The 55,302-nt window shown below is 61.6% G+C and carries 59 protein-coding genes, 1 pseudogene and 1 riboswitch (1 of these 61 cut by a window edge); of the genes and pseudogenes, 26 read left to right on the forward strand and 34 right to left on the reverse strand.

Annotated features, from left to right (window positions below):
- Positions 1-165 precede the first annotated feature (165 nt).
- Positions 166-310, forward strand: a riboswitch (molybdenum cofactor riboswitch).
- From moaA to QOL81_RS09015, 6 genes are all read left to right on the forward strand, one after another.
- A complete protein-coding gene (moaA, locus tag QOL81_RS08990) occupies positions 297-1,283 on the forward strand; it encodes a GTP 3',8-cyclase MoaA (protein ID WP_004939778.1) in 987 nt (328 codons plus the stop codon). (Overlaps the previous riboswitch by 14 nt.)
- Before the next feature lie 24 nt (positions 1,284-1,307).
- A complete protein-coding gene (gene moaB, locus QOL81_RS08995) occupies positions 1,308-1,823 on the forward strand; it encodes a molybdenum cofactor biosynthesis protein B (protein WP_033642238.1) in 516 nt (171 codons plus the stop codon).
- A gap of 3 nt (positions 1,824-1,826) precedes the next feature.
- Complete coding sequence (moaC, locus tag QOL81_RS09000; protein ID WP_049201144.1) at positions 1,827-2,306, forward strand: cyclic pyranopterin monophosphate synthase MoaC; 480 nt, start codon at positions 1,827-1,829, stop codon at positions 2,304-2,306.
- The gene (gene moaD, locus QOL81_RS09005; RefSeq protein ID WP_019453985.1) at positions 2,303-2,548 is read left to right on the forward strand and encodes a molybdopterin synthase sulfur carrier subunit; all 246 of its coding nucleotides are present in this window, start codon (positions 2,303-2,305) and stop codon (positions 2,546-2,548) included. Before moaC ends, moaD begins: the two co-directional genes overlap by 4 nt.
- Before the next feature lie 2 nt (positions 2,549-2,550).
- On the forward strand, positions 2,551-3,018 hold the full coding sequence (moaE, locus tag QOL81_RS09010) for a molybdopterin synthase catalytic subunit MoaE (protein WP_004939764.1): 468 nt from the start codon (positions 2,551-2,553) through the stop codon (positions 3,016-3,018).
- A 130-nt stretch (positions 3,019-3,148) separates the two neighbouring features.
- Entirely contained in the window at positions 3,149-3,859 is a 711-nt protein-coding gene (locus QOL81_RS09015; RefSeq protein ID WP_033637508.1) for a Bax inhibitor-1/YccA family protein, read from the forward strand.
- A 75-nt stretch (positions 3,860-3,934) separates the two neighbouring features.
- On the opposite strand, the gene QOL81_RS09020 is transcribed toward QOL81_RS09015, so the two are convergent.
- The 5 genes from QOL81_RS09020 to QOL81_RS09040 are packed head-to-tail and all read right to left on the reverse strand — an operon-like array spanning position 3,935 to position 9,653.
- On the reverse strand, positions 3,935-5,041 hold the full coding sequence (locus QOL81_RS09020) for an ABC transporter permease (protein ID WP_033637509.1): 1,107 nt from the start codon (positions 5,039-5,041) through the stop codon (positions 3,935-3,937).
- Between the two features lie 12 nt (positions 5,042-5,053).
- The gene (locus QOL81_RS09025; RefSeq protein WP_038870906.1) at positions 5,054-6,208 is read right to left on the reverse strand and encodes an ABC transporter permease; all 1,155 of its coding nucleotides are present in this window, start codon (positions 6,206-6,208) and stop codon (positions 5,054-5,056) included.
- Positions 6,205-7,941 carry an ATP-binding cassette domain-containing protein gene (locus QOL81_RS09030; protein ID WP_197757746.1) on the reverse strand — a complete coding sequence of 579 codons (1,737 nt, stop codon included), beginning with the start codon at positions 7,939-7,941 and terminating at the stop codon, positions 6,205-6,207. The genes QOL81_RS09025 and QOL81_RS09030 overlap by 4 nt, the downstream gene beginning before the upstream one ends.
- An 8-nt stretch (positions 7,942-7,949) precedes the next feature.
- Complete coding sequence (gene hlyD, locus QOL81_RS09035) at positions 7,950-8,936, reverse strand: secretion protein HlyD (protein WP_070914081.1); 987 nt, start codon at positions 8,934-8,936, stop codon at positions 7,950-7,952.
- Positions 8,937-8,954: 18 nt separating this feature from the next.
- A complete protein-coding gene (locus tag QOL81_RS09040) occupies positions 8,955-9,653 on the reverse strand; it encodes a CerR family C-terminal domain-containing protein (RefSeq protein ID WP_060418310.1) in 699 nt (232 codons plus the stop codon).
- A gap of 297 nt (positions 9,654-9,950) precedes the next feature.
- Between QOL81_RS09040 and rhlE the strand changes: the two genes are divergently transcribed.
- The 3 genes from rhlE (at position 9,951) to dusC (ending at position 13,421) form a co-directional block, all read left to right on the forward strand.
- Positions 9,951-11,330: an ATP-dependent RNA helicase RhlE gene (rhlE, locus tag QOL81_RS09045; protein WP_042783890.1), complete on the forward strand. Its 1,380-nt coding sequence runs from the start codon at positions 9,951-9,953 to the stop codon at positions 11,328-11,330.
- A gap of 114 nt (positions 11,331-11,444) precedes the next feature.
- Positions 11,445-12,404: a D-2-hydroxyacid dehydrogenase family protein gene (locus QOL81_RS09050; RefSeq protein ID WP_169318135.1), complete on the forward strand. Its 960-nt coding sequence runs from the start codon at positions 11,445-11,447 to the stop codon at positions 12,402-12,404.
- An 84-nt stretch (positions 12,405-12,488) separates the two neighbouring features.
- A complete protein-coding gene (dusC, locus tag QOL81_RS09055; protein WP_038879839.1) occupies positions 12,489-13,421 on the forward strand; it encodes a tRNA dihydrouridine(16) synthase DusC in 933 nt (310 codons plus the stop codon).
- Positions 13,422-13,462: 41 nt separating this feature from the next.
- Here the strand turns inward: dusC and QOL81_RS09060 are convergent, their stop codons facing one another.
- The 8 genes from QOL81_RS09060 to QOL81_RS09095 all read right to left on the reverse strand — a co-directional run bounded on the left by QOL81_RS09060 (position 13,463) and on the right by QOL81_RS09095 (position 22,654).
- A complete protein-coding gene (locus QOL81_RS09060) occupies positions 13,463-13,729 on the reverse strand; it encodes a hypothetical protein (RefSeq protein WP_049201133.1) in 267 nt (88 codons plus the stop codon).
- Positions 13,730-13,974: 245 nt separating this feature from the next.
- Positions 13,975-15,021 carry a ferric ABC transporter ATP-binding protein gene (gene fbpC, locus QOL81_RS09065; RefSeq protein ID WP_038879845.1) on the reverse strand — a complete coding sequence of 349 codons (1,047 nt, stop codon included), beginning with the start codon at positions 15,019-15,021 and terminating at the stop codon, positions 13,975-13,977.
- A gap of 11 nt (positions 15,022-15,032) precedes the next feature.
- On the reverse strand, positions 15,033-17,111 hold the full coding sequence (locus QOL81_RS09070; protein ID WP_049270365.1) for an ABC transporter permease: 2,079 nt from the start codon (positions 17,109-17,111) through the stop codon (positions 15,033-15,035).
- A gap of 67 nt (positions 17,112-17,178) precedes the next feature.
- On the reverse strand, positions 17,179-18,210 hold the full coding sequence (locus QOL81_RS09075; protein ID WP_070914078.1) for an ABC transporter substrate-binding protein: 1,032 nt from the start codon (positions 18,208-18,210) through the stop codon (positions 17,179-17,181).
- Positions 18,207-19,535 carry an MFS transporter family glucose-6-phosphate receptor UhpC gene (uhpC, locus tag QOL81_RS09080; RefSeq protein ID WP_268921784.1) on the reverse strand — a complete coding sequence of 443 codons (1,329 nt, stop codon included), beginning with the start codon at positions 19,533-19,535 and terminating at the stop codon, positions 18,207-18,209. The genes QOL81_RS09075 and uhpC overlap by 4 nt, the downstream gene beginning before the upstream one ends.
- Positions 19,536-19,595: 60 nt before the next feature.
- Complete coding sequence (locus QOL81_RS09085; protein WP_060420951.1) at positions 19,596-21,137, reverse strand: MASE1 domain-containing sensor histidine kinase; 1,542 nt, start codon at positions 21,135-21,137, stop codon at positions 19,596-19,598.
- Positions 21,137-21,766 carry a response regulator transcription factor gene (locus QOL81_RS09090; RefSeq protein ID WP_060420954.1) on the reverse strand — a complete coding sequence of 210 codons (630 nt, stop codon included), beginning with the start codon at positions 21,764-21,766 and terminating at the stop codon, positions 21,137-21,139. The genes QOL81_RS09085 and QOL81_RS09090 overlap by 1 nt, the downstream gene beginning before the upstream one ends.
- Before the next feature lie 123 nt (positions 21,767-21,889).
- Positions 21,890-22,654 carry an arylamine N-acetyltransferase family protein gene (locus tag QOL81_RS09095; RefSeq protein WP_049201122.1) on the reverse strand — a complete coding sequence of 255 codons (765 nt, stop codon included), beginning with the start codon at positions 22,652-22,654 and terminating at the stop codon, positions 21,890-21,892.
- A 151-nt stretch (positions 22,655-22,805) separates the two neighbouring features.
- On the opposite strand from QOL81_RS09095, the gene QOL81_RS09100 reads away from it, so the two are divergent.
- On the forward strand, positions 22,806-23,558 hold the full coding sequence (locus QOL81_RS09100) for an SDR family NAD(P)-dependent oxidoreductase (protein ID WP_070914076.1): 753 nt from the start codon (positions 22,806-22,808) through the stop codon (positions 23,556-23,558).
- On the opposite strand, the gene QOL81_RS09105 is transcribed toward QOL81_RS09100, so the two are convergent.
- Positions 23,543-24,439: a LysR substrate-binding domain-containing protein gene (locus QOL81_RS09105; protein WP_070914075.1), complete on the reverse strand. Its 897-nt coding sequence runs from the start codon at positions 24,437-24,439 to the stop codon at positions 23,543-23,545. The genes QOL81_RS09100 and QOL81_RS09105 overlap by 16 nt on opposite strands.
- A 116-nt stretch (positions 24,440-24,555) precedes the next feature.
- Here QOL81_RS09105 and QOL81_RS09110 point away from each other — a divergent pair, with 116 nt between their 5' ends.
- On the forward strand, positions 24,556-25,335 hold the full coding sequence (locus QOL81_RS09110) for a HalD/BesD family halogenase (RefSeq protein ID WP_060420961.1): 780 nt from the start codon (positions 24,556-24,558) through the stop codon (positions 25,333-25,335).
- A gap of 38 nt (positions 25,336-25,373) precedes the next feature.
- On the opposite strand, the gene ansP is transcribed toward QOL81_RS09110, so the two are convergent.
- Together ansP and QOL81_RS09120 are read right to left on the reverse strand one after the other, a co-directional pair.
- Positions 25,374-26,840, reverse strand: coding sequence for an L-asparagine permease (ansP, locus tag QOL81_RS09115; RefSeq protein ID WP_070914074.1), 1,467 nt, complete (start codon positions 26,838-26,840; stop codon positions 25,374-25,376).
- A gap of 436 nt (positions 26,841-27,276) precedes the next feature.
- Complete coding sequence (locus QOL81_RS09120) at positions 27,277-27,714, reverse strand: PACE efflux transporter (protein ID WP_060420963.1); 438 nt, start codon at positions 27,712-27,714, stop codon at positions 27,277-27,279.
- A gap of 112 nt (positions 27,715-27,826) precedes the next feature.
- On the opposite strand from QOL81_RS09120, the gene QOL81_RS09125 reads away from it, so the two are divergent.
- A complete protein-coding gene (locus QOL81_RS09125) occupies positions 27,827-28,720 on the forward strand; it encodes a LysR family transcriptional regulator (protein WP_060420965.1) in 894 nt (297 codons plus the stop codon).
- A 69-nt stretch (positions 28,721-28,789) separates the two neighbouring features.
- Positions 28,790-29,416, forward strand: a complete 627-nt coding sequence (locus tag QOL81_RS09130; protein WP_060420970.1) for a LysE family translocator — start codon at positions 28,790-28,792, stop codon at positions 29,414-29,416.
- 3 nt (positions 29,417-29,419) lie between these two features.
- Here the strand turns inward: QOL81_RS09130 and QOL81_RS09135 are convergent, their stop codons facing one another.
- Both QOL81_RS09135 and QOL81_RS09140 read right to left on the reverse strand, forming a co-directional pair.
- Positions 29,420-29,983 (reverse strand): DedA family protein, encoded by a 564-nt coding sequence (locus QOL81_RS09135; protein ID WP_060420973.1) that lies wholly within the window; start codon positions 29,981-29,983, stop codon positions 29,420-29,422.
- A gap of 50 nt (positions 29,984-30,033) precedes the next feature.
- Positions 30,034-30,711 (reverse strand): DJ-1/PfpI family protein, encoded by a 678-nt coding sequence (locus QOL81_RS09140; RefSeq protein WP_060420976.1) that lies wholly within the window; start codon positions 30,709-30,711, stop codon positions 30,034-30,036.
- A gap of 91 nt (positions 30,712-30,802) precedes the next feature.
- Between QOL81_RS09140 and QOL81_RS09145 the strand changes: the two genes are divergently transcribed.
- The 3 genes from QOL81_RS09145 (at position 30,803) to pbpG (ending at position 33,977) form a co-directional block, all read left to right on the forward strand.
- Positions 30,803-31,747 (forward strand): GlxA family transcriptional regulator, encoded by a 945-nt coding sequence (locus QOL81_RS09145; protein WP_060420980.1) that lies wholly within the window; start codon positions 30,803-30,805, stop codon positions 31,745-31,747.
- Between the two features lie 45 nt (positions 31,748-31,792).
- Positions 31,793-32,896, forward strand: a complete 1,104-nt coding sequence (locus tag QOL81_RS09150) for an adenosylhomocysteinase (RefSeq protein WP_197658336.1) — start codon at positions 31,793-31,795, stop codon at positions 32,894-32,896.
- A 151-nt stretch (positions 32,897-33,047) separates the two neighbouring features.
- Positions 33,048-33,977 carry a D-alanyl-D-alanine endopeptidase gene (gene pbpG, locus QOL81_RS09155; protein ID WP_197658337.1) on the forward strand — a complete coding sequence of 310 codons (930 nt, stop codon included), beginning with the start codon at positions 33,048-33,050 and terminating at the stop codon, positions 33,975-33,977.
- 34 nt (positions 33,978-34,011) lie between these two features.
- Here the strand turns inward: pbpG and QOL81_RS09160 are convergent, their stop codons facing one another.
- On the reverse strand, positions 34,012-34,467 hold the full coding sequence (locus tag QOL81_RS09160; protein ID WP_033637538.1) for a GNAT family N-acetyltransferase: 456 nt from the start codon (positions 34,465-34,467) through the stop codon (positions 34,012-34,014).
- Between the two features lie 76 nt (positions 34,468-34,543).
- Between QOL81_RS09160 and QOL81_RS09165 the strand changes: the two genes are divergently transcribed.
- The 5 genes from QOL81_RS09165 to QOL81_RS09185 all read left to right on the forward strand — a co-directional run bounded on the left by QOL81_RS09165 (position 34,544) and on the right by QOL81_RS09185 (position 39,129).
- Positions 34,544-34,948, forward strand: coding sequence for a VOC family protein (locus QOL81_RS09165; RefSeq protein ID WP_047728359.1), 405 nt, complete (start codon positions 34,544-34,546; stop codon positions 34,946-34,948).
- Positions 34,949-35,026: 78 nt separating this feature from the next.
- Complete coding sequence (locus QOL81_RS09170) at positions 35,027-35,983, forward strand: alpha/beta fold hydrolase (protein WP_230201685.1); 957 nt, start codon at positions 35,027-35,029, stop codon at positions 35,981-35,983.
- Between the two features lie 169 nt (positions 35,984-36,152).
- Positions 36,153-37,157: a TauD/TfdA family dioxygenase gene (locus QOL81_RS09175; RefSeq protein WP_070914071.1), complete on the forward strand. Its 1,005-nt coding sequence runs from the start codon at positions 36,153-36,155 to the stop codon at positions 37,155-37,157.
- 11 nt (positions 37,158-37,168) lie between these two features.
- The gene (locus QOL81_RS09180) at positions 37,169-38,086 is read left to right on the forward strand and encodes an AEC family transporter (protein ID WP_025301959.1); all 918 of its coding nucleotides are present in this window, start codon (positions 37,169-37,171) and stop codon (positions 38,084-38,086) included.
- Between the two features lie 122 nt (positions 38,087-38,208).
- Complete coding sequence (locus QOL81_RS09185; RefSeq protein WP_070914070.1) at positions 38,209-39,129, forward strand: DUF808 domain-containing protein; 921 nt, start codon at positions 38,209-38,211, stop codon at positions 39,127-39,129.
- Positions 39,130-39,171: 42 nt separating this feature from the next.
- Here QOL81_RS09185 and QOL81_RS25795 read toward each other — a convergent pair whose 3' ends face one another.
- From QOL81_RS25795 to QOL81_RS09220, 8 genes and pseudogenes are all read right to left on the reverse strand, one after another.
- On the reverse strand, positions 39,172-39,255 hold the full coding sequence (locus tag QOL81_RS25795) for a small membrane protein YohP (RefSeq protein WP_016928643.1): 84 nt from the start codon (positions 39,253-39,255) through the stop codon (positions 39,172-39,174).
- Positions 39,256-39,358: 103 nt separating this feature from the next.
- Positions 39,359-39,898, reverse strand: coding sequence for a GNAT family N-acetyltransferase (locus QOL81_RS09190; RefSeq protein ID WP_070914069.1), 540 nt, complete (start codon positions 39,896-39,898; stop codon positions 39,359-39,361).
- A 121-nt stretch (positions 39,899-40,019) separates the two neighbouring features.
- Positions 40,020-40,145 (reverse strand): annotated as a pseudogene (locus tag QOL81_RS09195) (MerR family transcriptional regulator); the annotation flags it as partial.
- Positions 40,146-40,405: 260 nt separating this feature from the next.
- The gene (locus tag QOL81_RS09200) at positions 40,406-40,855 is read right to left on the reverse strand and encodes a type II toxin-antitoxin system PemK/MazF family toxin (RefSeq protein ID WP_060440468.1); all 450 of its coding nucleotides are present in this window, start codon (positions 40,853-40,855) and stop codon (positions 40,406-40,408) included.
- A 152-nt stretch (positions 40,856-41,007) separates the two neighbouring features.
- Positions 41,008-41,820, reverse strand: a complete 813-nt coding sequence (locus QOL81_RS09205) for a MetQ/NlpA family lipoprotein (RefSeq protein WP_049201095.1) — start codon at positions 41,818-41,820, stop codon at positions 41,008-41,010.
- Positions 41,821-41,950: 130 nt separating this feature from the next.
- Positions 41,951-42,802, reverse strand: coding sequence for a DUF1460 domain-containing protein (locus QOL81_RS09210; RefSeq protein ID WP_060421001.1), 852 nt, complete (start codon positions 42,800-42,802; stop codon positions 41,951-41,953).
- Positions 42,803-42,906: 104 nt separating this feature from the next.
- Positions 42,907-43,449 (reverse strand): GNAT family N-acetyltransferase, encoded by a 543-nt coding sequence (locus QOL81_RS09215; protein ID WP_060421005.1) that lies wholly within the window; start codon positions 43,447-43,449, stop codon positions 42,907-42,909.
- Positions 43,449-43,916, reverse strand: coding sequence for an acyltransferase (locus QOL81_RS09220; RefSeq protein WP_060421008.1), 468 nt, complete (start codon positions 43,914-43,916; stop codon positions 43,449-43,451). The genes QOL81_RS09215 and QOL81_RS09220 overlap by 1 nt, the downstream gene beginning before the upstream one ends.
- A gap of 205 nt (positions 43,917-44,121) precedes the next feature.
- On the opposite strand from QOL81_RS09220, the gene QOL81_RS09225 reads away from it, so the two are divergent.
- Positions 44,122-44,712 (forward strand): Yip1 family protein, encoded by a 591-nt coding sequence (locus QOL81_RS09225; protein WP_004939641.1) that lies wholly within the window; start codon positions 44,122-44,124, stop codon positions 44,710-44,712.
- Between the two features lie 57 nt (positions 44,713-44,769).
- On the opposite strand, the gene QOL81_RS09230 is transcribed toward QOL81_RS09225, so the two are convergent.
- Positions 44,770-45,621, reverse strand: a complete 852-nt coding sequence (locus QOL81_RS09230) for a DMT family transporter (RefSeq protein ID WP_169318139.1) — start codon at positions 45,619-45,621, stop codon at positions 44,770-44,772.
- Positions 45,622-46,227: 606 nt separating this feature from the next.
- Between QOL81_RS09230 and QOL81_RS09235 the strand changes: the two genes are divergently transcribed.
- From QOL81_RS09235 to QOL81_RS09245, 3 genes are read left to right on the forward strand one after another with little or no spacing between them, the layout of a single operon-like run.
- Complete coding sequence (locus tag QOL81_RS09235; RefSeq protein WP_283439831.1) at positions 46,228-46,944, forward strand: ABC transporter ATP-binding protein; 717 nt, start codon at positions 46,228-46,230, stop codon at positions 46,942-46,944.
- A gap of 16 nt (positions 46,945-46,960) precedes the next feature.
- Positions 46,961-47,917: an ABC transporter substrate-binding protein gene (locus QOL81_RS09240; RefSeq protein WP_070914064.1), complete on the forward strand. Its 957-nt coding sequence runs from the start codon at positions 46,961-46,963 to the stop codon at positions 47,915-47,917.
- A complete protein-coding gene (locus QOL81_RS09245; RefSeq protein ID WP_169318140.1) occupies positions 47,914-48,921 on the forward strand; it encodes a FecCD family ABC transporter permease in 1,008 nt (335 codons plus the stop codon). Before QOL81_RS09240 ends, QOL81_RS09245 begins: the two co-directional genes overlap by 4 nt.
- 13 nt (positions 48,922-48,934) lie before the next feature.
- On the opposite strand, the gene QOL81_RS09250 is transcribed toward QOL81_RS09245, so the two are convergent.
- From QOL81_RS09250 to QOL81_RS09270, 5 genes are all read right to left on the reverse strand, one after another.
- Entirely contained in the window at positions 48,935-50,458 is a 1,524-nt protein-coding gene (locus tag QOL81_RS09250) for a flavodoxin domain-containing protein (protein ID WP_169318141.1), read from the reverse strand.
- A 5-nt stretch (positions 50,459-50,463) separates the two neighbouring features.
- On the reverse strand, positions 50,464-50,889 hold the full coding sequence (locus QOL81_RS09255) for a PAS domain-containing protein (RefSeq protein ID WP_070914062.1): 426 nt from the start codon (positions 50,887-50,889) through the stop codon (positions 50,464-50,466).
- Positions 50,890-51,120: 231 nt separating this feature from the next.
- On the reverse strand, positions 51,121-52,827 hold the full coding sequence (dld, locus tag QOL81_RS09260; protein WP_060440460.1) for a D-lactate dehydrogenase: 1,707 nt from the start codon (positions 52,825-52,827) through the stop codon (positions 51,121-51,123).
- A 125-nt stretch (positions 52,828-52,952) separates the two neighbouring features.
- Entirely contained in the window at positions 52,953-53,747 is a 795-nt protein-coding gene (gene map, locus QOL81_RS09265) for a type I methionyl aminopeptidase (RefSeq protein ID WP_197757744.1), read from the reverse strand.
- Positions 53,744-53,947: a ParD-like family protein gene (locus QOL81_RS09270; RefSeq protein WP_006324220.1), complete on the reverse strand. Its 204-nt coding sequence runs from the start codon at positions 53,945-53,947 to the stop codon at positions 53,744-53,746. Before QOL81_RS09270 ends, map begins: the two co-directional genes overlap by 4 nt.
- 168 nt (positions 53,948-54,115) lie before the next feature.
- On the opposite strand from QOL81_RS09270, the gene ddlA reads away from it, so the two are divergent.
- Positions 54,116-55,219: a D-alanine--D-alanine ligase gene (ddlA, locus tag QOL81_RS09275; RefSeq protein ID WP_070914061.1), complete on the forward strand. Its 1,104-nt coding sequence runs from the start codon at positions 54,116-54,118 to the stop codon at positions 55,217-55,219.
- Between the two features lie 34 nt (positions 55,220-55,253).
- On the opposite strand, the gene QOL81_RS09280 is transcribed toward ddlA, so the two are convergent.
- On the reverse strand, positions 55,254-55,302 hold the 3' end of the coding sequence (locus QOL81_RS09280) for an ABC transporter substrate-binding protein (RefSeq protein WP_060421038.1). Its footprint extends 731 nt past the window's final position; only the last 49 of its 780 coding nucleotides appear in the window; the start codon falls outside the window, past its right edge — the gene reads right to left on this strand; its stop codon occupies positions 55,254-55,256.

Raw genomic sequence — 55,302 nt, forward strand, 5'->3', positions numbered from 1 at the left:
TCGTCCGCGCAAGTGATGTTTATCATGGTTTACCCGAATACGCGGCGTCTAAAAACGCTGTATAGACAATTATATAGCGAATTTACGCGTTGGCTATCGTTGCCGATTAGCGCTAGAATTCTGCTGAAAACCACGGTTTCGTTCCGGCTACTCAAGGTAGCGGGAAGAGAAATCAAACTCCTAGCCCCTGCGCCTACGTTGTTCATCCGGAACGATATGGCGCCTGGGCCGTGGCGAAGTCAGCCACCAGGGTGCAGAGGGGAAACGCTCGCATCTCCCGACTTTGGAAAGGTGTTATGGTGCCGCAACTCATTGATGCTTATGAGCGCAAGTTCTATTACCTGCGCTTGTCGATCACCGACGTGTGCAACTTTCGTTGCACCTATTGTCTGCCCGACGGCTACAAGCCGAGCGGCAGCCCGAAAAGCTTCCTGTCGCTGGATGAAATCCGCCGCGTCAGCCGCGCGTTCGCCGAACTGGGCACCGAAAAGGTGCGCCTGACCGGCGGCGAGCCTTCGCTGCGCCGCGATTTTACCGAGATCATCGCCGCCGTGCGGGAAAACCCGGCCATCCGTACCCTGGCTGTCACCACCAACGGCTACCGTCTGGCGCGCGACGTCGCCGCCTGGCGTGACGCCGGTCTGACGGCGATTAACGTCAGCGTCGACAGCCTGGATCCCCGTCAGTTTCACGCCATCACCGGTCAGGACAAGTTCCGCCAGGTGATGGATGGCATCGACGCCGCCTTCAGCGCCGGTTTCAGCAAGGTTAAGGTCAACGCGGTGCTGATGCGCGACGTTAACCACCAGCAGCTCGGCGCCTTTCTCGCCTGGATCAAAGACCGGCCGATCCAGCTGCGTTTTATCGAACTGATGGAAACCGGCGAGGGTGGCGAGCTGTTTCGCAAACACCACGTTTCCGGCGAAGTGATTCGCCGGCAGCTGGAGCAGCAGGGCTGGCAGCGCCAGGCGCGCGGCCGCAGCGACGGCCCGGCGCAGGTGTTCAGCCACCCGGACTACCAGGGTGAGGTGGGTCTTATCATGCCTTATGAGAAAGACTTCTGCGCCAGCTGCAACCGGCTGCGCGTTTCTTCCATCGGCAATCTGCACCTGTGCCTGTTCGGCGAGCAGGGGGTGCCCCTGCGCGATCTGCTGGCGGACGACGGCCAGCTCGACGCGCTGAAGGCGCGCATCCAGAGCGGGCTGCTGAGCAAGAAGCAGACCCATTTCCTGCATCAGGGCAACAGCGGGATCACCCAGAACCTGTCGTTTATCGGCGGCTGACAGCCAATAGGAGCCTATTGAACCATGAGCCATGCGAGCAGCGAGTTTATTCCGGCGCATATCGCCATCCTGACCGTGTCTGACAGCCGCGGCGCGGCGGAAGACACCTCCGGCCAATATCTGCAGGAAGCGGCGCAGGAAGCCGGCCATCAGGTGGTGGATCGCGCCATCGTCAAAGATGACATTTACCAGATCCGCGCGCGGGTTTCCGCCTGGATCGCCGATGACAACGTGCAGGCGGTGCTGATCACCGGCGGCACCGGTTTTACCGCCCGCGACAACACGCCGGAAGCGCTGCTGCCGCTGTTCGACAGAGAGGTGGAAGGGTTCGGTGAACTGTTCCGCATGGTGTCGTACGAGGAGATCGGTACCGCGACGATCCAGTCGCGCGCGCTGGCCGGCCTGGCCAACCGCACGGTGATCTTCGCCATGCCGGGCTCCACCCGCGCCTGCCGCACCGCCTGGGAGCGGATTATCGAAGAGCAGTTGGACGCGCGCCATCGCCCGTGCAACTTCCAGCCCCATTTGAAGAAGCCCTGAGTCATGACACAGCTAACCCACATTAACGCCGCCGGCGAAGCCCATATGGTTGACGTTTCCGCCAAGGCCGAAACGGTGCGCGAGGCGCGCGCCGAAGCCTTCGTCGAGATGCTGCCCGCCACGCTGGCGATGATCGTCGACGGCAGCCATCACAAGGGCGACGTGTTCGCCACGGCGCGCATCGCCGGCATTCAGGCGGCCAAACGCACCTGGGAGCTGATCCCGCTGTGCCACCCGCTGATGCTGAGCAAGGTCGAAGTACAGCTGGAGGCGCAAACGCAGCACAACCGGGTGCGCATCGAAACCTGCTGCCGGCTGACCGGCAAAACCGGCGTCGAGATGGAGGCGCTGACCGCCGCCTCGGTGGCGGCATTGACCATCTATGACATGTGCAAAGCGGTACAGAAAGACATGGTGATCGGCCCGGTGCGCCTGCTGGCGAAAAGCGGTGGCAAATCCGGCGATTTTAAGGTGAACGTATGATCGATATTCTTTTCTTCGCGCAGGTGCGCGAACTGGTGGGCACCGGTGGCCTGTCGATGCCGGCGGATTACCCGACCGTCGAGGCGCTGCGCCAGGCGCTGTGCGCGCGCGGCGATCGCTGGGCGCTGGCGCTGGAGTCCGGCAAGCTGTTGGCGGCGGTCAATCAGTCGCTGGTGGCGGCGGACCATCCGCTGCGCGCCGGCGATGAAGTGGCCTTCTTCCCGCCGGTCACCGGGGGGTAAGCATGGAAAATACCCGCATTCGCGTGGGCGAGGCGCCGTTCAACGTCGGCGACGAGTACCAGTGGCTGGCGCAGTGCGACGCCGATGGCGCGGTGGTGACCTTCACCGGCAAGGTGCGCAACCATAATCTGGGTGACGACGTCAGCGCGCTGACGCTGGAACACTACCCCGGCATGACCGAGAAGGCGCTGGCGGAGATCGTGGCCGAGGCGCGCAGCCGTTGGCCGCTGCAGCGGGTGACGGTGATCCACCGCGTCGGCGCGCTGTATCCCGGCGACGAGATCGTGTTCGTCGGCGTGACCGGCGCGCACCGCAGCATGGCGTTCGCCGCCAGCGAGTTCATCATGGACTACCTGAAGACCCGCGCGCCGTTCTGGAAGCGCGAAGCGACAGGCCAGGGCGATCGTTGGGTCGATGCCCGCGACAGCGATCGCGAGGCCGCGCAGCGCTGGCACGACGCGGCTAAATAACGCGTCAACAGCGGAAACAAATCAAGACCTTTGCCGCTTTCGCCCGGCATATTCTGTGGTACGCTTATAGCAGGCGAAGCCCCGTTCGCGGGGCTTCGGAATCTTGTTTACAACGCAAAAGGTAACCGTCATGGACCGATATCCACGCTCTAATGGTTCAATCGTCGAACGTGCCAACAGCGGCATTCAGGCCTACATGGCGCAGGTTTACGGCTGGATGACCTGCGGTCTGCTGCTGACGGCGTTCGTTTCCTGGTATGCGGCCAACACGCCCGCGATCCTCAACTTCATCTTCTCCAGCCAGATCACCTTCTTCGGTCTGATCATCGCCCAACTGGCGCTGGTGTTCGTGATTTCCGGCATGGTCAACCGCCTGAGCGGCGCGGTGGCCACTTCGCTGTTCATGCTGTACTCGGCGCTGACCGGGCTGACGCTGTCGAGCATCTTCATCGCCTACACCTACAGCTCGATCGCCAGCACCTTCGTGGTCACCGCCGGCATGTTCGGCGCCATGAGCCTGTACGGCTACACCACCAAGCGCGATCTGAGCGGCTTCGGCAGCATGCTGTTCATGGCGCTGATCGGCATCGTGCTGGCCTCGTTGGTGAACATCTGGCTGAAAAGCACCGCGCTGATGTGGGCGATTACCTACATCGGGGTGGTGGTGTTCGTCGGCCTGACCGCGTACGACACGCAAAAACTCAAGGCGATGGGCGAGCAGCTGAACGCCGATGATAAAGACAGCTTCCGCAAGTACGCCATCGTCGGCGCGCTGACGCTGTATCTTGACTTCATCAACCTGTTCCTGATGTTGCTGCGTATCTTCGGCAACCGTCGCTAAATCCGTGGCCTTTCAAGCAGTAGCTTGAAATCCACAGGACTTACCAGGCTCTGCATGTGACATGCAGAGCTTTTTTTATGCGATTTTGCGGCGGAACAGCGCGTAGGCGGCGCTACCGGTGGTGGCGGTGATCACCAGCAGCGGCCACAGGCTGTGCCAGATGATGTCGAAGCTGGCGTCCTTCAGGTAGATCTGCTTGGTGATGTCGGTGAAGTGGCGTATCGGGTTGACCCAGGTCAGATCCTGCAGCCACACCGGCATATTCTCCACCGGCGAGACGTAACCCGAGAGCAGGATCGCCGGCATCATGAACACGAACACGCCGATAAACGCCTGCTGCTGAGTGGCGCACAGCGACGAGATCAGCAGGCCGAAACCGACCAGCGACAGCCCGTAGATCAGCATGGTGGCATAGAACAGCAGCAGCGATCCGGCGAACGGGATCTGGTACAGGAAGATGCCGATCAGCAGCACGATGCTGGCCTGGAAGCTGGCGACGATCAGCGCCGGCACCGCCTTGCCGATAAAGATCTGCCAGGTGGTGAGCGGCGAGACCAGCAGCTGTTCCAGCGTGCCCTGTTCGCGTTCGCGCGCCACGGACAGCGAGGTGACGATCAGCACGCCAATGGTGGTGATCATGGCGATCAGCGACGGCACCACGAACCATTTGTAGTCCAGATTCGGGTTATACCAGTTGCGCACCACCAGCTCGCTGTTGTTGGGTTTGGCGCGGTTGCCGAGCAGCTCGTTCTGATATTCCTGCACGATCTGCTGCACGTAGTTGGCGGCGATCTGCGCGCTGTTGGAGTTGCGTCCGTCGAGCAGCAGCTGCAGCGGCGCGGTGTTGCCGGTGGCGATATCGCGCGAGAACTGCGCCGGGAAGCGGATCAGCAGCAGCGCTCGCTGGTTGTCGATGGTGGTCTTTATTTCCTGCGGGCTACGCAGCAGCAGCACGTGTTGAAAGGCCTTGGCCTTGGCGAAGCGCTGGGTCAGCTCCACCGAGGCCTGGCCGCTGTCCTCGCTGTAGACCGCGATGGTGGCGTTGGTGACTTCCAGCGTCGCGGCGAACGGGAACAGCAGCACCTGCAGGATCACCGGCATGATTAAAATGGCGCGGGTTTGCGGATCGCGCAGCAGCGCCTGCATTTCCTTGATGATGAGCGTCAACAGACGATGAAACATCGCTCTTTCTCCTCAATCCAGCCGGCGCTGGGTTTTCCAGGCCGTCAGGCCGATGAACACCACGGCGGAAGCGATCAGGAACAGCAGATTGATCAGCAGCACGGTGCCGACGTTGCCCGCCAGGAACAGCGTTTGCAGCGTGCTGACGAAGTAGCGCGCCGGAATGATATAGGTCACCGCGCGCACGATGGCCGGCATGCTGTCGATCTGGAAGATAAAGCCGGACAGCATGATCGACGGCAGGAAGGCGGCGTTCAGCGCCACCATCGCCGCATTGAACTGATTGCGGGTGAGGGTGGAGATCAGCAGGCCCATGCCGAGGGTGCTGGCGAGGAACAGGCTGCTGATCAGCAGCAGGATCGGCAGGGAGCCGCGATAGGGCACGCCGAGCACCCATACCGCCACCGCCATGCACAGCGCCATCGCGGCCATGCCGAGGAAGTAATAAGGGATCAGCTTGGAGAGCAACAGCTCGCTGCGCGTCACCTGGGTGGACAGCAGGGCCTCCATGGTGCCTCGCTCCCATTCGCGGGCGATCACCAGCGAGGTGAGGATGGCGCCGATCACCGTCATGATGATGGTGATGGCGCCGGGAATGATGTAGTGCCGGCTGATGGCCGCCGGGTTGAACCAGTAGCGCATCTGTACGTCAATCAGCGGTTTGTCGCTGTTCCCCCGATCGGTGGCGCGCTGCTGCTGCCAAATTTGCCATACGCCCTGGGCATAGCCCTGCACGAAGTTGGCGGTGTTCGGCTCGCTGCCGTCGGTGATGATCTGGATAGGGGCGCTGTCGTGCGGGCGCGCCATGCGCTGGTCGAAATCCACCGGGATCACCACCAGGCCGCGGATCGTGCCGGCTTGCATCTGCTGGATCAGCTGTTGGCGGTTGTCGCTGATGGTCGGTTCGATATAGGGCGAGCCGGCGAACGCCTGGGCCAGATCGCGCGCGTCTTCGCTCTGTTGCTCCATCAGAATGCCCAGATGCAGCTTGCTGGAGTCCAGGTTGATGCCGTAGCCGAAGATAAACAGCAGCATCAGCGGGATGACGAAGGCGATCAGGCCGCTGCTGGGATCGCGCAGTATCTGCCGCGTTTCCTTCAGGCACAGCGCGCGCAGCCGGCGCCAGGAGAAGCCGCCGTCGTCGATTGGGGTGCGGTTATCGCTCACCGTGACTCCTCCTTATCGTAACCCTGCACCAGCTCGATAAACGCCTGCTCCATCGAGGGATTGGGATTGTCGTCGCGCGCCACCTGCTGTTTGAGATCGTCCGGCGTGCCGGCGGCGATGATTTTGCCGCGGTACACCAGGCCGATGCGGTCGCAGTACTCCGCTTCGTCCATAAAGTGGGTGGTCACCATCACCGTGACGCCCTTGTCGACCATGCCGTTGATGTGCAACCAGAACTCGCGCCGCGTCAGCGGATCGACGCCGGAAGTCGGTTCGTCGAGGAACAGGATATCCGGTTCGTGCATCAGCGCGCAGGCCAGCGCCAGGCGCTGTTTGAAGCCGAGCGGCAGCGCGTCCGGCGTCTGATTGAGGATTGGCGCGAAGTTGAAGGCGCGCGACATCTCGTCGATTTTGTCGCGCTGCGCCTTGCCGCTCAGGCCGTAGACGCCGGAGAAGAACTTCAGGTTCTGCGCCACCGTCAGGTTGCCGTACAGCGAGAATTTTTGCGCCATGTAGCCGAGGCGCTGGCGCGCCTGGTCGGAGCTGGTCTTGAGATCCATCCCCAGCACCAGCGCCTTACCGCTGGAGGGGATCAGCAGGCCGCACATCATTTTAAAGGTGGTGGACTTGCCGGCGCCGTTCGGCCCGAGCAGGCCGAAAATTTCGCCGCGCCGCACCTGGAAATCAACGTGATCGGTAGCGGCGAAGTCGCCGAATTTTTTGGTCAGCTGCACCGCTTCGATCACCGTTTCACCGCTTGCGCCGTTGACCGTCGGCATGATCTCCGCCAGCGCCGAGCGGTGGTTGGGGCCGCCGCCGAGCAGATCGATAAACGCATCCTCGAAGCGCGGATCCGCTTCGTCCAGTTCGGCGTCCGGCAGATCCAGCGCCTGCAACAGCTGCCGGTGATCTTCGCCTTCCTTCAGGATCAGGCGCAGATACTTGCCCTGGATCACCCCATCGGTGACCGCCGGCAGGCAGATCGCCCGCTGCAGAAGCGATCGATGGCTGCCGGGGGGCGCGGCGATCAACACCGTGCGCCCGGCCATACGGCGGGTCAGCGCCTGCGGCGCGCCGCTGAACAGCAGCTCGCCCTCGTTGAGCAGCAGCACTTCGCGGCACTGTTCGGCCTCATCGAGATAAGAGGTGCTCCACAGGATCAGCATGCCGTCGTTGGCCAGTTCGTGCACCATGCGCCACAGCTCGCGGCGCGAGATCGGGTCGACGCCGACGCCCGGCTCATCCAGCAACAGCACCTGAGGTTCGCCCACCAGCGTGCAGGCCAGGCCGAGTTTCTGCTTCATACCGCCGGACAGCTTGCCCGCCAGGCGCTCGGTGAAGCGGGTCAGATCGGTGAATTTCAACAGCCGCTCGAAGGTCTGGCGGCGAAGATCGCCGGTGACGCCGCGTAGATCGGCGTACAGCGTCAGGTTCTCCATCACCGTCAGATCCTCATACAGCCCGAACTTCTGCGGCATGTAGCCGAGGATCGCGTGCAGTTGACGATCCTGCGCGATCGGATCCAGCCCGGCGACCCGCAGTTTGCCGCTGCTGGGCTGCAGCAGCCCGGCCAGCATGCGCAGCAGGGTGGTTTTGCCGGCGCCGTCCGGGCCGACCAGCCCGATCACCGCGCCGCTGCGCAGGGTGGTGGTCAGGCTGGCGACCGCCGGTTTCTCAAGCGACGGGAAGCGCTTCTCCAGCCCTTCCAGCTCAATGGTGTGCGCCTGTTCCATGGCCGGCCTCAGGGTTTGGCGAAGCGCAGGGTGACCGGCATGCCCTGGCGCAGCGCGTCGTCGGCGTCGGTGACGATCACCCGCAGGCGGTACACCAGATCGGTGCGCAGATCCGGCGTTTCAACGCTTTTCGGCGTGAATTCCGCGGTCGGCGAGACGAAACCGATCTTGCCGTGGTAAGGCTTGTCGGGGCGGCCGTCGGTATAGATCTCCAGTTCGGTGCCGGGCACCGCCTGATTCAGGCTGGTTTCGTTGACGTAGGCGCGCACCCACACCGGCCGGGTCAGCGACAGGGTGAAGACCGTGCCGCCGGCGCCGAGCATGGTGCCCGGCTCCACCGCGCGGGTCAGTACCGTACCGGCGGAAGGGGACACCAGCGTGGCGTCTTGCAGGTTCAACTGCGCCTGTGCCAGCGCCGCCTCGCTTTGCGCCACGTCGGCCTTGGCCTGTTCGATTTCTTGCGGGCGGTTGCCGCTGAGGTATTGCGCCAGCTTGTCTTTCGCCGCCTGCAGGTTGGCCTGTGCCTGATTGCGGGCGGTGCGTGCATCCTCCAGCGCGTCGGCGGAGGTGGCGTTTTTCGCCCACAGCCCCTGCTGGCGTTTCAGGAAGCTGTCGGTGTAGGCGAAGGCGGACTGGCGCTGCGCCATTTCCGACCGTACCTGGGCGATCTCTTCGCTGCGGTAGCCGGCCTGCAGCAGCGACAGCTTGGCGCGCGCGCTGCCGACGTTGGCTTCGGCCTGCTGCAGCGCGTTGCGGTAGGGCGCGTCGTCCAGTTTGCCGAGCAGCTGGCCCGGCTGAACGGCATCGCCTTCATCCACCGTCAGCGACGCCAGGCGGCCATCGACGCGAAAGCCGAGGTTCACCGTGCGGATGTCGACGTTGCCGTACAGCGTCAGCGGCTTATCCTGCTGTTGTTGGTAATGCCATACCCCGTAAGCGGCGGCCGCGATCAGCAGAATTAACAACACGATCAAGGCACTGCGTTTTTTGTTCATAACACTCCCTGCCTGAATTTACGCGCCGTGACGTTGGCGCAGCCCGGTAACCAGAATCTCAATATGTTCGCTCAGCACGGCGCCGATCTGCGCCGCTTCGTCCTCGCCAATGGCTTGCCAGCCGGCCTGGCGGCGGATGGTTTCGCGCGCCACGCGAAACGACAGCACCTCGCCGATCAGCGCATGGGTATGCAGCACGAGGCGGGTCGCCTGGTCGTCGATGCCGGTCGCGGCCGCCAGCAGGCGGCATAGCCGCGCGTGCATCGGCGCGATCACCTGGCTGTGGATCAGCGGGTAGGCCTCGGTCGGGGCGAGCTGTTCGCGCGACATGATTTTGCTCAGGTTCAGCGTGTGCGGCTGGGTCATCAGTTCGCTGAAGGCCAGCAGGCCACGCTGCAGCAAACGCAGCGCCGCGTCGGGTGAGCGCTGCGCGGCGGACTGTTGCCAGAAGCGATCGACCTCCTCGGCCAGCGGGGCGAACGCCTGCTGGATGAAATCGGCGAGCGACTGCGCCACGGCCAGGTACAGCCCCTCTTTGGAGTTGAAGTAATAGGTGATGGCGGCGATATTCTGGCCGGCCCGTTGGGCGATGTCGCGGGTGGTGGCGCCCTGCAGGCCGCATTCGCCGAACAGTTCGGTCGCCGCGGCGAGCAGCTGCCGGCGCGTTTGCTCGCCGCGCGCTCGGCCGGCGGCCTGATGAGGGACGGAAGCTGGCATGGGGCACGCTCAAAGTTAATCAATCATATGATTAACTTTATGCCAGATTGTTTAAAACGCAACCGCTAATCACAATGAGTTATGTGATCGGCTTCAGACAATGCTGAATTTACGGCAGATTGTGCTCTGGGTGCGTAAAAGTGCTTTTTATTGCGCGACTTCTGTTACAATCGCCGCCTGGTGCACTGCAGTTTGTGCCAATCCCTCGTGGTCATGCTTAATGCCCCGTCTGATCATCCTCCCAGGAAACTGCACCGAACACCGTTAGGTTAGGGGGGATCTGGAGTTTTTCTCTTTATGTCATTTGAAACCCTCGGCTTAAGTGCTGAAATTGTGCGCGCTGTTGAAGAACAGGGCTATCGCGAACCGACGCCAATTCAGCGTCAGGCTATCCCTGTCGTGCTGGAAGGTCGTGACCTGATGGCCAGCGCCCAGACCGGCACCGGTAAAACCGCCGGTTTTACCCTGCCGCTGTTGCAGCTGCTGAGCAAGCATGACCATCCGGTCAAGGGCCGTCGCCCGGTGCGCGCGCTGATCCTGACGCCAACCCGTGAGCTGGCGGCGCAGATCGGCGAAAACGTCGATGCCTACAGCAAACACCTGCGCCTGCGTTCGCTGGTGGTGTTTGGCGGCGTGAGCATCAACCCGCAGATGATGAAGCTGCGCGGCGGCGTCGATATCCTGGTGGCAACGCCGGGCCGTCTGCTGGATTTGGAACATCAGAACGCGGTTGACCTGTCCAAAATCGAAATTCTGGTGCTGGACGAAGCGGACCGCATGCTGGACATGGGCTTTATCCACGACATCCGCCGCGTGCTGGCCAAGCTGCCGGCCAAGCGTCAGAACCTGCTGTTCTCCGCAACCTTCTCCGACGACATCAAGGCGCTGGCCAACAAGCTGCTGCACAACCCGGCTTCGGTAGAAGTGGCGCGCCGCAACACCGCGTCTGAGCAGATCGAGCAGAGCGTGCACTTCGTCGACAAGAAGCGTAAGCGGGAACTGCTGTCGCAGATGATCGGCGAAGGCGACTGGAAGCAGGTGCTGGTGTTTACCCGCACCAAGCACGGCGCCAACCACCTGGCGGAGCAGCTGAACAAAGACGGTATCACCGCAGCGGCGATCCACGGCAACAAGAGCCAGGGCGCCCGTACCCGTGCTCTGGCCGACTTCAAAGACGGCCGCATCCGCGTGCTGGTGGCGACCGACATCGCGGCGCGCGGCCTGGATATCGACCAGCTGCCGCACGTGGTGAACTACGAGCTGCCTAACGTGCCGGAAGACTACGTGCACCGCATCGGCCGTACCGGCCGCGCGGAGCGCACCGGCGAAGCTATCTCGCTGGTGTGCGTGGATGAGCACAAGCTGCTGCGCGACATCGAGCGTCTGCTGAAGCGTGAAATTCCGCGCATCGCGCTGCCGGGCTACGAGCCGGATCCGACCATCAAGGCCGAGCCGATCATCAACGGCCGTCAGGGTGGCGGGCGCGGCGCCCCGCGCGGCAACGGCGGTGGCCAGCGTTCCGGTAACGGCGGCGGTCAGCGCAGCGGCAACGCGAACGGCGGCCAGCGTGAAAACCGCGGCAATGGTAACGGTAACGCCCGCCCGCAGGGTGATGGCCAGCGCCGTTCCGGCGCACCGGCTTCGCGTCGCCCACGCAACCGCAAACCGGCTGAATAAGCCTGATTGCTCAAAGAGTAAGCCGCCGATACGGGCGGCTTTTTTTTTGCCTGGCGGAACGGCATTTTCGTACTAGGCTGGACGGTGGCTAACCCTACATTCCAGGAGACGGAGATGAAATTGAAGTGCGCAATTCTCGATGATTACCAGCAGGTGGCGCTCAAGATGGCGGACTGGTCGGCGCTGGCCGATCGGGTGGAGGTGTCCGCCATCAGCGCGCACTTTACCGATGAGACGGAGCTGGCGGTGCATCTGCAGGAGTGCGACATTCTGGTCATCATGCGCGAGCGCACGCCGATGACCGCCTCGCTGCTGGCGCGGCTGCCGAAGCTGAAGCTGCTGATCACCTCCGGCATGCGCAACGCTTCTATCGATTTGGCCGCGGCCGCCGAGCGCGGCGTAGTGGTGTGCGGCACCCGCAGCGGGGCGGCGGCGCCGATGGAGCTGACCTGGGCGCTGCTGCTCGGGCTGGCGAAGCATATCGTGCCGGAAAGCGTCGGGCTGAAAAACAACGGCCCGTGGCAGCGGGATCTCGGCGTTACCCTGCAGGGGAAAACGCTGGGGCTGCTGGGGCTGGGCAAGATCGGCGGCCAGATGGCCAAGGTGGCGCAGGCGTTCGGCATGCGGGTGTTGGCCTGGAGCCAGAACCTGACGGCGGAACGGGCGGCGCAGGAGGGGGCCCTGTTGGCGCCGTCCAAACGGGCGCTGTTCGAGCAGAGCGATTTTGTCTCTATCCACCTGGTGCTGAGCGATCGCAGCCGCGGGCTGGTGGGGCGCGACGAATTGACGGCGATGAAGCCCACCGCTTACCTGATCAACACCTCGCGTGCGGCGATCGTCGATCGGGCGGCGTTGGTGGACGTGCTGCAACAGCGGAAGATCGCCGGCGCCGGGCTGGACGTGTTCGAGACGGAGCCGCTGCCGGCCGACGATGCGTTTCGTCAGCTGCCCAACGTGCTGGCCACGCCGCATGTGGGTTACGTGGCGGACGACAACTACCGCGCCTACTTCACCGAGGCGGTCGAGGACATTGCGGCGTTCCTCGCCGGCCAACCGATCCGCCGGCTGGGCTGACGGCGCTTTTAATGCCCGCAGAGGCTTGTCTGGCGCGGGTATTCACCCGTATCATTGCGGGTCTTTTTTTAGCTGGGATTGGTCATGCGCGTATTATTGGCTCCGATGGAGGGCGTTCTCGATTCTTTGGTGCGTGAGTTGCTCACCGACGTGAACGACTACGATCTGTGCATCACCGAATTTCTGCGCGTGGTCGATCAGCTGCTGCCGGCCAAATCGTTCTACCGGCTGTGCCCGGAGCTGCGCCACGCCAGCCGCACGCCGTCAGGCACGCTGGTGCGGGTACAGCTGCTGGGGCAGTACCCGCAGTGGCTGGCGGAGAACGCCGCGCGCGCGGTGGAATTGGGCTCTTACGGCGTCGATCTCAACTGCGGCTGCCCGTCCAAGCTGGTGAACGGCAGCGGTGGCGGGGCGACGCTGCTCAAAGATCCGGAGTTGATCTACCAGGGCGCCAAAGCGATGCGCGCGGCGGTGCCGGCCCATCTGCCGGTCACGGTGAAGGTGCGCCTGGGCTGGGACTCCTCCAGCCGCAGTTTTGAAATCGCCGATGCGGTGCAACAGGCGGGCGCCAGCGAGCTGACGGTGCATGGCCGCACCAAAGAGGACGGTTACAAGGCGGATCGCATCAACTGGGCGGCGATCGGCGAGATCCGTCAACGGCTGAGCATCCCGGTGATCGCCAACGGCGAGATCTGGGATTACCAGAGCGCGCAGGATTGCCTGCAGGCGACCGGCTGCGACGCCATCATGCTGGGGCGCGGCGCGCTCAACGTGCCAAACCTGAGCCGGGTGGTGAAGTACAACGAACCGCGTATGCCCTGGCCGCAGGTGGTTGAGCTGCTGCAAAAATACGTCCATCTGGAAAAGCAGGGCGACACCGGCCTGTATCATGTGGCGCGCATCAAACAGTGGCTGGGTTATTTGCGCAAAGAATATGACGAAGCCACCGAACTGTTCAGCGAAATACGCGCGCTGACGACGTCAGGGGATATTGCGCGCGTCATCTGCCGTAGCTAAAAATAAACCCGCACGCGGCGGGTTTATTTAAATCGGTGTTATCAGGCGGCTTTGTCGAGACGGTTCAATTCTATCTCGATATCCTGAATGGTTTTTTCCAGCCCTTCCAGGCAGGCACCCTGTTTATTCAACAGGTCGTTAATAGCTTCGGCGAATGCCTTATTTTTGCATTCCCCCTGATCGAAGGCCAGCCAGTGTGCGGAGAGCGTTTCGGTGTTCGACTGCGCATAGTGGCGCATTTCCTTCAGCTGGGAAGCGACGTTGCGTAAATTATCCAGCTGCGCCTGTGCGTTTGCATTGTTGCTCATGAATTTCTCCTTGAGTTGGCCGTTAAATAATTTCGACTGCGGGATTAAGCTTACCCCATCTAAATAAAAATATCATCCTTGGTGGCCCAGGTGGTTATTTTTAATGAATGCGGATATATTTATTTCTCGGCTGAACAAGGACTTGGAAGGAATTGTAAAAATAGATAAATACGGTTTTTTTGGCGGTTATTTACGGTCATTCCATGCGGAATGACCGTTATTCTAACGCTTAAGAGTGATGCTTATTATGCCGCGTCCGCCAGCATAAACATGCCGTAGGGGTGAATTTCCAGATAATAATGTTCGCCGACATTGGGCTGCAGGCGAGTAGCGTTAACCTGCAGCAAAATCTGCTGCCCATGCCACGCCACCGTGACTTCATACTGCGGCCCCATGTAGGCGACATGCTGGATCACGCAGCGCTGGCTTTCCTCGCCGTGCTCGCTCAGCGTGATCGCTTCCGGCCGCACGCCCACCGTGCCGGCGCCTTCGGTGGCAAAGTGCGCGGGGCGCGGCAGGCGATAGCCGCTGATATCGACATAGTCCGCGCTGAAGCCGGCCGGGAACAGGTTGGCGTCCCCCATAAAGCTCGCCATAAAGCGCGACGCCGGCTGCCGATAGAGATCCTGCGGCGAGCCTATCTGCATGATATGCCCCTTGTTCATCACCAGCACGGTGTCTGAGACCGCGAAAGCCTCGCTCTGATCGTGAGTGACGTACAGCGACGTGATATCAAACTGCTTTTGCAGCTCGCGGATCTTTTCGCGCATGCTGCGGCGCAGGTTGGCGTCGAGGTTGCTCAACGGCTCGTCGAACAGCAGCACTTTCGGCTTGAGGATCAGCGCGCGCGCCAGCGCCACGCGCTGCTGTTGGCCGCCGGAGATCTGATCGACATAGCGATCGTCGAACCCCGCCAGATCCACCATCGCCAGCGCTTCCTGCACGCGCGCTTTCACTTCGGCGCGCGGAATGCCGAGCATCTTCAGCCCATAGCCGACGTTTTCTCCCAGCGACATGTGCGGGAACAGGGCATAAGACTGAAACACCATGCAGATGTCACGCTGTTGGATGGAACGATGGGTAACGTCTTCGCCATCAATGAATATTTGCCCGTCGCTCGGTTTCTCCAGCCCGGCGACCAGGCGCAAAATGGTGGTCTTGCCGCAGCCGGAAGGGCCGAGCAGCGTCACCATCTGCCCCCGAGGGATGGTGAGCGTGATGTTATCGATCACCGTGTTGCTGCCGAACCGTTTGGAGACGTTGCGCAGTTCAACGAAATTTTTCTGGCTCATCATGGGCTCCATTACGCCTGGTTTTTGGCTTTTGAACGGGAGATGCGTGCCTCACCGATCAGCCAGTCAAAGAGGAAAATAATCGCCAGCATCACCACGATCAGAATTGAACCGTAGGCGATCGCCACGCCGTATTCGCCGTCTTCCACGCGGTTGAGGATGTAGGCGGTGGCCACGCGGGTATCGGGCGTCACCAGGAAAACGATGGCGCTGACGGTGGTGATGGCGCGCACGAAGCTGTAGATCAGCGCCGACAGGATCGCCGGGCGCAGCAGCGGCAGCAGGATGTGCGTAATGGTGCGCAGCGAGCCGGCGCGCAGGCTGAGCGAGGCTTCGTCCAGCGATTTGTCTATCTGGCCCAGCCCGGCGATCCCGGCGCGAATGCCCACCGGCACATTGCGCATCACCATCGAGATAATCACGATGGCGGCCGTCCCGGTGAGGTACACCGGCGCGCTGTTGAAGGCGAGAATGTAAGAGACGCCCGCCACGGTGCCCGGCACCGCAAAGCACAGCATGGTGGTGAACTCGATGGTCTTTTTGCCCCTGAACTGCTGGCGCACCACGATCCAGGCGATCAGCAGGCCGAAGGCGGCGGTGATCGGCGCGGCGATCCCGGCGTACAGCAGCGTGTCGAGCAGCGAAGGCCACGCGCCGTCGCTCATGCCCTGGCCGAACAGCTTGATGAAGTTATCCAGCGTCAGCGTGTAATCCACTCCCCAGTTGACGGTGAAGCTGCCGTAGAAAATGCTGCCGTAGAGCAGGGCGTTAAAGGCTACCCACACCGCCAGCAACGCGATCACGCCCCACACCAGCGTGACCGGCAGCGGCTGTACGTCGCCGCGATAGGATTTGCCGGACACGGTGACGTAGGAACGCTTGCCGATCCACAGGTACTGGATGCAGAACACCAGCAGCGAGAACAGCAGCAGGAAGGCGCCGAGGGTGCTGGCGGCCTGATAGTCGAGCTGCGAGCCGGTGATGTAGAAATAGATTTGCGTCGCCAGCACGTCGAAGTTGCCGCCGAGCACCAGCGGGTTGCTGAAGTCGGCCAGCGATTGCACCACCACGATCAGAAACGCGTTGGCCAGCGCCGGTTTCAGCAGCGGCACGAACACGCCGTTAAAGGTTTGCCAACGGCTGGCGCGCAGGGTGTAGGAGGCCTCTTCCAGCGAAGGATGAATGGTCTTGATCGCGCCATCGAGGATCATGAACGCCATCGGCGTGAACGCCAGCACCTGCGCCAGCCAGATGCCGGTAAAGCCGTACAGCCAGTTGGTGTTGGTCAGGCCGAACCAGGCCACCATCCACTCGGTGACGTAGCCGGAGCGCCCCATCATCAGCGTGACGCCCAGGCCGACGACGAACGGCGGCGTGACGATGGGCAGGATGGAGAAGATGCGGCCGATAATGGCGCTGCGCTTGGCGATGCGGGTGGTGTAAATCGCCAGCACCAGGCCGAAGAAGGTGCAGCCGGCGCCGACCGCGATCGACAGGGCGATGGAGTTGAGGATCACCTGAACGATATGCGCCTGCGACAGCACGTTCATAAACGCCAGCGGCGCGAATGCCCCCGCCTGGTCGGTGAACATCGGAATGAAAATCGCGATGCTCGGCCAGACGATGAAGACGCCGATCAGCGCCACGATGGTGACCAGCGCACCGATAACGAAACGGTCGCCGCCCAGCCATTCGAGGCGGGTCAGCGCCAGCGTCATGATGGCGCCCAGCGCGGTCAATTGCACCAGAGTGGCGTAGCCTAGACCGCGCCCCGCCACCGTGGCGCTGACGACGATAAAGGCCATGCACAGCAGCGCCCAGCCGGCATCGAACGCGTGGCGCCGCCGCCGTTCACCGCCCGCCGGGGCGTAAGGGCGAAGCAGCAGCAGGCTCGGCAACAGGCACCATAGCCAGCTGACATTGCGGTGTGACCAGCCGTAGGCCGCGAGGATTTCATCGCCGGTGGACTCCAGCAGGCCGTAATCCAGGCTCCAGCTCGGCAGCAGGGCGAACGCCAGCCAGCCAAGCAAGACCCAAAGGAATATCGCATCTCGTTTTTTCACGAGATGGAGTGCATGTGTATGTGACATAAGTTTCCCGGATGTTCAGGCCGGGTAAGGCGTGAGGCTTACCCGGCAACAGGCGCAGAATGTGGGCTTATTTACCCATCTTGACTTCGCTGACCCATTTATTGATCAGCGCCTTGCGGACCTCGGTCGAGCCGTACTTGTCCATGTCGTAGTTGATCAGCTTCAGGTCGTCGAGCTTCAGCGAGTTCGGCGAGGTAGCGGCGGTGGTGTTGGTCAGGATCTGATAGGACTTGCCTTTCTGCCATGCCAGTTCCTGCGCCTCTTTCGACAGCACCCAATCCACAAACAGCTTGGCGTTGTCGAGGTTACGTGCGCCTTTGAGGATGCTGACGCCGCCGATTTCGTAGCCGGTGCCTTCACAAGGCGAGATCAGCTCAAGCGGCGCGCCCTGTTCTTTTTCGAGTGAGTAGTCATGCAGGAAACCGATGCCGATCGCCGTTTCACCGCGGGCGGCGTTGCGCGCCGGGGCAATGCCGGACTTGGTGTACTGCGAGACGTTGGCGTTCAACTGCTTGAGGTAATCGAAGGCCTGATCGTCTCCCCACAGCTGGGCAAAGGTCGCCAGCGCGGTATAGGCGGTGCCGGAGCTCTGCGGATCGGCGATTTGAATCTCGCCTTTGTATTCCGGCTTGGTCAGGTCTTTCCAGCACTTGGGCACCGGCAGGTTTTTCTCTTTGAGGCGCTGGGTATTGACGCCGAAGCCGAGGATGCCGACGTAGACCGCCGAGGAGTAGTTGCCTTTCAGCTTCGCCGGGTCGCGGAATTGTTGCATCACCTGTTCGAGGTTCGGCGATTTGTAGGGCAGCAGCAGCCCCATTTCACCGGCCTGGGATTGCGGATCGAGCGTGCCGCCGTACCAGACGTCCGCCTGCGGGTTTTTCTTCTCGGCGTCCACTTTCGCCAGCGTGCTGCCGGAGCCGTTGCGGATGAACGAGGTTTTCACGTCATATTTCTCGCCGAAGGCTTTGGTCTCCGCTTCACACATTTCATTGGTGGCGCTGCAGTAAACCACCAGGCGGCCCTTGGCGTGCGCGGCGCCGCTCAGCGTGGCCAGCGCGATGCCGGAAGCTATCAGAGTCGTGACCCACATTTTTTTCATTGTCTTATCCTTCTCTCGGTAGAGGTGGCGACGCTCGCCATCAGCAGCGGCATCAGCAATAAACCCATAAGAACGGCGGCGATCGACAGCAAACTGAACATGCCTGACCAGCCGTAGCCTTCGATGACCTGCGACAGCGGCCAGCCCGCCAGCGCTGCCCCCAGGTAGGCGAACAGGCCGAGAAAACCGGTGATGGAGCCCGCTGCGCCTTTGTGCCCGCATTCCACGGCGGCAAGGCCAATCAGCATCTGCGGGCCGAAGACAAAAAAGCCCACCGTAAAGAAACAGCCCGCCAGCAGCGCGTAGTGATGCACCGGCGCCAGCCACAGCGCGGCGACGGAAACCATCAGCCCGAGCGTGAACAGCAAAATCATCGGCGCGCGCTGCCCGCCGAACAGCACATCCGAACCCCAGCCGGCGAACAGCGCGCCGAGCAGGCCGCCTATCTCGAACAGCATCACCGTGGCGTTGGCGCTGAGCAGGTTGACGCCGTGGCTTTCGGTCAGCCAGAGATTGCCCCAGTCGTTCAACGCGATGCGGATCAGGTAGACCAGCACGTAAGAGACGCCGAGCAGCCAGATCATCGGGTTCTTCAGCATCGTGGTGCGCAACATCTGCCACAGCCCCATCGGCGGGCTTTGCTGTTCCTGGCGCAGCTCCAGCGGATCGTGGCGCCACTGGCCGACCGACGGCAGGCCTTCTTCCTGCGGCGTGCCTGTCAGCTGCTGCGTGAGCCAGAGGCCCAACACCATGCTGACGGCGCCCGGGATCAGCATCGCCGCCTGCCAGCCCCAGCGCTGGGCAGCGAAGGCGCTGATCAGCGGCACGATCGCGCCGCCGAGGTTAATCGACATGTTCCAGCAGCCCCACCAGAAGCCGCGCTCGTTGCGCGAATACCAGTGGGTCAGCAGCCGCGCGCAGGGCGGCCAGCCCCAGCCCTGAAAGAAGCCGTTCAGCGCCCAGACCGCCAGCAGCAGCGTCAGCGATTCGCCGAAGGCAAACGCCACGTTCAGCAAGCCGGTGGCGAACAGGCCGATCCCCATAAACCTGCGCTGCCCGTGGCCGTCGTGCCACAGCCCGGCGGCGAATTTCGACAGGCCGTAGCTCAGGTAAAACAGCGAGCCGAGCAGGCCGATGTCCCCTTTATCCAGGCCCAAATCCGTTTGCAGCGCCGGCAGCACGTAATTCACGCTTTTGCGCGTCAGGTAAAAGGCGGCGTACCCGATGACCATGTACAGCAGCAGTCGCGGGCGCAGCGCGCGGTAACGATGATCGATTTCAGATGCCGAGCGTGCCTGCATAGCCGCCTCCCTGGTGGTGACTATAAGAAGGTGAAAGGGAAAGGGGATGAGATAAAGTCCGGAGTGGCTAAGACTTTTTCCTAGTTAGTCGGCGGTTTGTTGCAAATTTGTGGGCAGGTTAACAATTACCCGCGTGCCGCAATGCGTTTCCAGCGTCAGCTCGCCGCCCAGTGCGCTGACCCGCTCGCGCATCCCCTGAATGCCGAGGCCGGGCACCTTGTCCGTGCGGATGCCGATGCCGTTGTCCCGCACCTCGAGGTGCAAAAGCGGCCCCTGTTGATACAAGACGATGGCGACTTCGCTGGCCTCGGCGTGTTTGCACACGTTGTTGAGCAGCTCTTGCAGCAGGCGGTAGAGGGTGAAGCGCACCGTTTCGCCGGCGGGCGTGTCGCTCAGCCGGTAATCGAAACGGCAGTGGATGCCCCGTTCGGCAAAGGCGAATTCGCTCAGCAGGTGGTGAAGCGCCTCTTTGAACGCCAGCTCGTCCAGCGCGGGCGGCCGAAGCTGGCGCAGCAGCTGGCGCGTGGAGTGATGAATGCGCCGGGCGAGCTCGCCTATCTGGTGCGCGGCGGCCTGGGTTTGCGCCGGATCGTGCGCCCGTTTGACCAGCTGCGACTGGATTTGAATCGCGGTGATGTTCTGGCCGATTTCATCGTGCAGCTCGCGCGCCAGGTTTTTCCGCGTGTCTTCTTCGGTGTGGATCAGTTTTTCGGTCAGCGCCCGCCGCGCCGCCAGCTCTTCTTCCAGGCGACGCTGATAGTGGTGCAGGTTTTGCGCCAGGTGCTGCTGGCGGCTGATGGCGATGCCCAGGCCGATGCCGAGCAGCGCCTGCGTCGCCAGAAAGATTTCCAGCTCGACCAAGTTGCCGAACCCCACGCCGACCTGCCGGGCGAGGGTGATCATCATGCTGCCGAGCAGGCCGGACAGCACACCGCCCTGCCAGCCGAACTTCCACGCCATCACCACGTTCGGCAGAAACACCACGATCAGCAGCAGGCGCTCGATTTCCGGCGACAGCACCATCTGCGTGCCGATACCGATAACGAAGAACAGGCTGCACCAGATGATTAAGGACGCGCGCAGCGGCGGGTTGGGGGTGTCCAGCCCCAGCAGGTGATAACGGTGCTGCTGGCGCAGAAATTCAAAGATCAGATAGACGAACGGGGTCAGCAAGACGCCGCCGGTAAACGACGCCAGGCCAAGCAGCATCGCCGGGCTTGGCACAAACGGTGAAAGCAGGGCAGTGTTGAGCAACGAGGCGGCGGTCACCGCAGCCAGCAGCAGCGTCAGCCGCTGCCAGTAGAGCGGAAAACGGTGCCAGAGTCGTTGCGCTACCGCAGCCGGAAACAGGGTGATAAACGGCGCGGCCAGCAGGCCGTAGCCGCTCAGCAGGCGTTCGCCGTGCAGCCAGAACAGCAGCAGGATCGGCGGCACGATCAAGGCGGGCCAATAGCGACGCGCCAGCAGGATCAGCAGCGCGAGATAGACGCCGTGCGGCAGAAACAGCGCCGCCTGGTTGCCGTTGCGGGTCAGATAGAAACCGAGCGTCCATAGCATCAGCCAGCCGCTGCCCCAGGCCAACAGGATAAATAGCGAGATAACCCAGGGCCGGAAGCGGGGCGACATCAATGCCCCACCAGCAGCTGATGGTCGAGAGCGAAATGCACCAGCTCGATGGTGCTGTTGCACTGCAGCTTGCCCAGGACGTTGGCGCGATGCACGTGCACCGTTTTATGGCTGAGATCGAGCTTGAAAGCGATCTCCTTTACGCTGTCGCCTTTGACCAGCAGATCGAAGATTTCACGCTCGCGCGGGGTCAGCACTTCCAGCGCGGTGGCCGGCCGCTCGCCGCCGCGCAGCGCCCGCAGCGCGTCGGCGCACAGGTAATGGCCGCCCATATCGACGGAACGCACCGCCTGCACCAGCTCTTCCGGCCCGCAGCGTTTGGTCAGATAGCCGCTGGCGCCGGCGTCCAGCGCGCTCTGCACGAAGGTGGGGGAGTCATAGATGCTGAGGATGATCGCGCGGAACTGCGGCTTCTGCGCCCGCAGGCGTTTCAACAGGCTGAGGCCGTTTTCATCCGGCATGGCGATGTCCATCACCGCGACGTTGACGTCGTCGCGCAGCAATGCCGGCCAGGCCGCCGCTGCGCTGCTGTATTGCCCCACCACGTCGAGATCGTCCTCGAGGTTGAGCAACTGCGCAAAGCCGGAGCGCACCACCACATGGTCATCCACCAGTATCACACGGATCATTTTTCGCACTCTGTTGCCGAATCATGGCCCTATGATGCCTGCCGCCGCGGTGCTGGCAATCAGCCAAGCGCGGTTATGCAATCGGTGTAACAGAATCGTAATAAAAGGACGCCGCCGGCGCCCTCAACGATCCAAATCGATGGCGAAATGCTGCCACAGCGCGGCGCGCCGTTCCTCTTCCGAATGCAACGTCGTTTCGTGGCGCTGGTGATCTTCGGTCACGATCAGCTTCATGTCGCTGAGGGTCACCCGGCCGTGGTCCGTCGGCCGTGAACACACCAGGCGCTGGGTGAAATGCGACTGCGGCGAGGTGCTGTGGAAGCGGCACATCTCGTCGAACTCATGCAGCTCGCGCGGTTGAACGGTAAAGCGATACAGGGTTTTGGCATGCGAACGTTGGTCGCCGTTGCGGCGCTCCAGCAGGTAATACTCGCCTTCCCGTTCCAGGTGGAAGGTGCCGCTGGCCTGCGGTTGCGGCTCGGCGACGACGATCTTCAGCGGCGTCAGGAAGGAATCGCCGAAACCGACGTCTACCAGCCATGCTTGGTCTTCCAGATCCACCCGCAGCGCAAGGTGGTCGTAGGGCGGGCCGAAATGGCCGTCGCGCGCGCGGATCTCGCCGGAGATGAAGCTCACCTTGAAACCGATCTCGCGCAGCAGCAAAGCGAACAGCGTGTTCAGCTCATAACAGAAACCGCCGCGGTTGCGCTCGACCACCTTGCTGAACAGCGCCTCCGGCGTCAGCCGGATGCCCTGATGATAAATAATGCTCAGATTCTCGAACGGGACGCTCAGCATGTGGCGATGGTGCAGCTGTTGCAACGTGGGAAGGTCAGGGCGGGCGGCGCCGGTAAAGCCGATATGCTGCAGGTAGCGTTGGGTATCCACAGGGTGTCTCGCATGAGAAAAAGTAGGCATAAAATAGCGGGCTTTGCGGCGTTTGTGAGCGCATTACGTGCTGCGCTGTCGCTGCTGCCGCAAACTGTCACTGGTCGGCGCTAGCCTGTTCCCCTGAGTTCAACGTTGCAGGAGAGCGGTTATGCAAGATTTCAAACATCGGGTGGCGCTGGTGACCGGCGCTTCCACCGGCATCGGCGAAGCGATCGCCGCCGAGCTGTTTCGGCGTGGCGCCACGGTGGTGATGACCGGCCGCCACGCCGCGCCTCTCGCCGCAGCCGCCGCGCGGCTCGATCCTGACGGTCGACGGGTGATGACGTTGCGGATGGACGTGCGCGATGCGCCGTCGGTGCAGCAGGGTATTGAAGAGACGGTGCGGCGCTGCGGCGCGCTGCATCTGCTGGTCAACAACGCCGGGATCACCGGCCCGCACGAGGTGGACATCGATCGATACGCGGTCGAAGACTGGCATGAAGTGATCGCCACCTGCCTGAGCGGCACGTTTTTCGGCATGAAGTACGGCCTGCCGGCGATCGTCGCCGGCGGCGGCGGAGCGGTAGTGAACCTCTCTTCTGCCAACGGCGTGGTGGGCATTGCCGGGATTGCGCCTTATACCGCCGCCAAGCATGGCGTGTTGGGCCTGACGCGCTCGGCGGCGCTGGAGTTCGCCACGCGCGGCGTGCGCATCAACGCCGTCGGGCCGGGCTATGTGGATACGCCGGCGATGGGGGCGCTGCCGGCGTCAGCGCGGGCGCAGATGGCCGCTTCGCACCCGCTGGGGAGAATGGCGACGCGAGAAGAGGTGGCGAAAACGGTGGCTTTCCTGCTCTCGGACGACAGCAGTTTCACCACTGGCGCGTTTTACAGCATCGACGGCGGTTATACCGCGCGCTGAGCCAGCGCCTGCAGCCAACTGAGAAACGCCGCTGCGCCGGGTTTTTCCAGCGTGCGCGGCGGGTAAACCACGTAGTAGGGTTTGCTGAGCGGCAGCGCCGGTTCGGCCAGGGTGACCAGCTGGCCTTCCGCCAGTTCACGGGCGATCAGCCGCCGCTGGCCGAGCAGCACCCCGCGCCCTTGCACGGCGGCGTCGATAGCCAGCGAAGTCAGGTTATAGGTCAGCCCGCGCCGCACCGGCGGCATTCGATCGGCGGCGGTGAACCACTCGTGCCAGCCCGGCAGAAACTGGCTCTCCTTGCCCCAGTCGACGTGGATCAGCGGTAGCTGCGTCCAGTCGCCGCGATCGCGCAGCGCCGGGCTGCACACCGGCTGCACCCGATCCTGAAACAGCCGCACCTTTTCCAGCAGCGGATAGTCCTGATCGCCGAAGCACAGGGCGAAGTCCGCCGCCGAATGGGCGAAATCGACCGCCGTATGGGTCGCGTGCAGCCGCAGATCGCCGTCGGGGCACTGCGCCAGCCAGTCGCCCAGCGCCGGGTTCAGCCACTTGGAGGCCAACGCCGGCAGGGCGAATACCGTCAGCGCCTGTTTGCCGCGCTGGCGCTCGACGTGCTGCTGCGCCACGCGCAGCGTTTCGAACGCCTCCTGCACGTAGGCCAGGTAGTCCGCGCCCTGTTCGGTCAGCGTGACGCCGCTTTTGGCGCGGATGAACAGCGTGATCCCCAGATGTTGCTCCAGCTGGCGGATCTGCTGGCTGACGGCGGCGGCGGTCAGCGCCAGCGTATCCGCCGCGCGGGCCAGGCTGCCGGTGCGGGCGGCGGTTTCGAACGCCAGAATGGCGCTCAGCTTGGGCAAGCGCGCGCGGGACGGTGAGTGCATGGGCAGGGCTATCGCTAAGAATTGGTTAGCTTATCCATAACGTATTTTTGTTATGGCGGCAATGCGCCATTCGCTACAGTGAGAGGCATCCGGCTATCGCACACGAGGGGAATGTCATGCCGCAACTTGCCGATATTATCGATCTGTCCGCCCATCCCATCGACGACGCCGAGTTCCGCGCCCGTTGCCGGCAAACGCTGGAGCGCAGCGGTGCGTTAGTACTGCCGGGATTTCTGCGCGCCGCCGCGCTGGCGACGGTGCGGTTGGAAGGCGCCGAACAGCACCACGCGGCGTTTTATGCCACCAGCAAACACAACGTGTATCTGCGGCCGCAGGACGACGCGCTGCCGGCCGATCACGCGCGCAACCGGCTGGTGGTGTCGTCCAAGGGCTGCATTACCGACGAAGATATTCCGCCGCAGTCGCCGCTGCGTGCGCTGTACGACGCTCCGGCGTTTCGCGCGTTCCTCTGTGCGGTGCTGGATGAGGCGCAGCTGTATCCCTACGCCGATCGGCTGTCGTCGATCAACCTGCATTACGCCCACACCGGCCAGGAGCTGGGCTGGCACTTCGACAACTCGTCGTTCGCCATCACGCTACTGATCCAGAAACCGGCGGCGGGCGGGCGTTTCGAGTACGTGGAGAACCTGCGCGATGCCGATCGCGGCGAGATGAACTATGCCGGGGTCACGCAGGTGCTGGACGGGGAGCGGGCGGCCAAACGGCTGGCGATGGAGGAGGGGGATTTGGTGCTGTTTCGCGGGCGCAACGCCATGCACCGGGTGACGCCGACCGAAGGCGACATCACGCGCATGCTGGTGGTGCTAGCCTACAATGCGCAGCCGGACGTGATGCTGTCGGAAAGCGCCAGAATGACGTTCTACGGCCGATTATAGCGGATAAAAAAAACCGCCCCGGAGGGCGGTTTGTCGAATCAGTGCGGGTTTTGTTCTTCGTGAGCCTGCTGTTCCAGCTTCACTTCCTGCGCGCGCTTGCGCAGGCCGAACCAGCCCAGCGTCAGCAGCACCGCCAGCACCGGAATGGTGGCGATGGTCCAGGTGCCGTTCGGGTAGTCGAACGCCATCATCACCACCACGATCAGCAGGAACGCCAGCGTCAGCCAGGAGGTGAACGGCGCACCCGGCATTCGGAACGAGACCGGCTGTGCGCGGCCTTCGCGCACGGCTTTGCGCAGGCGCATCTGGCAAACGATGATAAATGCCCAGGAGGCGATGATGCCCAGCGAAGCGATGTTCAACACGATCTCGAACACCTGCGACGGCACCAGATAGTTGAGCACCACGCCGATCACGTAGATGCCGCAGGTGACGAGGATGCCGGCGTAAGGCACCTGCTGGCTGCTCATTTTGGCCATCAGCTTCGGCGCGGAGCCGCCCATCGCCAGCGAGCGCAGGATGCGGCCGGTGGAGTAGAGGCCGGAGTTAAGGCTGGACAGCGCGGCGGTCAGCACCACGATGTTCATGATGGTGCCGATGTAAGGCACGCCCAGCTTGCTGAAGAAGGTGACGAACGGGCTTTGGCCGGCCTGATAGGCGTTCCACGGCAGCAGCAGCACCAACAGCACCACGGAGCCGACGTAGAACAGGCCGATACGCCAGATTACGCTGTTGATCGCTTTGGGCATCATTTTGGCCGGATCTTTACACTCGCCGGCGGCGGTGCCGATCAGCTCAATGCCGGCGAAGGCGAAGATCACCCCTTGCACCAGTACCAGCGCCGGCAGCAGGCCGTGCGGGAACATGCCGCCGTTTTCGGTGATCAGGTGCATGCCGGTGGTGTGGCCGGCGACCGGCGTGCCGGTGCCGAGGAAGACGACGCCGACAATCAGGAACAGCGCGATGGCGACCACCTTGATCAGCGCGAACCAGAACTCCATCTCGGCGAACCATTTCACGCCGATCATGTTCATGGTGGCGACGATGCCGAGCGCACCGAGGGCGAACAACCACTGTGGCACGTCGGCGAAGGTGCCCCAGTAGTGCATGTACAGCGCCACCGCGGTGATATCGACGATGCCGGTCATCGCCCAGTTGAGGAAATACATCCAGCCGGCGACGTAAGAGGCTTTCTCACCGAGAAACTCGCGGGCGTAGGAAACGAAGCTACCGCTGGAAGGGCGATGCAGCACCAGTTCGCCCAGCGCACGCAGGATGAAGAAAGAGAAGATCCCGCACACCAGATAGACCAGCGCCAGCGCCGGCCCGGCCAGTTCGAGACGGCCGCCGGTACCGAGGAACAAGCCGGTGCCGATCGAACCGCCGATGGCGATCATTTGGATCTGCCGGTTGCCCATGCTTTTGTGATAACCGGATTCATGAGAGTCTAGCCAGCGTCTTCTGGCGGCGTGTTTATCGTCCGCCGACTTTTTTTGTGAGTGCATTATCCGTCCTGTTTACCTGTCTATGATGAACGCCGCCCCGAGCTGCAGGGCAAACGATTGCCATCAGCAATCGTAATGAGAATGAGGTCGTAGCATCATTCCGCTGTTTATTGTGTATACAGCTGCCGTTAAATAACGGCGTGGCATGCTACCGTTTCCCGATAAATGTGGCAAAAAAACCTGTGCGCAAAGCGTGAGCAATTGTGTGTATTTTTTAAACTGAAAACAAAAGCGCATATTATTCAGTAAGATGAGTCTCATTATCAACACGGAAATATCGAACGATAAAAGTGATTGAAATCACAGAATAATAATTACCGTGCAAATTAAAGGGATTTGGAAGTTATTTTGCGTGAGGGGGACGGCGGGCGGAAAATAAAGCGATGGCGCCTGCGCAGTAATTAGCGTGCGCAGGCGAATCGGACGCGGGGGCTTTTTAGGCGGATTCACCGGCCGGCAGAGCCGAAGCCGGCAGGCCGAACAGCTTGTCGAACGCCCAGTTAAACAGGAAGGTGTAGCAAGGAATGATGACGATCAGCGCCATGTCCAGCAGCAGCGCCTGCCACAGCGTGATGCCCATCCACCAGGCGATCAGCGGGATCAGATACACCACCAGCGTCAGCTGAAAGCCCACTGCGTGCAAAATGCGGCGCTTTAGGGTGCGGGTGCGCGACGCCTGGCGGCTTTCCCACCACTCGAACAGGTAGTTGTAAATGAAGTTCCAGCTGACCGCAATGGTGGTGATCACCACCGCCAGCGGCCCGGTGCTGCTCGGCGCGTGGCCCGACAGCAGCGCCAGCCCCAGCGCCGAGATCGTCATGCCGATAAGTTCATAAGCGGTGACATACACCAGTTTGCGTTTGACGCCTTGCATTGTTTTCTCCCGATCTGTTTTTAGTTGCCTCTGTGGCGACGGCGGCTAAGATAGCGTCAATCACATTGATAGAAAAAGTCAGGAGCTGTCAGTTTTACTGACAGGTTAAACGATGAACTTTTCCAGCGACAATATCGAACTGTTTCTGGCGGTGCTCGATCGCGGTTCGTTTTCCGCCGCCGCCCGCGCGCTGCGGCGCGTACCCTCCGCCGTCAGCATGGGCATCGCCAACATGGAGGCGGAGCTCGGTTTCGCACTGTTCGATCGCTCGCACCGCGAACCGACGCCGACTGCGCTGGCGTTGGCCCTGGCGCCGCACGCCCGCCTGATCGCCGGGCAGCTCAAGCAGCTGCAGGTGCACGCCATCGAACTTTCCCAAGGGCTGGAAAGCACGCTTTCGATCGGCGTGGCGTCGGACATCAACGGCGCCGGCCTGCTGGCGGCGGTGAAAACGCTGTCGCAGCGTTATCCGCTGCTGAACATCGAAGTGCTCAGCGCGCCGCAGGACGACGTGCTGCATATGCTGCATCAGGGGCGCATTGGCGTCTGCCTGGCGTTCGGCGGGCTGAACATCAACAGCGCGGAGCAGTTCCACTCCGTCGGCGCGGAGTCGCTGGTGGCGATGGTATCGCCGCAGCATCCGGCGCTGGAGGGCGCGGCGGGCGAGCTGTTTCTCGAGGATCTGATCAACGTGCGGCAGATCATGGTGGCCAGCCGCGATCTGCCGATCGGCGATCTGCGCCCGCAGGTGGCGGAGGCCTACTGGCGCACCGACAGCCTGCCGATGGCGCTGAACATGGTGGAAGCGGGCCTGGGGTGGGGCAATTTCCCGCTGTCGCTGGCCGAGCCGCTGCTGGCGCAGGGGCGGCTGGTGCGGCTGAAATTCAAAAATACCAAGAACGAGCTGCGCTTGCCGATGCATCTGATCTGGCTGAAGAGCCGCCCGCTGGACAAGGCGGCGCGCGAGCTGGTCGAGCTGATGCGCGCGGCGCCGCAGGGATCTTGACGCACTGTTATTGCTTTTGTTTTCACCTCTGCGCTAGTTTGAATAAAAAATGACAACGGGAGAGTGGGCATGTTGAGCGAGACGGCGCTGTCAATAATAAGCATTACCGGCGCGATAGCGCTGGGGGCGATGAGTCCGGGGCAAAGCTTTATTCTGGTGGCGCGTACGGCGGTGGCTTCCTCACGTGGCGACGGCATGGCGGTCGCGCTGGGAATGGGCGTCGGATGCTTTGTCTTTGCACTGTTGGCCCTGCTTGGGCTGCAGTCGCTGTTGCTGGCGCTGCCATGGCTTTACGGGACGTTGAAGCTGTTGGGCGGCGCCTATCTTATCTATCTGGCGTTCAACATGTTGCGCGGTGCCAACCGGCCGCTGAACGTGGATGGAGTGGGCGGGCAGCCGCTGGGATGGCGTAAAGCCTTCACCACCGGTCTGCTGACTCAATTGGGCAACCCGAATACGGCCATCGTCTTTGCCAGCGTGTTCGCCGCGTTGCTTAGCCACGCGATTGCGCCGTGGATGTATGTGGCGCTACCCTTGATCGCGCTGGCGGTCGATGTGGCGTGGTACGCCTTTGTCGCCTTCGTGCTCTCTTCGCCGCGTCCGCGCCAGATTTATCTGCGCTTCAAGGCCTGGTTCGATCGCTTGAGCGGCGGCGTGCTGGCGCTGTTGGGCATCAAACTGATGCTTAGTCGCTGAGTTTCACTCCGCGTGGCGTTTGCGCCACCAGAAGCGCACCAGCAGGATGGCGGCAATCGCCAGCGCGACAAACAGCAGGCTGGAGAGTTTTTTATTGAAGCCGGTAAAGAAGCTTTCGATCGCCTGGCCGCCAAAATAGCCGAGCATGACGAAGATCGTCGCCCACAGAATAGCGCCGAGGATGTTGAGCGGCACAAAGCGCGACGGCGGCAGGCGGCTGGCGCCGATCAGCACCGGACCGATGATGCGGAAGCCGTACATAAAGCGCACTCCGATAACGAACAGCATCGGGTGGCGAGCGATCAGCCTTCTGGCGCGCGCGATGCGCTTTTCCTGCCCTTTGAGCCGCGAGATGACTCGGCCTTCGAACCGGCGGCCGGTGAAGTACAGCAGCTGATCCCCCAACGTGCCGCCGAGCGCCACCACCGCTATCACCCACGGCCAGTGCAGCAGCCCTTCGTGGGCGGCGATGCCGCCCAGCAGCGTGATGGTTTCTCCCTCAGCCAGGCAGCCGATAAACAACGCCCAGTAGCCGTAGTCCGTAATGTAGTGGGCCAAATCGGTCATTCCTTACTCCTTATGTGACTGACGCATAAGGGCAAGTATACGCCCGATCGCTAGCCTTGGGCGATCTGGGCCACCAACGCTCTGCGCTGCGCCAGGCTTTCCGCCATTTGTGCCTGTACCTTGGCGTAAATGTGCGGCGGGGCCAGTTCCGGCGTGCCGCCCGTGAACGGCGGAGCCGGGGCGTATTCCAGATAGAGTTGGATCGTCTGGGCAGTGTCTTCGCCGTGCAGTTCGGCGATCAGCGCCAGCGCAAAGTCGATGCCGGCGGTGACGCCGCCGCCGCTGATCACGTTGCCGTCGCGCTCAACGCGTGCAGCGCTGGGTATGGCGCCGAATAGCGCCAGGCTGTCGCGCATCGACCAGTGGCAGGCGGCGCGTTTGCCCGGCAGCAAGCCGGCGGCCGCCAGGATCAGCGAACCGGTGCACACCGAGGTCAGGTAGCGGGCATCGGCGCCCAGCCGCCGGATTTGCCGCATGAACGCTTCATCCTGCAGCGCCTGGGTGCAGCCGCTGCCGCCCGGCACGCACAGCACGTCGCAGCGCGCGATCTCCGGCAGCGGGCGCAGTTGGGTGAAGTGCAAGCCTTCCGATTCGACATCCGCGCCGTCTACCGAAGCGACGACGATTTCCGCGCCCGGCATGTGGCGCAGAAACTGCAGTGGGCCGGTGAAATCGAGCTGGGTGACGCCTTGATAGATGGGAAATACAATCACGAGTGGTTCAGACATGACATTCGCCTCATTTTTATCGTTGGACCTGGGCCATAATAGCCGCCCTGTTTTTGGCTGATATGACAGATAACCCTCAAAAAGCGCCATCATGAAAACGATCGGTTTTGTGGTTTTTCCCGGTTTCAACCTGCTGGACTTTGCCGGCCCGCTGGCGGCGTTCGATAACGTCAGCCAGTTTACCGATCCGCCGGCCTACCGCTGCGTGGCGATCTCGCCGCAGGGCGGGATGGTCGCCAGCTCGGCCGGGGTGGAGATCGCCACGCAGCCATGCGGCGACGAGCGTTTCGATACGCTGGTGGTGGCCGGCGGCAGCGGCAACGTGATGGCGGCGCAGTCGCCGGCGCTGGTGTCGTTTCTGACGACTCACAGCCGGCGAGCGCGGCGCATCGCCAGCGTGTGCACCGGCGCGTTTATTCTGGCGGCCTGCGGTTTGCTGGACGGCAAGCGCGCCACCACCCACTGGTATCATGCGGCGCGGCTGCAGCAGAGTTACCCGCGCATCCGCGTCGACAGCAACCGTATCTTCATTCGCGACGGCGATATCTGGACCTCGGCCGGCATCAGCGCCGGCATCGATCTGGCGCTGGCGTTGATAGAAGACGACCTTGGCGCCACGATGGCGGCGGGCGTGGCGCGGCAGCTGGTGGTCTACCACCGGCGCCCCGGCGGGCAGTCGCAGTACTCGCTGCTGCTGGCGTTGAACCCGTCGTCGGATCGCATGCGCGCCGCGCTGTCGTTCGCGCGCGAGCACTTGCACCTGCCGCTGTCGGTGGCGGATCTGGCCGACGCCGCCTGCCTGAGCGAGCGCCAGTTCGGTCGGCTGTTCCGCGCCGAAACCGGGCAGACGCCGGCCAAGGTGATCGAACAGCTGCGGGTGGAGGCGGCCAGGGTGCGCATCGAAGAGAGCACCGAGCCGCTGGAGGCGATCGCCCGTTCGGTGGGATTCAGCGATCCGGAGCGCATGAGGCGGGCGTTTATCCGGGTATTTGGCCTGTCGCCGCAGGCGATCCGCCGGCTCGGCCGCGCGGGATAACTTTTTTGCCACGCCTGGCGGCGGGGCACACCAGAGGAGCAACGGATGTATCAGGATTTCGAGAGCGAATTGAACTGGGCGATGCGCCATATGCCGCGCACCCGGGCGGCGGTGGCGGCGTTGCCGGACCTGCACGGGGTGCGGCTGGCGTGCAATATGCACCTGGATCTGAAAATGGCGCCGCTGGTGGCCGGCCTGCTGGACAAGGGCGCGGCGATCTTTCTGACCACCTGCAATCCCACCACGGTGCAGAACGACGTGGTGGCCTGGCTGGAACGGCGGGGCGCGCAGGCTTACGCCTGGCGTGACATGAGCGCCGGCGAGTGGTCGGAATCTTTCGACCGCGCGTTGGCCTGGCAACCGACTCACCTGTGCGAAATGGGGGCGGACTTGACCACCCGTTTGCACCAATCGCCGAACGGCCCGCAGATCGTCGCCGGGCTGGAAGCCACCGGATCGGGCATCAACCGTTTGAACGGCGTGGCGCCGCGCTACCCGATCTTCAACTGGGACGATCTGCCGGTGAAAGAGGGGCTGCACAATCGGCATATGGTTGGGCTGACCGCCTGGCACACCTTCTTCCAGACCACCCATTTGACGCTGCACGAAAAGCGCGTGCTGGTGATCGGCTACGGCCTGGTCGGGCAGGGGACGGCGGCGGCGGCCAGGGCTTACGGCGGCCAGGTGATGGTGGCGGAAATCGATCCGGCACGAGCGCTGCAGGCGCGTTATGACGGCTGGCAGGTGGTGGATTTGGCGAGCGCCGTCGCGCAGGCGGACGTGATCGCCACCGCGACCGGCGCGAAAAACGTGCTCTCGGCGCAGCATCTGCAACAGGCGCAGGACGGCGTGTTTATCCTTAACGTCGGCCACGTGGCGGAAGAGATCGACGTCGGCTTCCTGCAAGGCCTGCCGCACCACGAGCCGATGCCTTATGTGAACGCTTACCAACTCAATGAGAGGACGGTCTATTTGCTGGCCAACGGTTCGATGTTCAACCTGACCGCCGGCTACGGCGACAGCCTCAACGCCTTCGACGTGACGCTGGCGGTGATGGCGGCCGGCATCGGCCATATCGTCGGCGCGGGGGCGCGGCAAACGCCGGGGCTGTACCTGTTGCCGCAGTCGGCCTGGCAGCCGGCGCTGTAACTTTTTCTACGCGGGCGTTCATCCCAGAGCGCCCGCGGGCTGCGTCGTTTTTCGGCCGACAGAATTTGTCACAAATCCGCCCTATAATCCCAGTGCCAAGCGCTGAACCCTCACATATAATTCGCTGAGTTCAAGCCCCCATTTCAGAGTAATGCCTGTGAAAATACGTGTTTTGGTTCTGACCCTGCTCGCTTTGCAGGTGGGCGCAGGCTTTGCGCCGCGCGCGCTGGCCAGCGACAACGCCGCCGCCCTGCACGCCACCCAGCCGGAGCTGGCCTCCGGCAGTGCGATGGTCGTCGATATGCAAACCCATAAGGTGATGTACGCGCGCAACCCGGATGAAGTGGTGCCGATCGCCTCGATCACCAAGCTGATGACCGCCATAGTCACGCTGGACGCGCACCTGCCGCTCGACGAGATGCTGGCGGTGGATATCCACCAGACGCCGGAGATGAAAGGGGTGTATTCGCGGGTGCGGCTGAACAGCGAAATCAGCCGTAAGGATATGCTGCTGCTGGCGCTGATGTCGTCGGAAAACCGCGCCGCCGCCAGCCTGGCGCACCACTATCCGGGGGGCTACAACGCCTTCATCAAAGCGATGAACGCCAAGGCCAAGGCGCTGGGTATGACCAATACCCATTATGTGGAACCGACCGGGCTCTCTATCCATAACGTGTCGACGGCGCGCGATCTGACCAAGCTGCTGATCGCCACCAAGCAATACCCGTTGATTGGCCAGCTCAGCACCACCACCGAGCGCATGGCCAGCTTCAAAGATCCGAACTATACGCTGCCGTTCCGCAACACCAACCATCTGGTGTATAACCCGAAATGGAATATCCAGCTGACCAAAACCGGTTTCACCAACCAGGCGGGCCACTGCCTGGCGATGCGTACGGTGATCGGTAACCGCTCGGTGTCGCTGGTGGTGCTGGACGCCTTCGGCAAATATACCCACTTCGCCGACGCCAACCGGCTGCGCAGTTGGATTGAAACCGGCAAGGTGACGCCGATCCCGGCCGCCGCCCGCGACTATCGTCGGCAAAAAGACGCCAGCCTGGCGAAAAACGCCACCGAATGACCCGCCTGGCGGCCTGCTCGTTTGCAGCAGGCCGCTATCGGCCCTCGGGCCGCCTGATGACAAATCCCCGCTCGCGATCGCCGTCGAAACCCGCTTTGAGATAAAGCTGGTGCGCGCCGGTGCGTTGCTGCCCCGACAGCAGCATCACTTTGTAACAGCCCTTGCGCCAGGCCAGCTGCAGCGCGTATTCGATCATCGCGAGCGCCACGCCGTGGCCGCGATAGGGCTCTGCCGTCACCACGTGCTCGATGACGCCGAACGGCTGCGCCTGGTGCGCCAGCCCCGGGATCAGCGCCAGCATGCAGGTGGCGATCGGCTGTTCCTCGTCTGCCGCCACCACCAGACGGATCGCCGGATCGTCCAGCAGGCGTTGCAGGGTGCGGCGTGCGTCGTCGGTACGCAGCGGCGCATCCTGTGGGCGCAGCTCGCGATACAGAGCCAACAGGCCGTTGAGATCGTCCGGCTGCGCCAGGCGATGAATGATGCTCATGGTTGCTCCTTTCCGCCGCTTCAACGGTAATCCGCTATCCTCCATTAATACCACAACGATTGCCGGAGAGGATGTTATGAGTCAGGTTTCGACCTTTGTCATGTTCCAGGGGGAGGCGCAGCAGGCGATCGACCTCTACAGCCAGGTGTTTGCGCGTTTTCGGCTCATGCAGGTGCAGCATTACGACCCGACGCCGGACGGCCGGCGATTGATCAAGCATGCCGCCATCGATTTCGACCGGCAGAACCTGGTGTTTATCGACAGCCCGATCAGCCATGATTTCAGCTTCACCCCGGCGGTGTCGCTGTTCATCAACCTGCCTAACGAAGAGGCGCTGGAGCAGGCTTTCCACCGCCTGGCGGAGGGCGGCAAGGTGCTGATGCCGCTCGACGACTACGGCTTCAGCGCCCGCTTCGGCTGGCTCAACGATCGCTTTGGGCTCTCCTGGCAGCTCAATGTCCCGGCGGGGGATCTGCCCTGAGGCTAAGGGGAGCGTGCAAAAGGCATGGCAGTTCCTGCTGTTGTTTCATATGCTTATCGCCGGGGCAGGAACTCTGCCGTGGGGAATACCGACAACATCATGGAAAGGTGCGAATTGATTGATTTTGACCGTTATGTTGAGCAAGCGAAGTCTTACGGCGAGTGGCCGGGGGCACAGGTGGGCACGTCGTCCGGCAGCGTTGAGGGATTGAGCTACCGCCTGTATCGGCAAACTGCCGAGAGCGAAGACGTGATCGTGGTTTATCACGGCGGCGGGGTTAACAGCGCCGCCGGGTATGACATTCTTGCGCGCCAGCTGGCTGCCGAGCCAACGCTCGCGGTGTGCCTGGTCGATATTCGCGGGCATGGCGATTCCACGGGAGAGCGGGGGACGGTTGAGCGGCCTGAGCGTATTTGGCGCGATGTCGATGTCATCCTGGCGGAAATGCGCCTGCGTTTTCCGTTAGCGCGCAGGCACCTGCTTGGCCATTCCAGCGGCGCCGGGATGTTGCTCAACTACCTGACCCGCTATCCTTGTGAACAGCAGGCGGACAGCCTGACCCTGCTGGCGCCCGAGCTGGGGCCATTTTCCGGGATGGCCCGCGATCTGGCGGCGACGGCCCGTTTTGCCCAGGTGCGGCAATGGCCTTTTGTGGCCAATGCGTTCAGCGGCGGGCGGTGGTTTGGGCAATCTCGGGCGGTCAGCCTGAATTTTCCCCCGGCCGTGCTGGCCGCTGCCCCCGATTTTGTCTGCCAATACAGCGTTAATATGGCTAACGCGTTGACGCCACGCACCCCGGCAAAGCAACTGGCGGCGCTGCGATTGCCGACCTTGCTGCTGGCGGCGGCGCAGGATGAGTTGTTCAGCGCGCAATCCTTGCAGCGTTTCGTCGAACAGCATGGCAGCGTGCATGTTGCCTTTGGCTTGCTTGAGGGCAGTACGCATTTATCGTGCGTCTTTGAGGCCCACGATCATGTCCTGCGCTACCTCTCGCGCGTATTCGCTGGCGCGTCTGATGAAGATGCATCCGCGTAGCTGTTTGTTTCTTAATCACTTCTTCTCCGCCATTAACTGGACGGAGGAGTGGTGATTAAGATCACGAAATTAGTTAATAAATCTTTATGAATTTGATTGCAAAGTGTTAACATCCTGCCGCTTTCATTAGGCTTGCTAATGATATTCTTATTGTCAAGGAATGCTCAGGATGGATTACCAAAACGTCTTTCAATTGACGGATCAGGAACGAAACGAGTTATTTTCGGCATTAGATAAAATTGCTTACGATCCCGCCGGCGGTGATGCGTATATTCACGCTATACGAACGGCCATGATTACCCATTTGCCCCACAGATTAAGCGCCGCATTAAGCCAGCAAAAGGCGTCAATCAAACCACGGCCTTACCTTATTTTAAAAAATGTGCCGGTGGATAAAGAAGTTTTCTTTTCCCCTTGTCCGAACCAATACACGCCTTCGGCCAAATCCGGGAATATCAGCGAAAACCTGTTGGTGGGTATTTCTTCGCTAATCGGTGAGCCCTATTCGATGTATTTCGAGGGGAAGGAGCTGATTAATAATCTGATCCCCAAACGCGAAGCCAAAAAAGAGTATACCGGTCTGGGGTTCGATGTTGAACTGGACTTCCATATTGAAAATGCGGCGCTGAAACACCTGGAACAGTTCAACGTCTCGCCGATGGGCCTGCTGCTGGCCGGTGTGCGCCGCGATCCGCACAGCCCGATGACGCGCATCTCCGATTCGCGTCTGGCGATCGCTCAACTGAGCCGCGAGGACGTCGAAATGCTGGCCAGCCCGCTGTACAGCATCAAACTACCTTACCGCTGGCGCCAATCCACGCAGGCCGGGCGGGAAGAAACCGCGCTTGTGCCGCTGATTTCGCAAAATCACGTATTGCCGGATGTGAGCGCCGTCTTCTATCCCGGCATGATTGCGGCCAGCACGCCGCGAGCGGAAGCCGCGCTGGAGCGTTTCTACGGGCTGGTGAAAGAAAACGCCATCGGCATCGATATTTGCCCAGGCGATTTGGTGTATATCGATAACCGCTTTGCGCTGCATTCGCGCGATAAATTCACGCCTTCTTTCGATGAAAGAGATACGCCGTTGCGCTGGGTGCAACGCGTCTTCATTTCGGCAAGCTTGTGGAATCACCGCAACCTCAATCAGGTTGAAGAGCGCATTTTCTCGATTTAAGGTTATTATTCATGCTGAACGTTTTTCTTTCTATATTGCCGATTTTTTTGTTAATCGTGCTGGGCTATTTGTCAAAACTCTATGTTAAAGACGTCGCCGTATTTTGGGGCTTCTCAGACAAATTTGTTTATTACCTGTTTTTTCCGGCGCTGTTGATATTGGATATCAGTGAGGCGGATTTTAGCGGCGCGGACAGCTTTTATCCCGTTGTGGCGACCATTGTTTCCACGCTGGCCATCGCGTTGATTATTTTCGTTGGCAAACTGTTCTTCAATACGTCGGCCGATCTGTTTACCTCCATTTTTCAGGGCGGAGTCAGATACAACTCTTATGTATTCATCGCGCTGTCGCAATCGCTGTTCGGTAGCGAAGGGGTGGCACTGTCCGGTTTCTTCGTGGCATACATGATCATTCTGACCAACATCATGAGCGTGTTGGTGATGAACCACTACGGCACCGGCAGCAAGAAAAGCCTGAGCGGCGCGCTGCTGGCGCTGACGAAAAACCCGCTGATCATCGGCGCGTTGTTCGGGGTGCTGATGAACCTGTGCAACCTGCACATTACCGGCGCGCTTAAACAGCTGTTCGTTTATCTCTCCAACGCCGCCACGCCGCTGAGCCTGATGTCGGTCGGCGCAGGGTTGATCGTCAGCATGCATATCCGCAAGCTGGTTTCCATCTCTTATGCGACCGTGCTGAAGTTGGTGGCCATGCCGCTGATTACCATTGCGCTGGTGCACTATTTCGGTGCTACCGGCGTGCCGGCCAGCATCGCCATTCTCTATTCCGCCGTGCCTTGCGCCGGCAACGCCTATATTCTGGCGCGGCAAATGGGGGGCGATCATGAAGCGATGGCCTCTATTATCACCTGGACGACGCTGCTGTCGGTTATCACCGTGACGTTCATCCTCGGCAGCGTAGCGCTCTAACGCCGGCGCCGGGCGGCATTCGCCCGCCCGGCGTTTTCCGCAATCCTCTCATATCCTTTCATGACGCTTTACCGCTATGCTAAAAATAGAATGGCCCGTGAATATGAAAAGGATGAATCATTTTGGCAGGAAGTAGCTTACTTACCCTCATCGACGACATCGCCTCGTTGTTGGACGACGTCTCGTTAATGAGCAAAATGGCGGCAAAAAAAACCGCCGGGGTGCTGGGGGACGATCTGGCGCTCAATGCGCAGCAGGTCACCGGCGTTAAAGCCGATCGCGAACTGCCGGTGGTGTGGAGCGTCGCCAAAGGTTCGTTGATCAACAAGGCGATCCTGGTGCCGCTGGCGCTGCTGATCAGCGCTTTTGCACCCTGGGCGATTACGCCGCTGCTGATGGTGGGCGGCGCCTACCTGTGCTACGAAGGATTCGAAAAGGTGTTTCACAGCCTGAGCCACGGCAAGGCGGCGCAGGAGGAAAAATCGGACGGGCCCGGCGCCAATGAGGACGCTGCGGCCTATGAGAAGCGCAAGGTGAAAGGCGCAATACGCACCGATTTCGTGCTCTCTGCCGAGATTATCGCCATCACGCTGGGCACCGTTGCCGGCGCCACCTTCAGCCAGCAGGTAATCGTTTTGTGCGGCATCGCCGTCGTGATGACGCTCGGCGTGTATGGCATCGTCGCCGGCATCGTCAGGCTGGACGATCTGGGGCTGTATCTGAGCCGCAAAGGCAGCGCGTTAGCGCGCTCCCTCGGCGGCGGCATCGTGCGCGCCGCGCCTTATTTGATGAAAACGCTGTCGATCGTCGGCACGGTCGCCATGTTTATGGTCGGCGGTGGCATCCTGACCCACGGTCTGCCGCCGGTGCATCACCTTTTCGAAGACTGGGCCTCGTACACCACGGTGGTGCCGACGTTTGGCCATATCTTGCAGGGGGTGGTTCCGGCTCTGCTGAACGTGGCGTTCGGGCTGGTGGCCGGCGGCGTGGCGCTGGTGGTGGTGTCGGCGCTGGGCGCGGTACGCGCGCGTTTCAAGGCATGATGAAAAGTCTCGCCCCGAGAGGGGCGGGACGGTGCAGACGCTTTAAAAAATCAGTTTGAGAACGCCGGTAATCGTCAACAAACCCACGATGAAGATGATGGCGACAATCCACAGAATAATTTTCATTCACTTCTCCCTTATCGGTTAAATGGCGCGCGCGATTGGCGCTAACTCAATGAAATCACTCTTCACTATAGACGCTAACTCTCTATCGTGCGTCGCCATGCATTCAGGGATGCTGATTGTCGCCCGCGCCCAGCGCGCGCTGCATGATGTGGGTGTCGCGCCATTCCCCCAGTTTGAACCCCACGGCCTTTAACGTTCCGACGCTGGTAAAGCCGAGCGACTGGTGCAGCGCCAGCGAACCGCGGTTGGCGGCGGAATCGCCGACGATCGCCAGCATCTGGCGCCAGGGGCCTTGCTCGCAGCGGGCGATCAGCGCGCTCAGCAGCGCTTTGCCGACGCCTTTGCCCTGTTGCCCCTCGGCGATATACACCGAGTCTTCCACGGTAAAGCGATAGGCCGGCCTGGGGCGATACGGCGTGGCATAGCAGTAGCCCACAATACGGCCTTCGCTCTTCGCCACCAGCCAGGGCAGCCCGGCTTCTTGCACCTTGCTCAGCCGCAGCTGCATTTCCGCCAGGGTCGGCGGCTGTTCTTCAAACGAGGCGGCACCGTACAGCACGTGGTGGGTGTAAATGCGCAGCACGGCGGCCATATCGTCCGGCGTGGCATCGAGGAGGCTGAGTACGGGAGCGGAGAGCGTCATGGTAATGCCTGTTTACCTTGGAAATCAGCGGATAAACGCCATTATGCGCGCCGCTCACCGCCGGGGTAAATCGGGTTTTCTTATGGTGAGATAAGAAAACCCTATGGGGTTGTCAGCCGCACAATGCAGCGCTCTGTGCCAACTGCGGGTCCAACATGGCGATCTGCTGCTCAATCACCGCCGGAAGCACCGGCCCTGAACGCGCCAGAATTGCCCCGACTTCCGCCAGTGAAACGCCCATCCGGCGCGCCAGTTCCCCGACTTTCAATAACATATGCAGCTCCTCCCTTGTGCGTGTCGGGATACTAAAGCCTGACGCCACGTAAGGGACAAGAGCGGGAAGAAAAGATGACGTTTTAAAAATCGGTGGTCTCCAGAGAGGCAAAAGCCCAGCTGGATGGCTGGGCTTCGCAGGTCCCTGAAAGGGAGGGTATAGCATAAGGGCCTTTATCGGCTACGGCGACAATTTCACCTGATTTGTCTGTTTTGTCAACAACAGCGTACTGGTCAGAACAGCATATTTTTGGCATTGATCGACTTAATGACGGCGCGTTGTATGTCAGCAACAAGCTCGCGCGACAGACATTGGGTAAGAAAGCCTCTCTCTTTACGGGCTCTGTTCAGCCGTTGGCGGCTGACTTGCTGCACCAGATCGCCCTTTGCCCAGCGCGTTTGCGGATGAAAGAATCTCATATCTTCGATGAGTTCACGCGTAATTTCGATGTGCAATCCCCGTTCGATCTTGTTCGAATCTCTGGTGGTCGACAGCGGTACGATAATGCAGGCGTTGCCGTTAATTTTGCCGTTTAACACAACAACTAAACGGTTCTTCACCATTTCTGGTGGAATGTGGCCATCATAAAAGCCGGCTTCATACGGTTGGCAGACTGAGAGGGGATAGTTGCCATAGTTGCACTCAAGAATTTCCCCGACCTTGGGGGCAAATTTGATCGGCATCGAGACACTCCTTTGTTGTGAACAATCCGTGTTATGGAGGAGTGAGCATGCGGGCGTTTTGCTTTTAGAGAAAGGTGTAGCGTAAGGAAACGGGGAATGAAAGTGAAATATTGCGGATTCGTACGCAGAATCCGCCTTGATGAGGGTCGAATTTACCAGCCTTTCACCGCGCCGCCGTTGAAGATTTTCTCGGCGGCCTTGGCCACTTCGTCTGACTCGTAGGCCTTGATGAAGTTCTGCACGTTCGGCGCGTCCTTGTTGTCTTCGCGGGTGACGATGATGTTGGTGTACGGCGAGTCCTTATCCTCGATGAAGATGCCGTCTTTGGTCGGCGTCAGACCGGTCTGGTTGATGTAGGTGGTGCTGATGACGGCAACGGTGACCTTTGGATCGTCCAGCACGTGCGGCAGCTGCGCGCCTTCCAGCTCCATGATTTGGTAATGGTGCGGGTTGGCGCTGATGTCTAGGGCGGTGGGCAACAACCCCTTACCTTGTTTCAGCGTAATCAACCCGGTTTTTTCCAGCAGCAGCAGGGCGCGCCCCAGGTTGGTCGGATCAAGCGGGATGGCGATCACCGCGCCGTCCGGCAGCTCTTTGAGCGATTTTATCTTTTTGGAGTAGCCGGCCATCGGGAAGACAAAGGTATTGCCGACTGCCACCAGCTTATAGCCGTGATCTTTGTTTTGCTGTTCGAGGAACGGGCGGTGCTGGAACACGTTGGCGTCCAGTTCGCCCTTGTCGGTAGCGTCGTTCGGCAGCAGTGAACCGCTAAAGCCGACCAGCTCGACGTCCAGCCCGTATTTCTCTTTCGCCACCTGTCTGGCGACTTCCGCCACGTCCTGTTCCGCGCCGTTGATGACGCCGACCTTGATATGATCCCGATCGGTTTTTTGATCGCAGCCCTGAAGCGCCAATACGGCGGCGAAGGCCGCCGCCAGAGGGGTGATACGCCAGCGTAAGGTCATCGAAGTCTCCCTGAAAAGAACAATAAAATCAGTTGTTTTTTGTCCTTACAGCTAAGCCTGAACCGCCGATGAAGTCAAACGCTCGTTCAGCATAAACGGCTATAGCTTATAGCCGTTATGCGGCGGGGGGTTATCGGCTGAGCGAACGCAGCACCACGATGCCCGGCGTAGCCATCACGTAATCCATAAAGGGCGAATCGACCACCCGCATGTTGGCCTTGCGCGAAGAGGCGTTGCGCAGCACCGGGCCGCTGTCGGTCATCACGAAGATGCCGGTGTGGGTCACGTCCAGCCCGTCCAGGTTGGTGTAAATACCGATGTAATCGCCGGTGCGCAGCTGGGCCAGCACCTTGTCGTCGACGTTGTCGCTGGGGATATAGGTCACGCTGCGTTGTACGTTGGGCAAACCGGGCAGGTAGCTGCTGCCGTCCGCCTTGCGGTTGAGGGTTTTCACGAGGGTGACGGCGTGCGGGCTGAGCTGCGCGGTGATGTCTTCGGCCACCTGGTGCGGCCGCTGCGCCCAGTCGGTGAAGAAGTGTTTGCGCTGCGGGAAGGCGATTTTGCCGTCGACGTAGCGAATGTCTACCAGACGCTGTACGAACTCGCTCTCGCTGCGGGCGGTGCTGAGCGCTTCCACATAATCGATGTAGGTGAAGCAATCCAGCCCGCGGAAGTCGATCACCAACTGCTCGGGCGTGCTCTGCGAGCCGATCAGGCGGTTGGCGAGATAGGGCGTGCCGAGAAACTCGCGCGAAATCAAATCGACGGTGCGGCCATGCGGCTGTGCGGCGGGCCAACCGGCGCGCAGCGTGAGGATCTCACGCAGCTTGCTGCGGGTGCTGGCGTCCATCTCCGGCTGCACGCCCGGCGGCGAAACGGTGACGTCGGTCGGCGGCGTTGCGGGGGTGACGGCGGCGGGGCGATCGGCGCATCCGCTCATGGCGATAGCTAACATCAGTAAAACAACCTTGTTCTGGTTCATACGGCCCTCCCTGGGTGTCGCTGGTTTATCAGAGTAAGTGATAACAGTTCTCATCCGATGGTAGGGGTTAAAAAGTAAACATAGCCTCAATGGCGGCCGATAAATCAGTAACCGATTTCGCTATTGAACGGCAAATACCAGAACAGCGCGATTTCGTGATCGGCGATCTCCGGCTCGGCGCGGTACAGCAAACGGTCGATGCCGCCGAGAATAAACCCGTAATGCTGGTAGCAGCGACAGGCGGCCAGATTGTTGTTCTGCGTTTCGAGCATCATACCCGAGGTTTCCTGCTGCCGCGCCCACTGTTTGGCGCAGTCCAGCAGTGCCCCGGCGATGCCCTGACGGCGCGCGTGAGCGCTGACCGCGATCTCGTCGATCAAGGTGTAACCGTTCCAGTTTTTGCTCAGCGTGATGTGGCCAACGGCTTCGTCCTGGCGATACGCCAGGAAGGTCACGCTGTCTTCGTTGGCGAACGGCGCCAGGGGATACTGTTTACGAAACGGCGCCACCGGGCGGGTTGGCCAGCTGTCGACCGGGCTGTCGAACTGCGGCAGGGCGTAACTGCGGATGGTAAAGCCGAAATCGCCGCACGTCAGGTAATCATCGGGCAGCGCCTCAATGGCCGCGATGCGGATGGCCGGGGTCATTATGGCAGCTCCCGCAGCAGGCGCGCCGGGTTGCCGGCATAAATTCCCTTGCGGGTAATGTCGCGGGTCACGACCGCCCCGGCGCCGATCACCGCGTCGCTGCAGATCTCCACCGCCAGGATCGTGGCGCCGGAGCCGATGGACACCCGATCGCCGACGCGCGTGCGCCCCCAGCTGGCCGGATCGGCATTGGGCGCTCCGTCTTTGAACAGATCGTTGGCGAAGGTGACGCCGTGGCCGACAAAGCACGCTTCGCCGAGGGTGACGTATTCGCAGATAAAGCTGTGCGACTGAATTTTACTGCGCGCGCCGATGCTGACGTGGCGCTGGATCTCCACGAACGGGCCGACGAAGACATCGTCGCCGAGCCGGCAGCCGTACAGATTGCTGGGCTCGACTACGGTGACGTTGCGCCCGGCGTCGACGTCGACGATCCCCGCCTGGCGGGTGGTGATAACGGATGACATGACCTTCCTCGCAGCCTGGTTTTTATGGTGGGAGTATAAGACAAAGCGTTGCGGCGTTGCGCTTTCCGCACGTTTTTTCGCCGAAAGACTATAATTAGTACAGGGGAGAGAGCCCCGTGGCCGCAATCCTCGCACGGGTAGCTGTCCGTCGGAGGTGTGAAATTCGTTCGCCGATCGCGGCCTACGGCGAGATAGGAGGTGTCTCATGGTCAGTCATGTTTGGGGACTTCTGGCGCATCCCAGCGCCGAGTTCGAACAGATCAAAAGCGAGAATGAAAGCGTCTCGCACCTATACACCCATCACGTGTTGCTCTTGGCAGCAATCCCGGTGGTCTGCGCCTTTATCGGCACCACCCAGTTGGGCTGGCTCTCCGGCGAGGGACATGCCATCAGGCTCGACATGTTTACCGCGCTTTATACCGCCGTGGCGTTTTACCTGCTGATGCTGGCGGGCGTAGCGGCCATGGGGAAAGTCATTCACTGGATGGCGCGGCGCTATGAATCGCGCCCCAGCCTGCACCGCTGCATGGTGTTCGCCGGCTACGTGGCGACCCCGATGTTCCTCAGCGGGATTGTGGCGCTCTATCCGGTCGTCTGGCTGTGTCTGTTTGTCGGCATTATCGGCCTGTGCTATTCGGGCTATCTGCTGAATCTGGGGATCCCGCACTTCCTGAATATCGACAGTAAGGAAGGGTTCATCTTCTCCAGCTCGACCTTCGCTATCGGTATCCTGTTGCTCGAGCTGTTGCTTGGGGTGACGGTGCTGCTGTGGGGGTACGGTTCCTGGTTGTTCTGAGTTAACGGCTGTTGTTATCGCCCCCGCGCCGGTGGAACGGCGCGGGGGCTTTTGCTTTTATACGCGGCGGAAAACCAGCATCACGCCGAGCACGATGCCCGCCATGCCCAGCAGGCTCAGCGCCGCCAGCGCGTGGCCGAGCAACAGGTAGTCCAGCAGGACGGTCACCGCCGGGATCAGATAGAACAGGCTGGTGACCTGCACCAGGTTGCCGCGCTGGATCAGGCGATACAGCAAGAAGGTCGCCAGCACCGAGATCACCACCGCCATCCACAGCAGCGGCAGCACGAACGCCGGCCGCCATTCGACCCGCAGCGGCTCAAACGGCAGCGCCAGCGTACACATCAGCAACCCGACGGCATACTGCAGCGGCAAGACCGCCAGCGGCGGCTGCGTCATGCCTTTTTGCAGCAGGGTGCCGGCGGTCATGCAGCCCAGCGCGATAAAGGCGAACAGCATGCCGCTCAGCGAGAAGTGGGCCACCATCAGGCTTTGGTACACCACCAGCGTCAGCCCGACCATTGCCAGCGCCAGGCCGAGCGCCCGCAGCCCGGTGCAGCGCCGTTCGGTGATGAACTGGGTGAGGATCGGCTGTACGCCGAGCAACGTCGCCAGCACGCCGGGCGTAATACCCAGTTCCAGCGCCAGCAGATAGCAGATTTGATAGCTGCCGATCATCAACACGCCAATCAGCGCGACGCGCCGGCGGGTGCCGGGAGCGGGCAGGCACTGGCGCTGCCACAGGCCGATGGCCAACAGCACCGCCAGCGCGATGGCGCAGCGGAAGAACAGGAAAGCGAAGGCGGAGGCGTGCTCCAACCCCCAACGGGAGAAGATCGCGCCGCTGCTCCAAAGCAGGACGAACAGCGTAGCCAGGCCGGCATTGGCCCAGAGAGAAGGTAATCGCATGTCAATTTCACCTGTCGTGAAAATTACAGGCTCCGGCGCGCGCGGCGGTCTACGCCTGAACGCAACAGATCAATAAGCCGGAGGTAAAAAGTCGGTTTGGCTTAGCGCACGACCACAATGCGTGGTGGGTAAGCGGCAACCGCTGAAACGACAGAGGAAACGGCGGGTGGGGCGGAGGAAGCACACAGCAAAACGACGGCCGGAACGGTCGCGTCTGTCGGATCTGTGCTGTGCGCCAGGTAGGTCATGTGAGTTCCTGAAAATCGGCAATGAAACTAATCGCTTCAAACATAACCAAGTTCGCCGGGATGCGCAATCGGAAATCATCATTACTTAATTGATAATGAAAATCATTATCATTATCATTAATAAAAGGCTGTGCTATGTTGCTTTGGCCGCGCAGTGTTGACGCTGGGGGCGCGGCTTGCTCCCTGCCTCGGTTCACGCAGCGTGTGCGGCAAAAGACGTTGCGATTCGCTTTTGCAGAAGGCGGGCAATCGTGATAAAAATATTGATATGTTATAATATAACAATTAATGCATGATGAATCCAGTTCACGACATCCTCCACGTTGATGGAGTTAGCCTGACCGGCCACGGCGGGGCATTGATACTCGACAACATCCATTTCGCGCTGCGCGCCGGTGAGAAGCTGGCGGTGATCGGCCCTAACGGCAGCGGCAAGTCCAGCCTGCTGCGTGCCCTGATCGGCGAAACGCGGCCGGACAGCGGCGGCATTCACTGGCGAGGGCGGGCCTTGTCCGAGTGGCCGGCGGCGGAACGCGCCAAAAGCATCGCCTTTCTGGCGCAAAACGATTCGCCGGATTTGCGGCTGTCGGTTGAGGACTACGTGGCGTTGGGCCGTTTACCGCATGGCGAACGCTCTGCGGCGGGAAAACGCATCGTTGACGAAGCCATCGGGGAAACCGGGCTGGCGCCGCTCAGGCACCATCCGCTGGGGCGGCTCTCGGGCGGTCAGCGTCAGCGCGCCGCGCTGGCCCGGGCGTTGGCACAGTCTCCCGATCTGTTGTTGCTGGATGAACCGACCAATCACCTCGATCCGCCCGGGCGCTCGGCGCTGCTGTCGTTAGTGAAAAATAAAGAGATTGCCGTGATTGCGGTGCTGCACGATTTGCCCGTGGCAGAGGCATTTGCCGATCGGATCCTGGTGCTGAACGAAAGCCGCCAGGTAGCCTGTGGTACGCCCGAGGCGGTGTTGCAAACTCCGGTGATTTTGCCGGTGTTCGGCATGAACAGTTTCCAGGTGGCGCATCCCGTCAGCGGGAAAACGCTGCGCATTTTTGACGTTCCCCATTGTGCTTGATCAACCAGAGAGAAACATGAACGCACGCGTATTCATCCTGCTTCTGCTGCTGGCCGCCAGGTCGGCGGCGGCCGAACATTTTCCCGTCACCGTAGAAAGCTGCGGTGTGCCGGTCACCTTCAACCAGGCGCCGCAGCGCGCCGTCATCAACGACATCAACATGGCCGAGATGGCCTTTGCACTGCATCTGCAGGATCGCATTGTCGGGCTGACCGGCATCACCGGCTGGTACAAACTGACGCCCGACTTCAAGGCCGCGATGGGCGCCATTCCCGAACTGGCGCCGAAATATCCCGCTTTGGAAACGCTGCTGGCGGCACAGCCGGATTTCTTTTTCGCCGGCTGGAATTACGGCATGAAGATCGGCGGCGACGTCACGCCGGAGAAGCTTGCCCCGTTCGGCATCAAAACGCTGGTGCTGAGCGAGAGCTGCGTACAGGCCGGCGGGCGGCCGCAGAAGGCCGATATGAATCTGCTGTATGACGATGAGCTGAAGCTCGGCAAGATTTTCGGCAAGCGGCAAGAGGCCACCGCGCTGGTTGAGGGCTGGCAGCGCCGGTTGGCTGCGCTGCCCGCCAGGCCGGCGGGCCAGGCGCCGCTCAAGGTATTCGTCTATGACTCGGGGGAGGAGAAGCCTTTCACCAGCGGCAAATACGCGATGCCGACGGCGATCGTCGAAGCGGCCGGCGGCCGCAACGTGATGGACGGCTTGCCGGCGAGCTGGACGACGGCGTCCTGGGAGGCGGTAGCGGCGGCCGAGCCCGACTTCATTATTCTGCTGGATTACCAGACCGGATCGGGCGCCGATGCGCTGCGGCGCTTCCTCGAGTCCCACCCGTTGATGAAATTAACGCCTGCCGTACGGCACCATCGCTATCTGAAACTGCAGTATGCGGAGCTGACGCCGGGGCCGGCCAACATCGGCGCAGTGGAAAAGCTGGCGCGGGCGCTGTACGCGCCGGAGGCTGAATGAACTCGCCGACCCGGCGGTTTATGTTGCTCGCGCCGTTGGCGCTGTCGGTATTGTGCGGGTTAATGATCTGGAGCCTGCAGCTGGGCAGCGTCGCGCTGTCATGGCGGCAGACGATGGCGGCATTGGGGCTTTCATCGGCGCCCCTCTCCGGCATGCTGGACACTATCGTCGTGCAACTGCGGGTGCCCAGAGCCTTGCTGGCGGCCTTGACCGGCGCCGGGCTGGCGATGACCGGCGCGCTGCTGCAGACCACCACCCGCAATGAGCTGGCCGATCCTTTTTTGTTTGGGCTCTCCTCCGGCGCCTCCGCCGGCGCGGTGCTGGTCATCACGCGCTTCGGCGATGCGCTGGGCGCGCTGACGTTGCCGCTGTCCGCCTTCGCCGGCGGCGTTTTGTCCGCCTTGGCGGTGATGATCCTGTTTCGCGTCGGCCGGGTCAGGCGCGCCGAGCAGCTGATCGTCTGCGGCCTAGCGGTCTCGTTTTTGTTCAGCGCGCTCACCAGCTACCTGGTGTTTTCCGGCGATCAGCGGGCGGCCGGTTCGGTGTTGTTCTGGTCGCTCGGCGGGTTGGGGCTGGCGCGCTGGGATAATCTGTTCATTCCGCTGGCGAGTTTCGTGCTGCTGGCCGGGTTTACGGCGCTGCGTTGGCGGGCGCTGGACGCGCTGCTGGCTGGCGAGCAAACCGCCCATTCGATGGGGGTCAGCGTGGCGCGCCTGCGCACCGAGACCTTTCTGTGCTGCGCACTGTCCACGGCGTTTCTCGTCTCGCTGACGGGCGTGATCGGCTTTGTCGGGCTGATGGTGCCCTATCTGGCCCGGCGCCTGGTGGGCGTGCGCCACCGTTTGGCCGTGCCGATGTGCGGCTTGCTGGGGGCGACGCTGCTGACCGGCGGCGACATGCTCAGCCGCAGTCTGATCCCCCATCAGGAGCTGCCTATCGGCATCATTACGGCCGGGCTGGGGGGCGCGTTCATCGTGTCCTTGCTGCTGCGTGCGGAACGATGAACGCCACCCTGTTTCAATAGAGCTCCAGATGCAGGCGCTGCTGCTCAATCAGCGTCTGCCACAGGTTTTCCGCCCCGCAGGCTTGCTCCAGCGCCGTCGCCACGGCATGTTCCAGATACTGGCGATTGCCGCACAGGTAGACATGCGCTCCCCGCCGCAGCAAGCCGCTGATGGCATCGGCATGCTCGCCGATCGCATGCTGTACATAATATTTGGCGGCGGCGTCGCGCGAGAAGGCGGTGATGAGGCGCGTGAGTACGCCCGCCGCGTTCAGTGCTTCTAACGCTTCGTGATACAGGAAGTCTTCATCGCGCCGTTTTTCGCCGAAGATCAGCACGGTTTCGCGCCGTTCACCCTGGGCGGCCATTTCGCGCAGCAAGCCTATCAAGGGCGCGATGCCGGTACCGGTACCGATAAGCAGCACCGGCACAGTGGTATCGCGCGGCAGGTAAAAGCCGGGGTTAGCGCGGCAGAAGAGGCGGAAAGGGCCGGGTTGGCTGAGCAGCCAGCCGGTCGCCGTGCCGCGCCGGGTGCGGCCGTCGCGTTCATATCGTACGTCGCGCACGCACAGGTCGAGGCTCTCTGCCTGCGTTGCCGAAGCGATGGAGTAGGCGCGCGGCAGGCAAACGGGCAGCAGCGCCAACAGGTTCTCCAGCGTGACCGTCTGCGGCGGGCAAAAATCGTGCAGTACATCCAGCAGATCGGCGCCGTACAGATAGCTCTCCAGGGCTTTGCGCTGGCGGATCTTGAGCAAGCCTTTGAGCTCTTCGCTGTCGGCCAACTGCGCCAGTTCGCGCAGCGTCGTTTTGCTGAGCTGGCGCAGTTCCCGGCGGTGCAGCGCGTCGGCGGTCTCCGGCCTGCCGAGCCAGTTAGCCAGCCGGGTCAATAATCCTTCGTCGTTCTCCGGCAACAGATAGACGGTATCCCCAGCCCGGTAAACGATGCCGCTGCCGGCGATATTCAACCGCAGGTGCCAGGCCTGCGGCGTGCGTGCGCTGAGCGGCCGCCGTTCAAGGAGGGCGGCGCTGAACGCATGGTCTTCGCCGTAGGCGGTCACGCGCAGATGCAAATCGCGGCCGGCCTGGGCATCACCGGCCAGCACCTTCTCCAGCGTCGTCAGCCAGGTTGCGAAGAACGGTTCGAAGTTAACGTCGGCGTCGACGCGATTGATGATGGCGCGGGCGCCGTATTGCGTCAGACGTGCATCCAGCGCCTGCGTGAAGCCGCAGAAATGCGGGTACGCGGTGTCGCCGAGACCGAAGATGGCGTAGCGCAACCGGTGGCGATCCGGCCATTGCGCCAGCGCGTCGGAAAAACGCTCGGCGTTGGCGGGCGGTTCGCCGTCGCCAAATGAGCTGGAGACGATCAGCAGGGCGTCACGTTCGCCCACATCGGCGGGCTGGATGGCGTTGAGTTCTTTCACGACGGGGCGGTAGGGTTGCAGGCTGCTTTGCTCGCCCAGGCGCATCGCCAGCGCCCGGGCGTTGCCCGACTCCGAACCGTAACCAATAAGGATGCGTTCGATAAGGTCGGCCATGGCGGTTACTTGTCGTAGTGGTTGTCGAACTGTTCTTTGGCGAATTCCACCGATTCGAAGTCGGTCATCAGATCGTTGATCACGCGGCGGATGCTGATATAGGCCGCGATATTGCCCTGGGCGTCATACAGCGGCTGCACCGTGGTGTCGACCACGTACAGCACGCCGCCTTTGCCGACGTTCGGAATGATGCCGGTCCAGATGCCGCCTGCCTTGATGGTGTCCCACATCGCTTTGTAAACGGCTTTCGGCACGGAAGGGTGGCGCACGATGCTGTGGGGCTGGCCCACCAGCTCTTCCCGGGAAAAGCCGGTCAGTTGGCAAAACAGATCGTTGACGTAGGTGATGGTGCCCTGCAGATCGGTGGTGGAGATCACCATCACTTTATCGAGCGCGGACAACAGCTGGGCGGAAGCGAGGGTCTGACTCATGGTAGGTTCCTTCTCATTAACAACTTCGCGGTGATTGCCACGGCGGATGCCATGTATCCGTCATGACAGCTTTGTAATTGATTCTCATTTGCGATTGTGCGGTGAATGGTAATCGGGAAATTTATAAGTTGCAATAAAAATACATCTTTAAGGGCGCAGAAAGGTCACGACGAGGCAGGCAGGGGGAGAGGAAGCCCGCGCCGGGTGTGGCGGCGGGCCAATCGGGCGGTCTTAGTGGGGGTCTTCGGCCCAGCCTTTACGTTTGCTGGTTTTGCCGATGCCGGGGTTGAAGCTGTTGGTCGGATCGGCGGTGCGGTAGAACGCCTGCAGATCTGCCTTGGCGTGGTACAGGTGGCCGACGTTATGTTCCGCTGGGTACTCGGCGCCGCGCCGGTTGAGGATCTCGAGCATTTTTTCCTTCAGCGCGTGGCTGTCGACGCCCTTTTTCACCACGTAGTCCTGATGGAAGACGTGGCACATAAAGTGGCCGTAATACAGCTTATGCACCAGCTGGCTGTCGATCTCCGGCGGCAGGGTTTCGAACCAGTCGGTGTCGTTGCGGCGCAGGGCGATATCCAGCGCCAGAATATCCTCCACCTTGTCGGCGTGCACCGCATGGTAGCGCACGGCGGCGCCGGCGGCGGCGAAGCGGTGCAGGAAGGCCTTTTTGCCTTCGTCAGGCGTGCAGGTGAAGAAAGCGCCTTCGGCCTGGGCGAAGTACTCGGTCAGGTAGCGCTGCGCTTCGTCTACGCCGGGGCCGGCCATCTTCAGCAGCAGGTGATGTTCGAAACGTTCGCGGTATTCCTTCATGCGCTTCGGCAGGTGGCTCGGCGCCAGATGGCTCAGGCCCTGCATCAGCCGATCGGTCAGGTTGTGCGGCAGCAGCGGCAGCTTGTTGAGGCTGGCGTCCATACGGCCTTTCAGGGTGAAGAAGCGCGGCATCTGATCGGTGCCGAGCTTGTCGATCATCATGAAGGTGTCTTTGCCGTACACCTCGGCGATGTCGAAGATATCGCGGTGCATGTACTCACCGGCCACCGGCAGGTTTTCGAACTGGCTCAGCATGTGGCGGCGCAGTTCGGTCAGCACCGCGGTGTCGTTGGTGCCGATATAGAACACCTGCTCTTTGCCTTCTTTCTCGAAGGTGTCGAGCCGCACCGCGAACACCGCCAGCTTGCCGGCGCAGCCGGAGGCCTCGTACAGGCGGCGTTTGTCGGCGTTGAAGCGGGAAGGGGTGTCGGCATCGACGTCGCGCACCCGGCTGGCGTACTCGTTATCCGAGGCGCGCAGCTCGCCGTATTCGACGTCTGTCGGGCGATAGTCGCCTTTTTCTAGCCGGGTAAGGATCTCTTCCGGCGTGTCGCCGAGGCGGATGCCCAGATGGTTCACCAGGCGCAGCTGGCCGTCTTCCCCTAGCTGGGCGTACAGCGCCATTTCGGTATAGGCCGGGCCGCGTTTCACCAGCGAGCCGCCGGAGTTGTTGCACACGCCGCCGATCACCGAGGCGCCGATGCAGGAGGAACCGATCACCGAATGCGGTTCACGGCCGTAGGGCTTGAGCAATTTCTCGAGGTGGTGCAGGGTGCTGCCGGGGAAGCCGACCACCTGTTTGCCGTTGTCCAGTACCTGAATATGGTCGAGGCGCAGGGTGCTGACGATGACGATGTCGCGGTCATAGTCGTTGCCGCTGGGGGTCGATCCTTCGGTCAGGCCGGTATTGGCGGCCTGCATGATGACGATTTTGTCGGCGGCCACGCAGGCCTGCAGAATGCGCCACAGCTGCAGCAGGCTGGTGGGAAACACCACCGCCAGCGCCTGGCCTTCGCCGGAGCGGAACCCCTTGCGATACCGCTCGGTGTTGCGATCGCCGGTCAACAGCTGCGGGCCGCCGACGATGTCTTTAAGCTGGTTGATAAATGCCTGATTGCCTGACTGCATGCTGCCTGTCTCCCTGTCATCCCCGTCGCTTTAACCGCGGCGCCGGAGTGCCGCATATAAGCTAAGAGGTTATCAATTAAATAACTTATTAAGCTATCAGCCTGTCAGACTAATGGCTTGCGGGTTTAGTAGCGCTCGGCGTAGCCGGCTCGGCGCTCTTCGTCGCGTAGCGTCAGGATCTCCACGCCGTCGGCGGTGACCGCCACGGTGTGCTCCCACTGCGCCGACAGTTTTTTGTCGCGCGTCACCACCGTCCAGCCGTCCTTCTTCTGCTTGATGCGGCGGTCACCCTGGTTGATCATCGGCTCAATGGTGAACACCATGCCTTCCTGCAGCACCATGCCGCTGCCGGGTTGGCCGTAGTGCAACACCGCCGGCTCTTCATGCATATCGCGGCCGATGCCGTGGCCGCAATACTCCCGTACGATGCTGTAGCCGGCCTGTTCGGCGTGCCGCTGGATGGCGTGGCCGATATCGCCCAGGGTCGCGCCCGGTTTCACCGCGCGAATGCCCTGCCACATCGATTCATAGACGTTGTTCACCAGCCGTTTGGCCAGCGGCGTCACCTGGCCGACGCAGTACATCTTGCTGGAGTCGGCGATATAACCGCCGTTTTCCAGCGTGATGTCTACGTTGACGATCATGCCGGAACGCAGGATTTTGCTGGCCGACGGCACCCCGTGGCACACCACATCGTCGATTGAGGTGTTGAGCACATAGGGGAAATCATACTGCCCTTTGCTGGCCGGGCGCGACTTCAGCTCGTCGACGATAAACGCCTCGGCGCGGTCGTTGATCTCCATGGTGGAGATGCCTTCGACGATGACCTCATCGAGCATAGCAAACACTTTCGCCAGCAGGGCGCCGGAATGGCGCATTTTGGCAATCTCTTCCGGCGTTTTAATCACAATCTGTTTCACCCGACAATCTCCTTCAGCGTCAGCGCATTATCTTTCATCATTTTTTTTACCAGTTGCGGGTAGGTCAGTTCCGGATGGAACTCCGCCAGCATGCCGATCTTGATCCAGTACTCGGCCTGCGCGTTGATCGAACGCGTCATGGTCAGGCTGGCGAGGCGCAGATCGTCATGCAGCGCGTCCGAAATTTTTACGATGCCCATCGGCGTCTCCCTAAGTGAACGATATACGAAGTGTATACGCTTTGGATGGTCGCGATGTGGCATTCTGTGGCGTAAGAAGATTCTGGCAACAACGATTGCCGCCGCCAGACAATGCGTTTATTGTGATGAACGACTTTTTTGCCATGATTTTTCAGAAGGATTTAAGGCGTGACTAAACTACGTGTTGGGGTGATTTTTGGCGGTAAATCGGCGGAGCATGAGGTGTCGCTGCAGTCGGCCAAAAACATTGTGGATGCAATCGACAAAGAGAAGTTTGACGTCACGCTGCTGGGGATCGACAAACAGGGGCAGTGGCACATCAACGACGCCTCCAACTACCTGCTCAACGCCGAGAACCCGGCGCTGATCGCGCTGAACCGCTCGAACAAGAACGTGGCGCTGATCCCGGGCCAGGAAAAACAGCAGCTGATCGAAGCGGGCAGCGCCGGCGCGCTGGGCCAGCTCGACGTCATCTTCCCGATCGTGCACGGCACGCTGGGGGAGGACGGTTCGCTGCAGGGGCTGCTGCGCATGGCCAATATGCCGTTCGTCGGCGCCGGCGTGCTCGGTTCGGCGGTCAGCATGGACAAAGACGTGACCAAGCGCCTGCTGCGCGACGCCGGGCTGGCGGTGGCGCCGTTCGTCACCCTGACGCGCGCCAACCGCGCCGGATTCACGTTTGAGCAACTGAGCGAGCACCTCGGCCTGCCGCTGTTCGTCAAGCCGGCCAACCAGGGCTCCTCGGTCGGGGTCAGCAAGGTGGAAAACCGCGCCGAGTTCGACGCGGCGGTATCGCTGGCCTTCAGCTTCGATCACAAAGTGCTGGTGGAGTCGGCGATCGTCGGCCGCGAGATCGAGTGCGCGGTGCTGGGCAACGACGATCCGCAGGCCAGCGTGTGCGGCGAGATCGTGCTGAGCGACGCCTTCTATTCTTACGACACCAAATACATCAATGAGCAGGGCGCTCAGGTGGTGGTGCCGGCGGCAATCGCGCCGGAAGTGAGCGACCACATCCGCGAGGTGGCGCTGAAGGCGTTCCGCACGCTGGAGTGCTTCGGACTGGCGCGGGTGGATGTGTTCCTGACGCCGGACAACCAGGTGGTAATCAACGAAATCAACACGCTGCCGGGCTTCACCAACATCAGCATGTATCCCAAGCTGTGGGCCGCCAGCGGCGTCAGCTATCAGGCGCTGATCACGCGCCTGATCGAATTGGCGCTGGAGCGCCACCAGCAGGATCGTGCGCTGAACAGTTCGGTATTCGATCGCTAAACGCGGGAGGGGGCGGCGGTGCCGCCCCCGTCTATCACTTCACCGTCACGTCGATGTCGCCGAAATACTTCTTCGACAGCGCC

Source organism: Serratia sp. CC22-02, assembly GCF_900182895.1.
GTDB classification, from domain to species: Bacteria; Pseudomonadota; Gammaproteobacteria; order Enterobacterales; family Enterobacteriaceae; genus Serratia; species Serratia nevei.

Coding starts and splice junctions, on each gene's coding strand:
- QOL81_RS09130 (WP_060420970.1), top strand. CDS start 28,790: ATGTTGAGCGAGACGGCGCTGTCAATAATAAGCATTACCGGCGCGATA.
- QOL81_RS09245 (WP_169318140.1), top strand. CDS start 47,914: ATGAACTCGCCGACCCGGCGGTTTATGTTGCTCGCGCCGTTGGCGCTG.
- QOL81_RS09105 (WP_070914075.1), bottom strand. CDS start 24,439: ATGCACTCACCGTCCCGCGCGCGCTTGCCCAAGCTGAGCGCCATTCTG.
- QOL81_RS09160 (WP_033637538.1), bottom strand. CDS start 34,467: ATGAGCATCATTCATCGCCTGGCGCAGCCGGACGATCTCAACGGCCTG.
- QOL81_RS09135 (WP_060420973.1), bottom strand. CDS start 29,983: ATGACCGATTTGGCCCACTACATTACGGACTACGGCTACTGGGCGTTG.
- QOL81_RS09110 (WP_060420961.1), top strand. CDS start 24,556: ATGCCGCAACTTGCCGATATTATCGATCTGTCCGCCCATCCCATCGAC.
- QOL81_RS09270 (WP_006324220.1), bottom strand. CDS start 53,947: ATGGGCATCGTAAAAATTTCGGACGCGCTGCATGACGATCTGCGCCTC.
- moaC (WP_049201144.1), top strand. CDS start 1,827: ATGACACAGCTAACCCACATTAACGCCGCCGGCGAAGCCCATATGGTT.
- QOL81_RS25795 (WP_016928643.1), bottom strand. CDS start 39,255: ATGAAAATTATTCTGTGGATTGTCGCCATCATCTTCATCGTGGGTTTG.
- QOL81_RS09150 (WP_197658336.1), top strand. CDS start 31,793: ATGTATCAGGATTTCGAGAGCGAATTGAACTGGGCGATGCGCCATATG.
- moaE (WP_004939764.1), top strand. CDS start 2,551: ATGGAAAATACCCGCATTCGCGTGGGCGAGGCGCCGTTCAACGTCGGC.
- QOL81_RS09100 (WP_070914076.1), top strand. CDS start 22,806: ATGCAAGATTTCAAACATCGGGTGGCGCTGGTGACCGGCGCTTCCACC.
- QOL81_RS09075 (WP_070914078.1), bottom strand. CDS start 18,210: ATGAAAAAAATGTGGGTCACGACTCTGATAGCTTCCGGCATCGCGCTG.
- QOL81_RS09020 (WP_033637509.1), bottom strand. CDS start 5,041: ATGTTTCATCGTCTGTTGACGCTCATCATCAAGGAAATGCAGGCGCTG.
- dld (WP_060440460.1), bottom strand. CDS start 52,827: ATGCAGTCAGGCAATCAGGCATTTATCAACCAGCTTAAAGACATCGTC.
- QOL81_RS09060 (WP_049201133.1), bottom strand. CDS start 13,729: ATGAGCAACAATGCAAACGCACAGGCGCAGCTGGATAATTTACGCAAC.
- QOL81_RS09255 (WP_070914062.1), bottom strand. CDS start 50,889: ATGAGTCAGACCCTCGCTTCCGCCCAGCTGTTGTCCGCGCTCGATAAA.
- QOL81_RS09085 (WP_060420951.1), bottom strand. CDS start 21,137: ATGTCGCCCCGCTTCCGGCCCTGGGTTATCTCGCTATTTATCCTGTTG.
- QOL81_RS09225 (WP_004939641.1), top strand. CDS start 44,122: ATGGTCAGTCATGTTTGGGGACTTCTGGCGCATCCCAGCGCCGAGTTC.
- dusC (WP_038879839.1), top strand. CDS start 12,489: ATGCGCGTATTATTGGCTCCGATGGAGGGCGTTCTCGATTCTTTGGTG.
- QOL81_RS09120 (WP_060420963.1), bottom strand. CDS start 27,714: ATGCAAGGCGTCAAACGCAAACTGGTGTATGTCACCGCTTATGAACTT.
- QOL81_RS09015 (WP_033637508.1), top strand. CDS start 3,149: ATGGACCGATATCCACGCTCTAATGGTTCAATCGTCGAACGTGCCAAC.
- QOL81_RS09180 (WP_025301959.1), top strand. CDS start 37,169: ATGCTGAACGTTTTTCTTTCTATATTGCCGATTTTTTTGTTAATCGTG.
- QOL81_RS09040 (WP_060418310.1), bottom strand. CDS start 9,653: ATGCCAGCTTCCGTCCCTCATCAGGCCGCCGGCCGAGCGCGCGGCGAG.
- QOL81_RS09140 (WP_060420976.1), bottom strand. CDS start 30,711: ATGTCTGAACCACTCGTGATTGTATTTCCCATCTATCAAGGCGTCACC.
- QOL81_RS09090 (WP_060420954.1), bottom strand. CDS start 21,766: ATGATCCGTGTGATACTGGTGGATGACCATGTGGTGGTGCGCTCCGGC.
- QOL81_RS09215 (WP_060421005.1), bottom strand. CDS start 43,449: ATGACCCCGGCCATCCGCATCGCGGCCATTGAGGCGCTGCCCGATGAT.
- QOL81_RS09250 (WP_169318141.1), bottom strand. CDS start 50,458: ATGGCCGACCTTATCGAACGCATCCTTATTGGTTACGGTTCGGAGTCG.
- fbpC (WP_038879845.1), bottom strand. CDS start 15,021: ATGAGCCAGAAAAATTTCGTTGAACTGCGCAACGTCTCCAAACGGTTC.
- ansP (WP_070914074.1), bottom strand. CDS start 26,840: ATGCACTCACAAAAAAAGTCGGCGGACGATAAACACGCCGCCAGAAGA.
- QOL81_RS09200 (WP_060440468.1), bottom strand. CDS start 40,855: ATGCCGATCAAATTTGCCCCCAAGGTCGGGGAAATTCTTGAGTGCAAC.
- QOL81_RS09240 (WP_070914064.1), top strand. CDS start 46,961: ATGAACGCACGCGTATTCATCCTGCTTCTGCTGCTGGCCGCCAGGTCG.
- QOL81_RS09070 (WP_049270365.1), bottom strand. CDS start 17,111: ATGTCACATACACATGCACTCCATCTCGTGAAAAAACGAGATGCGATA.
- QOL81_RS09050 (WP_169318135.1), top strand. CDS start 11,445: ATGAAATTGAAGTGCGCAATTCTCGATGATTACCAGCAGGTGGCGCTC.
- hlyD (WP_070914081.1), bottom strand. CDS start 8,936: ATGAACAAAAAACGCAGTGCCTTGATCGTGTTGTTAATTCTGCTGATC.
- QOL81_RS09165 (WP_047728359.1), top strand. CDS start 34,544: ATGAGTCAGGTTTCGACCTTTGTCATGTTCCAGGGGGAGGCGCAGCAG.
- QOL81_RS09145 (WP_060420980.1), top strand. CDS start 30,803: ATGAAAACGATCGGTTTTGTGGTTTTTCCCGGTTTCAACCTGCTGGAC.
- moaB (WP_033642238.1), top strand. CDS start 1,308: ATGAGCCATGCGAGCAGCGAGTTTATTCCGGCGCATATCGCCATCCTG.
- QOL81_RS09175 (WP_070914071.1), top strand. CDS start 36,153: ATGGATTACCAAAACGTCTTTCAATTGACGGATCAGGAACGAAACGAG.
- moaD (WP_019453985.1), top strand. CDS start 2,303: ATGATCGATATTCTTTTCTTCGCGCAGGTGCGCGAACTGGTGGGCACC.
- QOL81_RS09205 (WP_049201095.1), bottom strand. CDS start 41,820: ATGACCTTACGCTGGCGTATCACCCCTCTGGCGGCGGCCTTCGCCGCC.
- QOL81_RS09190 (WP_070914069.1), bottom strand. CDS start 39,898: ATGACGCTCTCCGCTCCCGTACTCAGCCTCCTCGATGCCACGCCGGAC.
- QOL81_RS09030 (WP_197757746.1), bottom strand. CDS start 7,941: ATGGAACAGGCGCACACCATTGAGCTGGAAGGGCTGGAGAAGCGCTTC.
- pbpG (WP_197658337.1), top strand. CDS start 33,048: ATGCCTGTGAAAATACGTGTTTTGGTTCTGACCCTGCTCGCTTTGCAG.
- QOL81_RS09220 (WP_060421008.1), bottom strand. CDS start 43,916: ATGTCATCCGTTATCACCACCCGCCAGGCGGGGATCGTCGACGTCGAC.
- moaA (WP_004939778.1), top strand. CDS start 297: ATGGTGCCGCAACTCATTGATGCTTATGAGCGCAAGTTCTATTACCTG.
- QOL81_RS09230 (WP_169318139.1), bottom strand. CDS start 45,621: ATGCGATTACCTTCTCTCTGGGCCAATGCCGGCCTGGCTACGCTGTTC.
- QOL81_RS09210 (WP_060421001.1), bottom strand. CDS start 42,802: ATGAACCAGAACAAGGTTGTTTTACTGATGTTAGCTATCGCCATGAGC.
- rhlE (WP_042783890.1), top strand. CDS start 9,951: ATGTCATTTGAAACCCTCGGCTTAAGTGCTGAAATTGTGCGCGCTGTT.
- QOL81_RS09125 (WP_060420965.1), top strand. CDS start 27,827: ATGAACTTTTCCAGCGACAATATCGAACTGTTTCTGGCGGTGCTCGAT.